The organism is Microvirga arsenatis, assembly GCF_009910705.1.
Taxonomy (GTDB): Bacteria; Pseudomonadota; Alphaproteobacteria; order Rhizobiales; family Beijerinckiaceae; genus Microvirga; species Microvirga arsenatis.
Genome location: NZ_JAAAXJ010000017.1, coordinates 1 through 57,671 on the forward strand (window position 1 = coordinate 1; position 57,671 = coordinate 57,671).

General features: G+C 61.9%; 51 protein-coding genes and 5 pseudogenes (1 of these 56 running past the window's edge). 31 read left to right on the forward strand and 25 right to left on the reverse strand.

Features of this window, described 5'->3' with window-relative positions; translation table 11 throughout:
* The first annotated feature begins 186 nt into the window (after window positions 1–186).
* The 12 genes and pseudogenes from GR303_RS20210 (at window position 187) to arsB (ending at window position 11,240) form a co-directional block, all read left to right on the forward strand.
* The gene (locus tag GR303_RS20210) at window positions 187–675 is read left to right on the forward strand and encodes a DUF4396 domain-containing protein (RefSeq protein WP_161725289.1); all 489 of its coding nucleotides are present in this window, start codon (window positions 187–189) and stop codon (window positions 673–675) included.
* 175 nt (window positions 676–850) lie between these two features.
* Window positions 851–1,315 (forward strand): hypothetical protein, encoded by a 465-nt coding sequence (locus GR303_RS20215; RefSeq protein WP_161725291.1) that lies wholly within the window; start codon window positions 851–853, stop codon window positions 1,313–1,315.
* Between the two features lie 63 nt (window positions 1,316–1,378).
* Window positions 1,379–3,007: an efflux RND transporter periplasmic adaptor subunit gene (locus GR303_RS20220; RefSeq protein WP_161725292.1), complete on the forward strand. Its 1,629-nt coding sequence runs from the start codon at window positions 1,379–1,381 to the stop codon at window positions 3,005–3,007.
* A 9-nt stretch (window positions 3,008–3,016) separates the two neighbouring features.
* Window positions 3,017–6,142 carry an efflux RND transporter permease subunit gene (locus tag GR303_RS20225; RefSeq protein WP_161725294.1) on the forward strand — a complete coding sequence of 1,042 codons (3,126 nt, stop codon included), beginning with the start codon at window positions 3,017–3,019 and terminating at the stop codon, window positions 6,140–6,142.
* Window positions 6,143–6,164: 22 nt separating this feature from the next.
* The gene (locus tag GR303_RS20230) at window positions 6,165–6,539 is read left to right on the forward strand and encodes a hypothetical protein (protein WP_161725295.1); all 375 of its coding nucleotides are present in this window, start codon (window positions 6,165–6,167) and stop codon (window positions 6,537–6,539) included.
* Complete coding sequence (gene copM / locus GR303_RS20235) at window positions 6,536–6,991, forward strand: CopM family metallochaperone (protein WP_343038484.1); 456 nt, start codon at window positions 6,536–6,538, stop codon at window positions 6,989–6,991. The genes GR303_RS20230 and copM overlap by 4 nt, the downstream gene beginning before the upstream one ends.
* 116 nt (window positions 6,992–7,107) lie before the next feature.
* Window positions 7,108–7,869, forward strand: a pseudogene (gene dmeF, locus GR303_RS20240) (CDF family Co(II)/Ni(II) efflux transporter DmeF); the annotation flags it as partial.
* A 20-nt stretch (window positions 7,870–7,889) separates the two neighbouring features.
* Window positions 7,890–8,213, forward strand: a complete 324-nt coding sequence (locus tag GR303_RS25490) for a cation diffusion facilitator family transporter (protein WP_161725299.1) — start codon at window positions 7,890–7,892, stop codon at window positions 8,211–8,213.
* A 127-nt stretch (window positions 8,214–8,340) separates the two neighbouring features.
* On the forward strand, window positions 8,341–8,718 hold the full coding sequence (locus GR303_RS20250; RefSeq protein ID WP_425487126.1) for a DUF411 domain-containing protein: 378 nt from the start codon (window positions 8,341–8,343) through the stop codon (window positions 8,716–8,718).
* 552 nt (window positions 8,719–9,270) lie between these two features.
* Window positions 9,271–9,627, forward strand: coding sequence for an ArsR/SmtB family transcription factor (locus tag GR303_RS20255; RefSeq protein WP_161725301.1), 357 nt, complete (start codon window positions 9,271–9,273; stop codon window positions 9,625–9,627).
* Complete coding sequence (locus tag GR303_RS20260) at window positions 9,620–10,162, forward strand: arsenate reductase ArsC (RefSeq protein ID WP_161725302.1); 543 nt, start codon at window positions 9,620–9,622, stop codon at window positions 10,160–10,162. The genes GR303_RS20255 and GR303_RS20260 overlap by 8 nt, the downstream gene beginning before the upstream one ends.
* A 10-nt stretch (window positions 10,163–10,172) precedes the next feature.
* Entirely contained in the window at window positions 10,173–11,240 is a 1,068-nt protein-coding gene (gene arsB, locus GR303_RS20265) for an ACR3 family arsenite efflux transporter (RefSeq protein ID WP_161725304.1), read from the forward strand.
* A 6-nt stretch (window positions 11,241–11,246) separates the two neighbouring features.
* On the opposite strand, the pseudogene GR303_RS20270 reads toward arsB, so the two are convergent.
* Window positions 11,247–12,055, reverse strand: a pseudogene (locus GR303_RS20270) (sulfite exporter TauE/SafE family protein).
* Window positions 12,056–12,148: 93 nt separating this feature from the next.
* On the opposite strand from GR303_RS20270, the gene GR303_RS20275 reads away from it, so the two are divergent.
* The 10 genes and pseudogenes from GR303_RS20275 to GR303_RS20320 all read left to right on the forward strand — a co-directional run bounded on the left by GR303_RS20275 (window position 12,149) and on the right by GR303_RS20320 (window position 20,412).
* Window positions 12,149–12,466: an ArsR/SmtB family transcription factor gene (locus GR303_RS20275; protein ID WP_161725305.1), complete on the forward strand. Its 318-nt coding sequence runs from the start codon at window positions 12,149–12,151 to the stop codon at window positions 12,464–12,466.
* Window positions 12,467–12,518: 52 nt separating this feature from the next.
* Window positions 12,519–12,773: a DUF1127 domain-containing protein gene (locus tag GR303_RS20280; RefSeq protein WP_161725307.1), complete on the forward strand. Its 255-nt coding sequence runs from the start codon at window positions 12,519–12,521 to the stop codon at window positions 12,771–12,773.
* Between the two features lie 15 nt (window positions 12,774–12,788).
* A complete protein-coding gene (locus tag GR303_RS20285; protein WP_161725308.1) occupies window positions 12,789–14,219 on the forward strand; it encodes an NAD(P)-binding domain-containing protein in 1,431 nt (476 codons plus the stop codon).
* 1,585 nt (window positions 14,220–15,804) lie between these two features.
* On the forward strand, window positions 15,805–16,452 hold the full coding sequence (gene trhA, locus GR303_RS20290; protein ID WP_161725310.1) for a PAQR family membrane homeostasis protein TrhA: 648 nt from the start codon (window positions 15,805–15,807) through the stop codon (window positions 16,450–16,452).
* A 687-nt stretch (window positions 16,453–17,139) separates the two neighbouring features.
* Window positions 17,140–17,418 carry a helix-turn-helix domain-containing protein gene (locus GR303_RS25340; protein ID WP_343038479.1) on the forward strand — a complete coding sequence of 93 codons (279 nt, stop codon included), beginning with the start codon at window positions 17,140–17,142 and terminating at the stop codon, window positions 17,416–17,418.
* Window positions 17,399–18,166: an SDR family oxidoreductase gene (locus tag GR303_RS20300; RefSeq protein ID WP_161725372.1), complete on the forward strand. Its 768-nt coding sequence runs from the start codon at window positions 17,399–17,401 to the stop codon at window positions 18,164–18,166. Before GR303_RS25340 ends, GR303_RS20300 begins: the two co-directional genes overlap by 20 nt.
* 187 nt (window positions 18,167–18,353) lie before the next feature.
* Window positions 18,354–18,683 (forward strand): annotated as a pseudogene (locus GR303_RS20305) (DDE-type integrase/transposase/recombinase); the annotation flags it as partial.
* Between the two features lie 480 nt (window positions 18,684–19,163).
* Window positions 19,164–19,373 carry a cold-shock protein gene (locus GR303_RS20310; RefSeq protein WP_161725313.1) on the forward strand — a complete coding sequence of 70 codons (210 nt, stop codon included), beginning with the start codon at window positions 19,164–19,166 and terminating at the stop codon, window positions 19,371–19,373.
* 150 nt (window positions 19,374–19,523) lie between these two features.
* Window positions 19,524–19,724 (forward strand): hypothetical protein, encoded by a 201-nt coding sequence (locus tag GR303_RS20315; protein ID WP_161725315.1) that lies wholly within the window; start codon window positions 19,524–19,526, stop codon window positions 19,722–19,724.
* Window positions 19,725–20,106: 382 nt separating this feature from the next.
* Window positions 20,107–20,412 (forward strand): hypothetical protein, encoded by a 306-nt coding sequence (locus GR303_RS20320; RefSeq protein WP_161725316.1) that lies wholly within the window; start codon window positions 20,107–20,109, stop codon window positions 20,410–20,412.
* 417 nt (window positions 20,413–20,829) lie between these two features.
* Here GR303_RS20320 and GR303_RS25495 read toward each other — a convergent pair.
* Window positions 20,830–20,937, reverse strand: a pseudogene (locus tag GR303_RS25495) (IS110 family transposase); the annotation flags it as partial.
* A gap of 420 nt (window positions 20,938–21,357) precedes the next feature.
* Here GR303_RS25495 and GR303_RS20325 point away from each other — a divergent pair.
* Window positions 21,358–21,948, forward strand: coding sequence for a TetR/AcrR family transcriptional regulator (locus tag GR303_RS20325; protein ID WP_161725318.1), 591 nt, complete (start codon window positions 21,358–21,360; stop codon window positions 21,946–21,948).
* A gap of 22 nt (window positions 21,949–21,970) precedes the next feature.
* Here GR303_RS20325 and GR303_RS20330 read toward each other — a convergent pair whose 3' ends face one another.
* The 20 genes and pseudogenes from GR303_RS20330 to GR303_RS20430 form a co-directional block, all read right to left on the reverse strand.
* Window positions 21,971–22,441 (reverse strand): hypothetical protein, encoded by a 471-nt coding sequence (locus GR303_RS20330; protein WP_161725319.1) that lies wholly within the window; start codon window positions 22,439–22,441, stop codon window positions 21,971–21,973.
* A gap of 68 nt (window positions 22,442–22,509) precedes the next feature.
* Window positions 22,510–25,716 carry an efflux RND transporter permease subunit gene (locus GR303_RS20335; protein WP_161725321.1) on the reverse strand — a complete coding sequence of 1,069 codons (3,207 nt, stop codon included), beginning with the start codon at window positions 25,714–25,716 and terminating at the stop codon, window positions 22,510–22,512.
* Between the two features lie 30 nt (window positions 25,717–25,746).
* Window positions 25,747–26,829 carry an efflux RND transporter periplasmic adaptor subunit gene (locus GR303_RS20340; protein ID WP_246205717.1) on the reverse strand — a complete coding sequence of 361 codons (1,083 nt, stop codon included), beginning with the start codon at window positions 26,827–26,829 and terminating at the stop codon, window positions 25,747–25,749.
* 878 nt (window positions 26,830–27,707) lie between these two features.
* Entirely contained in the window at window positions 27,708–29,438 is a 1,731-nt protein-coding gene (locus GR303_RS20345; RefSeq protein WP_161725324.1) for a bifunctional protein-serine/threonine kinase/phosphatase, read from the reverse strand.
* 55 nt (window positions 29,439–29,493) lie between these two features.
* Complete coding sequence (locus GR303_RS20350) at window positions 29,494–30,339, reverse strand: formate/nitrite transporter family protein (RefSeq protein ID WP_161725325.1); 846 nt, start codon at window positions 30,337–30,339, stop codon at window positions 29,494–29,496.
* Window positions 30,340–30,480: 141 nt separating this feature from the next.
* Window positions 30,481–30,813: a nitrite reductase small subunit NirD gene (gene nirD, locus GR303_RS20355; protein ID WP_161725327.1), complete on the reverse strand. Its 333-nt coding sequence runs from the start codon at window positions 30,811–30,813 to the stop codon at window positions 30,481–30,483.
* Entirely contained in the window at window positions 30,810–33,260 is a 2,451-nt protein-coding gene (nirB, locus tag GR303_RS20360; protein ID WP_161725328.1) for a nitrite reductase large subunit NirB, read from the reverse strand. The genes nirD and nirB overlap by 4 nt, the downstream gene beginning before the upstream one ends.
* A gap of 799 nt (window positions 33,261–34,059) precedes the next feature.
* Window positions 34,060–34,863 (reverse strand): uroporphyrinogen-III synthase, encoded by an 804-nt coding sequence (locus GR303_RS20365; protein WP_343038480.1) that lies wholly within the window; start codon window positions 34,861–34,863, stop codon window positions 34,060–34,062.
* Window positions 34,864–34,902: 39 nt separating this feature from the next.
* Window positions 34,903–36,381, reverse strand: coding sequence for a siroheme synthase CysG (gene cysG, locus GR303_RS20370; protein WP_161725331.1), 1,479 nt, complete (start codon window positions 36,379–36,381; stop codon window positions 34,903–34,905).
* 332 nt (window positions 36,382–36,713) lie between these two features.
* A complete protein-coding gene (locus GR303_RS20375; protein WP_343038481.1) occupies window positions 36,714–38,030 on the reverse strand; it encodes a CmpA/NrtA family ABC transporter substrate-binding protein in 1,317 nt (438 codons plus the stop codon).
* Between the two features lie 4 nt (window positions 38,031–38,034).
* Window positions 38,035–38,529 (reverse strand): ANTAR domain-containing response regulator, encoded by a 495-nt coding sequence (locus tag GR303_RS20380; protein ID WP_343038482.1) that lies wholly within the window; start codon window positions 38,527–38,529, stop codon window positions 38,035–38,037.
* A 410-nt stretch (window positions 38,530–38,939) separates the two neighbouring features.
* A pseudogene (locus GR303_RS25500) lies at window positions 38,940–39,397 on the reverse strand (DDE-type integrase/transposase/recombinase); the annotation flags it as partial.
* Window positions 39,398–40,077: 680 nt separating this feature from the next.
* Window positions 40,078–40,677 carry an NAD(P)H-dependent oxidoreductase gene (locus GR303_RS20395; protein WP_161725336.1) on the reverse strand — a complete coding sequence of 200 codons (600 nt, stop codon included), beginning with the start codon at window positions 40,675–40,677 and terminating at the stop codon, window positions 40,078–40,080.
* A gap of 13 nt (window positions 40,678–40,690) precedes the next feature.
* Entirely contained in the window at window positions 40,691–41,308 is a 618-nt protein-coding gene (locus GR303_RS20400) for an alkylhydroperoxidase domain protein (protein WP_161725337.1), read from the reverse strand.
* A 14-nt stretch (window positions 41,309–41,322) separates the two neighbouring features.
* Entirely contained in the window at window positions 41,323–41,988 is a 666-nt protein-coding gene (locus tag GR303_RS20405; protein WP_161725339.1) for a CMD domain protein, read from the reverse strand.
* 34 nt (window positions 41,989–42,022) lie between these two features.
* On the reverse strand, window positions 42,023–43,069 hold the full coding sequence (locus tag GR303_RS20410; RefSeq protein WP_161725340.1) for a putative FMN-dependent luciferase-like monooxygenase: 1,047 nt from the start codon (window positions 43,067–43,069) through the stop codon (window positions 42,023–42,025).
* Window positions 43,070–43,096: 27 nt separating this feature from the next.
* Complete coding sequence (locus GR303_RS20415; RefSeq protein WP_161725341.1) at window positions 43,097–44,761, reverse strand: dipeptide ABC transporter ATP-binding protein; 1,665 nt, start codon at window positions 44,759–44,761, stop codon at window positions 43,097–43,099.
* Window positions 44,758–45,666 carry an ABC transporter permease gene (locus GR303_RS20420; RefSeq protein ID WP_161725343.1) on the reverse strand — a complete coding sequence of 303 codons (909 nt, stop codon included), beginning with the start codon at window positions 45,664–45,666 and terminating at the stop codon, window positions 44,758–44,760. Before GR303_RS20420 ends, GR303_RS20415 begins: the two co-directional genes overlap by 4 nt.
* The gene (locus GR303_RS20425) at window positions 45,663–46,607 is read right to left on the reverse strand and encodes an ABC transporter permease (RefSeq protein ID WP_161725344.1); all 945 of its coding nucleotides are present in this window, start codon (window positions 46,605–46,607) and stop codon (window positions 45,663–45,665) included. The genes GR303_RS20420 and GR303_RS20425 overlap by 4 nt, the downstream gene beginning before the upstream one ends.
* Window positions 46,608–46,674: 67 nt before the next feature.
* Window positions 46,675–48,282: a TIGR04028 family ABC transporter substrate-binding protein gene (locus GR303_RS20430; RefSeq protein ID WP_246205720.1), complete on the reverse strand. Its 1,608-nt coding sequence runs from the start codon at window positions 48,280–48,282 to the stop codon at window positions 46,675–46,677.
* Between the two features lie 365 nt (window positions 48,283–48,647).
* On the opposite strand from GR303_RS20430, the gene GR303_RS20435 reads away from it, so the two are divergent.
* Window positions 48,648–49,112: an Lrp/AsnC family transcriptional regulator gene (locus GR303_RS20435; RefSeq protein WP_161725347.1), complete on the forward strand. Its 465-nt coding sequence runs from the start codon at window positions 48,648–48,650 to the stop codon at window positions 49,110–49,112.
* Window positions 49,113–49,119: 7 nt separating this feature from the next.
* On the opposite strand, the gene GR303_RS25240 is transcribed toward GR303_RS20435, so the two are convergent.
* The gene (locus tag GR303_RS25240) at window positions 49,120–49,320 is read right to left on the reverse strand and encodes an NADPH-dependent FMN reductase family protein (RefSeq protein WP_281408849.1); all 201 of its coding nucleotides are present in this window, start codon (window positions 49,318–49,320) and stop codon (window positions 49,120–49,122) included.
* Window positions 49,317–49,568, reverse strand: coding sequence for an NAD(P)H-dependent oxidoreductase (locus GR303_RS24910; RefSeq protein ID WP_343038483.1), 252 nt, complete (start codon window positions 49,566–49,568; stop codon window positions 49,317–49,319). Before GR303_RS24910 ends, GR303_RS25240 begins: the two co-directional genes overlap by 4 nt.
* Before the next feature lie 380 nt (window positions 49,569–49,948).
* On the opposite strand from GR303_RS24910, the gene GR303_RS20445 reads away from it, so the two are divergent.
* The 7 genes from GR303_RS20445 (at window position 49,949) to GR303_RS20475 (ending at window position 57,047) form a co-directional block, all read left to right on the forward strand.
* Window positions 49,949–51,472, forward strand: a complete 1,524-nt coding sequence (locus GR303_RS20445) for an ABC transporter substrate-binding protein (RefSeq protein ID WP_161725349.1) — start codon at window positions 49,949–49,951, stop codon at window positions 51,470–51,472.
* 67 nt (window positions 51,473–51,539) lie between these two features.
* Window positions 51,540–52,481, forward strand: coding sequence for an ABC transporter permease (locus tag GR303_RS20450; RefSeq protein ID WP_201752163.1), 942 nt, complete (start codon window positions 51,540–51,542; stop codon window positions 52,479–52,481).
* The gene (locus GR303_RS20455) at window positions 52,481–53,344 is read left to right on the forward strand and encodes an ABC transporter permease (RefSeq protein ID WP_161725350.1); all 864 of its coding nucleotides are present in this window, start codon (window positions 52,481–52,483) and stop codon (window positions 53,342–53,344) included. The genes GR303_RS20450 and GR303_RS20455 overlap by 1 nt, the downstream gene beginning before the upstream one ends.
* 4 nt (window positions 53,345–53,348) lie before the next feature.
* Window positions 53,349–54,572 carry an amidohydrolase/deacetylase family metallohydrolase gene (locus tag GR303_RS20460; protein ID WP_161725351.1) on the forward strand — a complete coding sequence of 408 codons (1,224 nt, stop codon included), beginning with the start codon at window positions 53,349–53,351 and terminating at the stop codon, window positions 54,570–54,572.
* On the forward strand, window positions 54,569–55,582 hold the full coding sequence (locus tag GR303_RS20465) for an ABC transporter ATP-binding protein (RefSeq protein WP_161725353.1): 1,014 nt from the start codon (window positions 54,569–54,571) through the stop codon (window positions 55,580–55,582). Before GR303_RS20460 ends, GR303_RS20465 begins: the two co-directional genes overlap by 4 nt.
* Window positions 55,579–56,562, forward strand: a complete 984-nt coding sequence (locus tag GR303_RS20470; protein WP_161725355.1) for an ABC transporter ATP-binding protein — start codon at window positions 55,579–55,581, stop codon at window positions 56,560–56,562. Before GR303_RS20465 ends, GR303_RS20470 begins: the two co-directional genes overlap by 4 nt.
* On the forward strand, window positions 56,559–57,047 hold the full coding sequence (locus GR303_RS20475) for an Atu1372/SO_1960 family protein (protein ID WP_161725357.1): 489 nt from the start codon (window positions 56,559–56,561) through the stop codon (window positions 57,045–57,047). The genes GR303_RS20470 and GR303_RS20475 overlap by 4 nt, the downstream gene beginning before the upstream one ends.
* 20 nt (window positions 57,048–57,067) lie before the next feature.
* Here the strand turns inward: GR303_RS20475 and GR303_RS20480 are convergent, their stop codons facing one another.
* Window positions 57,068–57,671: the 3' portion of an IclR family transcriptional regulator domain-containing protein gene (locus tag GR303_RS20480; RefSeq protein ID WP_161725359.1), read on the reverse strand. 203 nt of this gene lie beyond the right edge of the window; 604 of the gene's 807 nt are visible here — the last part of the coding sequence; its start codon lies off the right edge, out of view; it ends in the stop codon at window positions 57,068–57,070.

The following is a 57,671-nucleotide window of genomic DNA, read 5'->3' on the forward strand; positions in this document are numbered from 1 at the left end:
ATGCTGAGCGACTACCGGGAGCCGCGCACGCCCGAGCGCATGGCCGCGGCCCTGCGCAGCCTCTCCTCGCAGCCCAAGCCGTCGGAGGTGGTCATCCCAGGCCTCCTCGACGGACTTGACCGGGTGCTCCGCGCGATCCGCATTCCCGCCACATCAGTCCTAAAGCCCCTCGGATAGGAGACCGTCATGCAAGCCGACGCTCATCACCATCATGGTCATCATGGGTCCACGGCTCCGGCCCCGAGCCTCAACCGCGTGGCCTTCAGCGCCACCGTCCACTGCCTCACGGGCTGTGCCATCGGCGAGGTGCTCGGCATGGTGATCGGCACCGCCCTGGGCTGGGGCGCGGTCGCCACCATCGCGCTCGCGGTCGCCCTCGCCTTCCTGTTCGGCTACGCGCTCACCATGCTGCCCCTCCTGCGCAGCGGCATGGCACTCAGTACCGCCGTCGGCCTGGCCTTCGCCTCGGACACGGCCTCGATCACTCTCATGGAGATCGTCGACAACGCCGTCATGCTGGTGATCCCCGGCGCCATGGACGCGCCGCTGTCGAGCCCGCTCTTCTGGGGCAGCCTCGCGGTCGCCCTCGTCATCGCCGGCGCCTTCGCCTTCCCGCTCAACCGCTGGCTCATCGCCCGCGGGCGGGGGCATGCCCTCGTCCACGCTCACCATTAACGAAGATGAGCATGTCCTTCTCTTGGGGAGAACGAGGCTTGACCTTGCCACGGTTGGAAGGGGCACCTTGAAGCGGCATGGCTACTTGCCCCACATCCGCCATGTCCTGCGTCGAGGTAACCGTTCGGAAACCTAACCGCTGTCAGGTGGTTTCCCAGCCTGGAGGAACGATTCGTTGAGCGCTGCCTGGATCCACTTCCGGCTCCTTGTCACAAGCCTGATGCTCGTGGCCGTGGCGTCGTTCGTGCTCCACAGCGGCGTGCTGGCGGGCATGCACCGGCATGGGCAGGGCCCGTCCGACTGCCAGCAGACGGCCTCTGCCGGCACCGGGCATCAGCATGCTCCCAAGGCTACGATGCACGTCCACCAGGCCGCGCACGATCATGGTGATGGGGTCACCCATCACCATGCCAAGGCCGACGTTGCGGAGGAGGTCGCTCCCGACGGCCAGCAGGCCGACGCAGGGACACAGGGCTCCTGCTGCGCCAGCGCCTGCCCGATCGCGATGGCTCCCTTGGGACTGAGTGCGATCTCCGCCCCGAGGACCCTGGCGCTGTCGCTTGTCCCAGGCAGCCAGCGCGGCTCCGGCATCGACCCGGGCCAGCTCAAGCGCCCGCCACGAACCCCCAGCATCGCGTAACCGAGCGACCGGCCTGACGCCGCGTCGCTCCCGACGACGTGCTCATGATCCGGGGTTCACCCAATGCTTACCCGTTGCAACGGCGCCCCGCGCCCCGCCGCGGTCACCACCGGCAATCCGCGGGTCACGGCCCAGTCGGACGCCTACGAGTTCGTCGGGGTCCTGCGCGGCGACCGCCTCGGCATCTACCTGGACCGCTTCGCCTCGAACGAGCCCGTGACCGATGCCAGGATCGCCGTCACCGTCGGCGGCGACGAGGAGGTACAGGCCGAGGCCGCCGCCGACGGCACCTACACGGTGGCTTCGCCCAAGTTCGCCGGCGAAGGCCCGCTCGAGCTCATCTTCGCTGTCACCGCCCCGGGCGGCGACGACCTGCTGATCGGCACCCTGCAGTTGCCCGCCAAGGCAGTCGCCACGGCTCCGGCCCCGGCGCGGGGCACGCCGCTTCAAGTCCTGCAGAACACCCCGTCCGTGCGGCTCGGCAACATCGAGGTGGCCATGCCCTACGTGATCGCCGGCGTCGCGCTCGCGCTCGGCTTCCTGCTGGGCCTGGTGGCCCGGAGCCGCAGGAAGCTGGTGCCTGTCGCGGGCATGGCGCTCGTCGTGCTCGTCGTCTCGACGGCCTATGCCTTCGCCCATGAGGGGCATGACCACGGCGCCGAGACCGCGAAGGCCGCTCTCCCCGCGGGCGACACCCCGCGTCGCCTGCCGGACGGCACGGTGTTCGTGCCCAAGCCGAGCCAGCGCCTGCTCAACGTGCGCACTACCTTGACGAAGCCGGAGGAGGCGCAGAAGGCGGTGAGCCTGATCGGACGCGTCATCGCCGACCCGAACCGCTCCGGCCTGGTGCAGAGCATCAACGGCGGCCGCATCATCGCTCCCGAGACGGGGCTTCCGCGCCTCGGTCAGGCGGTCCGGAAGGGCGACGTGCTGGCCCTGGTCGAGCAGGCGCTGCCCCAGGCCGACCGCACCACGCTGTCCGAGCGTGTGGGCGAGATCGAGCAGGAGATCGCGATCGCCGAGACCAAGCTCAAGCGCGTGCGCCAACTCTCGGATCGCGGCGTCGCCCCGCCGAGCCAAGTCACCGACGTCGAGATCGAGTTGGAGGGGCTGCGCCGCCGCCGCGAGATCGTGCGCCAGACCCGCATCGAACCCGAGGTTCTGCTGGCCCCCATCGACGGCACCATCGCCGCGGCGCGGATCGTCGCCGGCCAGGTCGTCGCCTCCCAGGACGTGATCTTCCAGATCGTCGACCCGAAGGGGCTCTGGGTGGAGGCTCTCGTCTACGGCGAGATCGATCCCGCCAAGGTAACCGGCGCCAGCGCCACCGCCGTCGACGGCACGCCCCTTAAGCTCGCCTTCCAGGGCTTCAGCAAGGCGATGCAGCAGCAGGCCACCGTGGTGCAGTTCGCCATCGAGAACCCGCCGGGCAACCTGTCGGTCGGCTCGCCGGTCACGGTCTTCGCGCAGAACGGGGTTTCCATCAGGGACATCATCATGCCCCGGGACGCAGTCGTGCGGGGAGCTAACGGCGAGGCGGTGGTGTGGCGCCACACGGATCCCGAGCGCTTCGAGGCGCGGCCGGTGCGGACCGAGCCCTTCGACGCCACCCGGCTCGTGATCCGGGCCGGCGTCGCCGAGGGCGAGCGGATCGTGATCCGCGGCTCCGAACTCATCAACCAGATCCGGTGAGGCACGGCGATGTTCAACTTTCTCGTCAGCAGCAGCCTCAAGAACCGGCTCTTCGTCATCGCGGCGGCGCTGGTCCTCGTCGCCTATGGCTCGTGGATCCTGCCGCGGGTGCCGGTGGACGTATTCCCGGATCTCAACCGGCCCACCGTCACCCTGATGACCGAGGCGGAGGGCCTCGCCCCGCAGGAGGTGGAGCAGCTTGTCACCTACCCGCTGGAGACCGCTATGAACGGCATGCCGGGCGTGACCCGGGTGCGCTCGGTGTCAGGCGTCGGCCTGTCCATCGTCTACGTGGAATTCGACTGGAGCACCGACATCTACCGCTCGCGCCAGCTCGTCGCCGAGCGTCTGGCGCTCGTGGGCGAGCAGCTCCCAACCGGCGTCACCCCGCAGATGGGGCCGGTCACCTCGATCATGGGCGAGATCATGCTGGTCGCGGTGACCAGCGACACGGTCTCGCCGATGGAGGTGCGCGAGATCGCCGACTTCATCATCCGGCCGCAGCTCCTCACAATCGCGGGCGTGGCCCAGGTCATTCCCATCGGCGGCGAGGTCCGGCAGTACCGCATCGTGCCCAACATCGCGGCCCTGCAGGCGCTCGACGTCACCCACGAGCAGATCGAGGCCGCTGTCACCCGCTTCGGCACCAACACCGGCGGCGGCTTCGTCGACCAGCACGGGCGCGAGTACCTGATCCGCAACGTCGGCATGACCCGGCGCCTGGAGGACCTGCGCAATACGGTGGTGGTCCACAAGCAGGGCCAGCCGGTCTTCCTGCACCAGGTGGCCCAGGTCGACTTCGCCCCGCGGGTGAAGCGCGGCGACGCCGGCTTCCAGGGCAAGCCCGCCGTGATCGTGTCGATCCAAAAGCAGCCCGGCGCCGACACGGTCGACCTCACCGGCAAGATCGAGGCCGCGCTGGCCGAGATCCAGAAGACGCTGCCGCAGGGTGTGTCGGCCACCAACCTGCAGTTCCGGCAGGCGACCTTCATCGAGACCTCGGTCGACAACGTGAAGCGGGTGCTGCTGGAGGCGGCCGCCGTCGTTGCCGTGATCCTGATCCTGTTCCTGATGAACGTGCGGGCGACCGTGATCTCGCTGACCGCGATCCCGATCTCGATCCTGGTGACCGTGCTCGTGTTCAACGCCTTCGGGCTCACCATCAACACCATGACGCTGGGCGGCCTGGCCATCGCCATCGGCGAGCTCGTCGACGACGCCGTGGTCGACGTCGAGAACATCCTGCGCCGGCTCAAGGAGAACCGGGAGCTTCCCGATCCACGGCCCGTGCTGGAGGTGATCGCGGCGGCATCCCAGGAGGTACGGTCCGGCATTGTCTATGCGACGATGATCATCATCCTGGTGTTCATCCCGCTCTTCGCCCTCTCCGGCATCGAAGGACGCCTCTTCGCCCCGCTGGGCGTGGCGTACATCGTGTCGATCCTGGGCTCGCTCGCCACCTCGATCACCGTGACGCCGGTGCTGGCCTACTACCTGCTTTCGGGGAGGGTGAAAGGCCACGAGCACGACAGCTTCGTGGTCCGGCACCTCAAGCGCGGGAACGCAGCTCTGCTGCGCTGGGCCTTCGGGCACCGCGGGATCCTGTTCACCACCATCCTGCTGGGCGTCGGCCTGGCGGCCTACGGGGCGACGCTGCTGCCGCGGGCCTTCCTGCCGCCGTTCAACGAAGGCACGCTCACGATCAGCCTCGCCTACAATCCCGGCATCGCTCTGGCCGAGAGCCATCGGCTCGGGCTGGTCGCGGAGAACCTGATCAAGGACGTGCCGGAGGTGATCTCGGTCGGACGCCGCACGGGGCGAGCCGAGCTCGACGAGCATGCAGAGGGCGTGCACTCCTCCGAGATCGACGTCGACCTGAAGCAGTCGGAGCGCTCGAAGGAGGAGGTGATGGGCGACATCCGCGCCCGCTTGGCCGTCCTGCCCGCGACGCTCAACGTCGGCCAGCCGATCTCGCACCGCCTCGACCACATGCTCTCGGGCGTGCGCGCCGAGATCGCGCTCAAGATCTACGGCGAGGACATCGACACTCTGCGCACCCTGGCGGAGGGCCTGCGCGAGCGGCTATCGAGCGTCGAGGGCCTCGTCGATCTTCAGGTCGAGAAGCAGGTGCGCATCCCGCAACTGCGCATCGACGTGGACTATGAGAAGGCCGCCCTCTACGGCCTCACGCCGGCGACGGTGACGCAAGGTCTGGAGACGATGTCGAACGGGCGCACGGTCTCGCAGATCGTCGAGGGCAACCGCCGCTTCGACGTGGTGATGCGCCTGTCCGACCAGGACCGCTCCACCACTGGCCTCGGCGACCTGCTCATCGCCACGCCGACCGGCCACGTGCCGCTGCGCATGATCGCGGCGGTCCAGGAGACGGACGGGCCGAACCAGGTCCTGCGCGAGAACGGCCAGCGCCGGATCGCGGTGCTCGGCAACACCGACGGCCGGCGCGACATGGTGGCCATCATCGCCGACATCCGCCGCATCACCGGGGAGACGCAGTGGCCGCAGGGCTATGTCACCCGCCTGGAGGGCACCTTCCAGGCGCAGGAGGAGGCCACGCTCCGGATCGGGGCACTCTCGCTTCTGTCGCTCGCGATGGTGTTTGTCGTCCTCTACAGCCGCTACCAGTCGCCGGCGCTGGCGCTGATCATCATGGGCAACATCCCGCTGGCGCTCATCGGCAGCGTGATCGCGCTCAACATCGCCGGGCAGCCGCTCTCGGTCGCCTCAATGATCGGCTTCATCACGCTCGCCGGCATCTCGGCCCGCAACGGCATCCTGAAGGTCTCGCACTACATCAACCTCGCGCTCTACGAGGGCGAGCAGTTCGGCAAGGACCTCGTCATCCGCGGCAGCCTGGAGCGGCTGACGCCGGTGCTGATGACGGCCCTGTCCGCCGGTCTCGCGCTGATCCCACTCCTGATCGGAGCGGACGAGCCCGGGCGCGAGATCCTGCATCCCGTAGCGGTGACGATCTTCGGCGGGCTGATCTCGGCGACACTGATCGACACCTTCCTCACCCCGGTCCTGTTCCTGACCTTCGGCCGCAAGCCGCTGGAGCGCATCCAGGCCAGCCGCGAGGGCGGCGCCGGCGGCCTCACCCCGGCGGAAGCCTTCTGATCCACGACACACGGAGAAAACCATGAAGCATCTCATCCTCGCGCTTGCCATCGCAACCGCTCCCCTGGGAGCAACCGCCCACGAGATGGCTAAAGGCCCGAACGGCGGCCCAGTCGTCGACAGCGCCGGCCACCACGTCGAGTTGGTCGCCAAGGGCTCCGAGCTCGTCCTGTTCCTCACCGAGGCGGACGACAAGCCGCTCGCATCCGCGGGCACGAAGAACGCCCGCGCCATCGTGCAGGATGGCGGCAAGACGGCGACCGTCCCGCTCCAGCCGGCCGAGCCCAACAGGCTCGTCGGCACCTTGCCCCAGCCGCTCGGCTCGGGCGCCCGCGTGGTCGTCTCGGCCACCATGGCCGACGGGCACTCCGTCCAGGCCCGCTTCGTCAACAACTGACCTTTTCCGACAACAAGGAGAAAACGATGAAGACGATCACCAAGACCATCGCCGCTCTCGCGATCACCGCCGTTGCCGGCGTGGCGTACGCGCAGACCTCGCACCAGGGTCACGGCAGCATGCCGACGTCCGGCGCCGTGCCCATGGGCCACATGGACCCGGCGGCGATGCAGAAGATGATGCCGTCGCCGAACGATCCGGCCTCGACCAAGGACTTCAAGGCGGCGGACATGAAGATGATGCACAACGTGAGCGTGCCCTACACTGGCAACCCGGACGTGGACTTCCGCACGCACATGATTCCGCACCACCAGGGCGCCGTCGAGATGGCGAAGGTTGCCCTGAAGCACGCCAAGGATCCCGAGACGAGGCGGATGGCCCAGGAGATCATCGACGATCAGGAGAAGGAGATCGCCGAGATGGAGGACTGGCTGAAGAAGAACGGCAAGTAGCGTTCATGGCAGGCGGGCAGCGGCCTTTTGCCCGTCCCTGGCCTGGAGTGGCCATGTGCCGCTTCCCGGCGTCCCTTGCACCGCCCATGTACGGCACGAGCAACGAAAGCTATCCGATGCACAGTCATACCCTGAACCACTGGCAGCACGACCACGTCTTCCTCGGAGAGGACCACGACCGGCACGAGCGGCGCACCTGGCTGGTGGTCGGCCTGACGGCGGTCATGATGGTTGCGGAGATCGTCGCCGGGACGATCTTCGGGTCCATGGCGCTGGTGGCGGACGGCTGGCACATGTCAACCCATGCCGCGGCGCTCGCCATCGCGGCGCTGGCCTACCGCTTCGCCCGCAGGCACGCCCACGATCCCCGCTTCTCGTTCGGAACCGGCAAGGTCGGCGAACTCGCGGCATTCTCCAGCGCGATCATCCTGGCCCTGATCGCCCTGCTGATCGGCTACGAGAGCCTCATGCGCCTGATGAACCCGGTTTCGATCCAATTCGGCGAAGCCACGGTGGTGGCGGTGATCGGGCTTGCCGTGAACCTCGCCAGCGCCTGGCTGCTGGCCGGTGACCATCACGGGCATCATTACCATGATCACGGACATCATCATGCCCATGGGCACGAGCACAACCATGATCACGGGGGCCAGCATCATCACGGGCACGGCGACCATCACGGAGGCGACACGAACATCCGTGCCGCCTATCTGCACGTTCTCGCCGACGCCCTGACCTCCGTCCTCGCTATCGTGGCGCTGCTTGCCGGCCGCTTCTATGCCTGGAGCTGGCTCGATCCCCTGATGGGCGTGGCGGGCGCTCTCGTCATCGCGCAGTGGTCATGGGGGCTGATCCGCACGGCCGGAGCCACCCTCCTGGATGGAGCTGGCTCGATCCCCTGATGGGCGTGGCGGGCGCTCTCGTCATCGCGCAGTGGTCATGGGGGCTGATCCGCACGGCCGGAGCCACCCTCCTGGATACGGTCCCCGACCAGAGACTTGCACGGTTGGTCCGCGAGCGGATCGAGGTCGGGGAGGACCGCGTGACGGATCTCCACCTCTGGCGCCTCGGCCCTGGTCATGCCGGCCTGATCGTCTCCGTCGTGTCGGACGCCCCTCGGTCGCCGGACATCTACAAGCAGCGGCTGGCCGGCATCGAGGGCCTGTCCCACGTGACCGTCGAGGTCCATGCTTGCCCCGACCACCCGCAGCGCGAGGCGGCCTGATCGGCTGCCGGAAAGATGAACCGATGAACGCCATGCACATGACCCGGCGCAGCCTCGTCACCGGCCTTGCGGCGCTGCCCTGCTCGCGCATTCCCGCCCCTTGCAGGCCCAGGACCTTCCCAGGATCGTGGTCAGCAAGGATCCGACCTGCGGCTCCTGCACCGGCTGGGTCGACCACCTGCGCCAGGCGGGCTTCTCCGCGGACGTAGTCGAGACGTCGGAGATCAACCGCGTGAAGGTGCGCCTCGGCGTGCCCGAGGACCTCGCTTCCTGCCACACCGCCGAGATCGGTGGCTACGTCATCGAGGGGCACGTGCCAGCCGACGCCATCAAGCGCCTGCTCGCCGAGAAGCCGGCGGGCAAGGGTCTTGCCGTTGCCGGAATGCCGATGGACTCGCCAGGCATGGAGATGGAGGGCATGGCGCCGGACAGCTACGAGGTCGTGCTGTTCGGGCCGTCGGGCCGGACGACCTTCGCCCGCTACGAAGGTGCGCGCACCGTCTGACCGGTGCCTCATCACCCCGAGACGTGATCGCTCACCACATTGCGAGTTGCCGAGGCCCGCAAACGGCACGAACCTCCCCAGGTCAGTTCCAGAGGAACACGCTATGGGAAAACTCACCTTGGCCATCGCCGTTGCAGCAGGGTTCGACCGCAACGGCCAGTCCGATGATGTGCGGGGCGCAGACGGCAACCGCCCAAACCCAGCAACCAGGCCAGATGACCCAGCCTGCACAGCCGGGCCTGTCCGCAGGTGGCATGTGCCCCTGCTGCCGGAACATGGCCATGATGCAGCCTCAGCCGCAACAGCCGGGCGTTATGCAGGGCATGCCCGGGCTGCCGCAGGACGTCCCCGCAACTCCTCCGTCCCCGGCTCCGGAGATACCCAGGCCGAACTGATCGCCGTCGGTATAGGCTCGCCGAACCCGACGGCTTGCGGGGTGCCGACACCCCAAGACCTGAGTTGCGCAGCCGCCAAACATGAGTGACCTCACGACCGCGTGCCCTCCAGGCCTGCACTTGACCTGTCTCCGAATATGTCTATAAGTCTCGACATATGGAATCAAAGAGCGCTATCCTGGCCCTTGCGGCCCTCGCCCAGTCGACCCGCCTCCACGTGTTCCGCCTGCTGGTGAAGCACGAGCCGGAAGGGCTGCCGGCGGGCGACATCGCCCGTGAGCTAGGCATCCCGCACAACACAATGTCGTCGCATCTGGGGATCCTCTCGCGTGCGGGTCTGGTGCGTTCCGAGCGCCGGAGCCGCTCGATTATCTACCGCGCCGACCTCGCCCGCTTCCGGGAGGTCGCGACCTTCCTGCTCCAGGACTGCTGCGGCGGCCACCCCGACGTGTGCACACCCATTCTCGACGTCCTGACCCCGTGCTGCCCTCCCAAGGAGACCGCCGATGGCTGACCGCCCCTACAGCGTCCTGTTCCTCTGCACCGGAAACACTGCCCGCTCGGTCCTGGCCGAGGGCATCCTGCGCAAGGACGGAGCCGGCCGCTTCAACGCCTTCTCGGCCGGCAGCCAGCCCAAGGGCACGGTCAACCCGTTCGCCCTGAAGGTGCTCGACAGCTTCGGCTACCCCGCCGACGGCTTCCGCTCCAAGAGCTGGGACGAGTTCTCCGGACCCGGGGCGCCGCAGATGGACTTCATCTTCACGGTATGCGACAGCACCGCGGGCGAGGCCTGCCCGGTCTGGATCGGCCATCCGGCCACGGCCCACTGGGGCATCGAGGATCCCGCCGCCGTCGAGGGCAGCGACATCGAGAGGGAACGTGCCTTCGTCCAGGCCTTCAAATACCTGAAGAACCGGATATCCGCCTTCCTTGCCCTGCCCATGGTGAGCCTCGACCAAGCCGCCCTCGCCAATCACCTGAAGGAGATCGGACGCCTCGAGGGCGCGACCTCTGGCACCGTGGTCCCTTTCGACCGTCACCCGGCCTGAGACCTTCCCCATGTCCATCTTCGAACGCTACCTGACCCTCTGGGTCGCCCTGTGCATCGTCGCTGGCATCGTCCTCGGCCATGTCTTCCCCGGCTTCTTCCAGGCCATCGGCGCCCTTGAGGTCGCCAAGGTGAACCTGCCCGTCGCGGCCCTGATCTGGCTTATGGTCATCCCGATGCTGATCAAGATCGACTTCGCCTCGCTCGGGCGGGTGCGCGAGCACTGGCGCGGCATCGGCGTGACCCTGTTCATCAACTGGGCGGTGAAGCCGTTCTCGATGGCGGCGCTCAGCTGGCTCTTCGTCGGGTACGTGTTCAGGCCCTACCTGCCCGCGGACCAGATCAACTCCTATATCGCCGGCCTGATCATCCTAGCCGCCGCGCCCTGTACGGCGATGGTGTTTGTCTGGAGCCACCTGACCAAGGGTGAGCCGCACTTCACCCTGAGCCAGGTAGCGCTCAACGACGTCATCATGGTGGTGGCCTTCGCACCCATCGTGGCTCTGCTGCTCGGCCTATCCGCTATCGCGGTGCCGTGGGACACGCTCCTGCTCTCGGTCGTGCTCTACATCGTCATCCCCGTGATCCTCGCCCAATTCCTGCGTTCCCGCCTGATTGCGCTGGGTGGCGAGGCTGCTCTCACCGGTCTGCTGCTGGTCCTGCAACCGCTTTCTCTGGTGTCGCTGCTCGCCACACTTGTCCTGTTGTTCGGCTTCCAGGGTGAGCAGATCCTGGCCCAGCCTCTCGTCATCGCCATGTTAGCCGTGCCGATCCTGATTCAGGTCTATCTCAACTCGGGGCTGGCCTACCTGCTCAACCGGATCGCGGGCGAGCAGCACTGCGTCGCCGGTCCCTCGGCCCTGATTGGCGCCAGCAACTTCTTCGAGCTTGCCGTCGCAGCCGCCATCAGTCTGTTCGGGTTCAACTCCGGCGCGGCGCTGGCGATCGTCGTCGGCGTCCTGATTGAGGTGCCCGTGATGCTCTCGGTCGTTTGGATCGTGAACCGCAGCCAGGGCTGGTACGAGCGGGGCATCAGGCGGTCCGCTCTCTCCGGACGGAAGGTGCCGGCGGGCGAGTGAGCCCTTTCACCCGTGACGCCACACTTTGACCGCTGAAACCAGCAGGATTGCGGCCAGGGTCGGTAGCAGGACGGCATCGGGAACGATGCCGAGCAGGAGGCCTCCGATGAACGCTCCGGCAACCGAACCCGCGGCCATGAGGAGCAGGAAGGCGCGGTTACGGCCGAGAACGGAAAAGTTCCAGTCCCGACTGTAGCGGGTGAAGCCCACGAGCATGGTCGGCAGGCTGACCGCCAGGGACAGGCTTCCGGCCAGCTTGATGTCGGCCCCGAACAACGGCACCAGGATCGGAATCAGGAGTTCGCCTCCGGCCACGCCGAGCAGGGAGGCGACGATGCCGATTACGAACGCGGCGATGATGCCAACGACGAGTTGCGCCGTCCCGACCAGCAGGGGCCGGCCAGCGCTCGGGTCGTGGCCGAACACCAGCACTCCCGCGATGACGACCAGAAGGATAGCGATCACCCGGTAGAGGGTCTCCGACTTCAGGCGGATCGCTCCCCGGCTCCGACCCAGGCACCCAGAAGACTCCCGGCCAGGAGGTTGAGCCCGATAGGCCAGTGGGCTGCGATCAATCCAAAGGGCACCGTTCCGGCCCGGAACGGCAGCGCGGAGGCGACCATGACGGGACTCGTGGCCTTGTTCAGGATCACCGCGTCCAGCGCTGCGAAGCGGAACAGGCCAATCAGGAGCGGCAACCGGAACTCAGCCCTGCCGAGGCCGATGAGTCGACCGAGCGTATCGATGACGGTGCCTCCGACAAAGGCTGCGGGCATGCACCGGTGGACGATCAGCGGATCGGGATCGGATTTCATAAGGCATCATCACGAAACCCGGCCCAAGACGCAATTTCGATAATTTTAGAAATATCGCTTGACAACTGCCCCAAGCAGGTTCACGATATTTCCATGAACATCGAACAAGCAGCCAAGCAACTCGAAGCTCTTGGAAACACCACCCGGCTCCAGGTCTATCGCACCCTGGTGCGGGCTGGAGAGGCGGGCCTACCGGTTGGCCAGATCCAGGAGCGCCTCGGCATTCCGGGATCGACACTCTCGCATCACCTCCAGCGGCTTCTGTTGACCGGGCTGGTGACGCAGGAGCGGCAGGCTACCACCCTGATCTGCCGGGCCAACTACCCGGCAATGAACGGCCTCATCGGCTTCCTAGCCGACGAGTGCTGCGCCGACGCAGGGTGCGGAGTCCAGGCGGAGAACGCCGCCTGATTTATTTTTGCCCGGTATTTCTATGATACCGGAAATATGAAAGGATACGCAGATGCCTGGCTTCCTTACCTTCCTTCTCCATCTCGCCCGCGCAGCTCGGAACCGCCAGCAGGTCGTCGCCCTCGGCGAGCTCGACGATCACCTCCTGCGCGACATCGGGCTTGAGCGGTCCGACGTCCTCTCCGCCTTGGCCCAGCCCCGCCACCGCGATCCCTCGCGGATGCTCAAGCTCCTCTGCTGCCACAGCCGCGTCTTCATCGAGCGCGTGCGAGACGGCTTCGCTCCCCGACCCGCCTCCTGCTGCTGACCAAGGAGCCCTGCCATGACCTCGTCTGATGCCCTTCCCGTAGCCGTCATCGGCGCGGGCCCCGTCGGCTTGGCCGCCGCCGCCCACCTGATCCAGCGCGGCCTGCCCGTGAAGGTCTACGAAGCGGGCGCGACCGTCGCCGCCAACGTCCGCGACTGGGGTCATGTTCGTCTCTTCTCACCGTGGGAGTACAACACTGACGCGGCGGCGCGCGCCCTGCTCCAGTCCCATGGCTGGCAGCAACCGCCCGGGAAGGCCATGCCCACGGGATCGGACCTCTACGAGGCCTACCTCAAGCCGCTTGCCGCGACGCCGGAGATGGCAGCGGTGATCGAGACCAATGCCACGGTGAAGGCGATCACCCGGTGGGGCGCTGACAAGGTGCTCAGCAAGGGGCGTGAGACCAAGCCCTTCGTCCTCGCCGTATCCGACGGCAACGGTACGATCCGGCGAGACCTGGCGCGGGCAGTGATCGACGCTTCCGGCACGTGGACGGCCCCGAATCCGCTTGGCGCGGGTGGCATCCTGGCCGAGGGCGAGGCCGAGAACGCGGACCGCATCGCCTACGGCATTCCGGACGTGCTCGGACGCGACCGCGCTGCCTATGAGGGCAGGACGACCTTGGTCGTCGGCGCCGGCCACTCCGCCGCCAACGTGCTTATCGACCTGACCCGCCTGGCGGAGCAGGATCCCACGACCTCCATCGTCTGGGCGACCCGCGGCGAAAACCTGATGCGGGTGTATGGTGGCGGCCGAGCCGACCAGCTCCCGGCCCGCGGCGAGCTTGGGTCCAGCCTCAAGGCGCTTGTGGACAGCGGACGGGTCACCCTGGTCTCCGGCTTCTCCGCAACCCGGGTGAAGGCCGCCGGCGACCAGGTCATGGTCGAGGGTGAGACGGCACAGGGCATCCGCGAGCTCGGACCCGTCGATCGAATCGTCGTGTCGACCGGCCAGCGCCCCGACCTGAACCTGACCCGCGAGCTCCGGCTCGATCTCGATCCGTGGCTGGAGAGTTCGAAGGCGCTCGGGCCGCTGATCGACCCGAACCTGCACTCGTGCGGATCGGTGCCGCCGCACGGCCACCGCGAGCTCGCCCATCCGGAGCCCGGCTTCTACACGGTCGGCATCAAGAGCTACGGGCGCGCCCCGACCTTCCTGATGCTGACGGGCTACGAGCAGGTCCGGTCCGTGGTGGCGGCCATCGCAGGCGACCTCGCGGCAGCGGACGACATCCACCTCGTCCTGCCGGACACAGGAGTTTGCTCGACCAACTCCCTGCAGGACAGCGCGGCCGCCTCGTCCAGCTGCTGCGGAGGTCCCGCTCCGACGCAGGTCGGAGCCTGCTGCGTCGCGGATGCCGAGGCCAAGGCTGAAGGTAGGTCCGGCTGCGGCTGCGGCCCGACCCAGGCGCTGGATAAGGTTGCCGAGCCGGCCGGCTGCTGCTGAGATCCGCAGGTGTCAGATTCCGCAACCGAGGCCGTGGTGGACAATCCCGCCACTCCGAAACCAGGCCCGAGGGTGGTCATCTCCACCCTCGGAGTCACGCAGATCCTCGCCTGAGGATCGTCCTACTACCTGCCCGCGGCACTCGCCAAGCCGATTGCCGCCGACACGGGCTAGTCCCTGGGCTGGGTCGTCGGTGGCCTGTCTGTGACCTGCTCGCGTCGGGCCTGGTCGCGCCATGGGTTGGGCGCACCATCGATGCCAAAGGTGGCCACCCTGTCCTCATTGGCAGCTCCGTCCTTTTGGGATCGGGGCTGGCGCTGGCCCACAGCCTTCCCGTAACTTCCTGGCCTGGTTGCTGATGGGCGTCAGCATGGGCTCTAGGCTCAACGATGCGGCCTTTGCCCTTTCAAGAAACTCTGATCAAAGAGATGGAAACCAAGATCAAGAACGATCCGGGATCACGTGTCGTCCACATTACCATTACCTTCAACCCATAGGACTCACGGCAATTGAAGGGGTATGTAGGACCATCGAGAGGCACTGCAATCGACAATATGGCCTCTGATCTCTTCGACACCTTCAGAAGCTTCTACTTCTCAATCTTGAAAGATTGCATCAGCAACTACAACAGGCCGTCAAAGCTTCATCTCCAGCCCCGAATTGAGGCATTCATTGATGACACAGATGGCCTTGATCCTATCCCCCTATTCATGCTGTAGCCTTCATTCCAAGCGGGATCGCTGACGACTTCAAGTAATGGATCTTCAGAGGAAAACACAAAACCCGATGGGCAGAGCTCCAGGGCAGAGGCACAATTGAGATTGAAGCTTGTCACACAAGCCCCAAGCTCTTTCCCAATACCGTTGTGCAAGCCTCTAAATATTGAGCAAAGCGTACATACGGTAGTAGCGACGGCGAGTCTCTTGTCACTTCCTATCCTGAGCTGAAGTTCGCTCAGGACGTCCCTTTAGCGGAATGATCAGAATGCCTTGTTCTGAGCACCCTTACAGTGGTTCATGTAGAGATATTTTAGGGCGTTCTGCGCCCGTTCAAACTGCCCAGGCTTGAAGTCTGCCCATATGCTATATCCGTTTGCGAGACGATAGGAAGTCCCTCGCTCAGTTGCCCAAATCTCCCTGCCGCAAGCTTTATCTTCGTAGCTTCAAGCGGCTCGCGTCTTAGGCCTCTTCTTGGTTCCTTTTTCCGCCATGCAGAAGCCTCTAGGTTCTGATTCAGTGCAACGCCGTTTTCGCCATGATGAATTTCACGATGGCAGCTTGGGCGGACTGCTCCAATCCTCGCAACCCTGTCCCTGCTCGCCGCACAGAACGATCTCCGGAAGCACGTAGGTCTTGAGCTGTTGCGTGTTGGAGCATGCCGCTGCCACAAGTTCGGCCCTAGCGGTCACCAGTCGCTTGGCGCACATTCAAGGGCGATGCAATATAATTGTGAAATTGTCGAAGTCGTGGAGATCCCTGGTGGGCGAAAGGTCGCGGCCTGGGCAGCCTCGAGGAACCCGACGTCAGGTCGGAGGTTTCCTTTCCGGAAGCCAAGCTTAGGCCGGCGGGTGTCCAAGCGAGGAACGATGATCAAGTGGAAATATGACCGGCACGAGATCCTGGCTGATGGAGTTGTTCACGGCCTTGGCATCGTCGTCGGTGTCGTTGGCGTCCCCCTCCTACTGGTTTTGGCTGCACCGACGGTAGGTGCCTGGGAGATGATGTCGGTTGCAATCTATGCAGGCGGCCTGCTGGCTGTGCTCGTTGTCTCGGCAGCCTACAACCTCTGGCCCGTTTCTCCGGTCAAATGGGTTCTACGCCGCTTTGACCACTCCGCGATCTACCTCCTGATTGCGGGCACCTACACGCCGTTCATCAGCCAGATGAAGGCAAGCCTGGAATCTGTCGTTCTCCTGGCAGGCGTATGGTTGACATCCCTACTGGGAATCGCTCTCAAGCTGAGTTTCCCAGGACGCTTCGACAGGCTCTCGATCGTGCTCTACCTGCTTTTGGGCTGGAGCGGTATTATGGCTTACGAGTCCATGTTCGGCATGCTTCCCAATTCAACCCTCGGGCTCCTGGTTTCCGGTGGGGTGCTCTACACCACTGGGGTGGTATTTCACGTCTGGGAGAGCCTGCGCTTCCACAACGCTATCTGGCACGCCTTTGTCCTTATCGCGGCGGTCTGCCACTATGGTGCAGTCCTCGACTGCATGGTCCTGGCTAGAGAGTGAACTGGCAGAAACATCTGAGACAAAGGCGACGACACATGGAAGGACTCGAACCGCGGCTCCACTCTCCCGAGACAGAGGAAAGCACTCGCAACTCGATCAGAGGCCAAGCTGTTTGCTGTTGACGGCTCGTCAGCCAGGGGCCCACTATAAATAGTACACGTTTCACGGAGGTCATGGGCGGTTCCGTCGCGACTTTGTGTTCCAGGGTAGGAAGAACGCTATTCCACATGTAAGGCCCTACGCGGCCAGGATCTGAACTGCTCCGCCAATGAAGGCTGCGGATTGTGGGTATCGTCGCTGGGCATTTTGGTGTGAGACCCAGGCTTTTCGAGCAGCCCTGGGCATCCAACCTAAGATTCTGTGACCTTGGACTCTCACGTCAAGCGTCAATGTGAGATGAGTTTGGGACCATCCCTCCCCTTCCCATTTTGATTAGCTGAGAAGCACTTGCTTCGCCGAGCTGCGTCTGCGATCAGAGCTCACGCGTGCCCTGAAGCCAGACAGCGTCTGAGAGCCGGAGTCTTACGTTAGCTACCTAAAGCTAACGAGGGTCTCAGGCTGAGCGCCCAAACTCTTGTCGCAGCACGGAAGTAGCATCACTGGAGTGCTGAGATCGCCTTTTTCACGTCAATGTGCGTAGTGCCATCGGACTGATATTAGCAAGTTCAACTCATGGCGAATAATGGCATGATGCCGTTCATCGATGAGCAGAAGTCGTGGATGCTGAACCACCAACACCTCGCCATTCTCCGGGAAGTGAGCCGCGCCGGGAACGTGACCGCGGCCGCCGAGCAGCTGAACCTCAGTCAGCCGGCGCTGTCCCACACATTCCGCAAGGTCGACGAGCGCCATGGGGTCGAGCCGGGGCCGGAGCTGCGCTCTGCCGTTAGATGCTCCAGGGCTCGATCCACTCTAATTCCGCTAAAGAAGCTTTTGAAGGAAGGTAATCGTGACAAAACTCTTTGATCTATCAGGCAAGACGGCCCTCGTGACAGGATCCTCGCGCGGTCTTGGCCGCGCAATGGCCGAGGGATTGGCGGCTGCAGGTGCCGCGATCGTGCTGAACGGCTCCGACGAGGAAAGATTGGCGAAGGCCGTGGCTGAGATGGAATCGGCGGGGTATACTGTGCGAGCCTCGCGCTTTGACGTTACCGACGAGAAGGCGATTTTTGAAGCCTTCGATGTCCTCGACGGGCAGGGCACCGCGATTGACATCCTCGTCAACAACGCCGGCATCCAGTTCCGCAGGCCGATGCTCGAGCTCGACACCGCAGACTGGAGGCGTGTCGTCGACACGAACCTGACCAGCGCCTTTATCATCGGTCGCGAGGCAGCGCGCCGTATGGCTCAGCGCGGGTACGGCAAGATCATCAACATCGGATCGCTGACAAGCGAACTCGCGCGTGCGACCGTGGCTCCCTATACGGTGGCAAAGGGCGGCATCAAGATGCTTACCAAGGCCATGGCGGCTGAGTGGTCAGAACTCGGCATTCAAGCCAACGCCATCGGTCCGGGCTACATGCTGACTGACATGAACCAAGCCTTGATCGACAACCCGACCTTCGATGCCTGGGTGAAGGGGCGCACGCCTGCGAGGCGGTGGGGTCGCCCGGACGAGCTGGCGGGCACCTGTGTGTACCTCGCCTCGGCGGCCTCCGACTATGTCAGCGGACAGATCATCTATGTCGACGGCGGAATGATCTCCGTCCTCTGAGGCCGAAAGTAGCTGGAGCATCATCATAGCCGACTCACCAGCGCGTGGCGTCGTCATTCCCGCGCCGAAGGACCTGCGAGGCGGTCCCATCCATCGCTCTCGATCCCAGTGATCCCGGCCGCAATCGAGACCGGTGGGATCTTCGGCACCGACATGCGTTACTTCAACCATCGCGGCTTCGGAACGCAAGGCAGCTAATCGTCTGCTGCGGACGCGGCTCAAGAAGCAAGGCGTCACTCCATACGTGATGATCACCGATGAACCAGTCAGCTGCGCCATCGCGAAAAGAACAGTGGTGCCGAGCGTCGAACATCGGCAATATCGAGGCTTGAACAACCGGACGGAGAACAGTCACGAGCCGACCCGACGACGTGAGCGCATCACGGAGCGCTCCAAGTCAGCCGGGCAGGCGCAGCGCTTCCTCTTGGCTCATGATCAGGTTGCCAATCTCTTTCGCTGTCCTGCAAGCATCTCCGCTGCTCACCGCACATCCCTAGCTCAGGCTTTTCAGGTCTGAAATGAGGTGGACGAAGCTGTCGTTGGATTATGCTCTGGCCGTCCAGGAAGGGAGGACCAATCTCAAGCCGCTAAGTTGACAATGCCCGCGGCATCTACCCGGCCACTCCCTATCGTACGACGCCGTTCGCCGAGCACGCAACCTCATGCGCAAACAGGGCATCCGCCATGGGAGACTGCATGCGGTTCGGCCGTGTGCCGAGCCCTTCGCTTCGGAGGCATGCAGAGGAATGAGTTTCTGCCCTTCAGGAGCAAGCTTCGCCTAAATCAAATTAAAATATGAAAGGCGCTTGTTATTACCCGTGTCTAGACCTATATCGTTGTTATCGGATTTTGGCCGGACAATCGGGTCGCTTCGCTTTTGACACTGTCAGGCGCACGTTCGGACTTTCTTACCATTACATCGACGAATCGAGCTGAGGTCGCGCTTTTGCGCGTCTTCACTCACGTGCATCTACAGCAATTGTGAAAGGCTAACCCCATGATTATGGGCACAGTAAAATTCTACAACGATATGAAGGGCTTCGGCTTCATCCAGCCGAACGATGGCAGCAAGGACGTCTTCGTTCATGCCACTGCCCTTGAGCGCGCCGGCATGCGCAATCTGGTTGAAGGCCAAAAGGTCTCCTTCGACACGGCCGAGGACCGTCGCTCCGGCAAGATCGCTGTCAACAATATCGAAACGGCGTAATCGCTGATGACTGGCTCAGGACATAGGCCTGTGCCGCTCGGTCTTGAAGCCGCTTCCCTGTGGGGCGGCTTTTTGTTTGCGTCCGCAATCAGTCGGCAGCGGTTATCCACCCTGCCCTGCCTAACAGCAGTTGGGCTCCAGGAGAGATGAATGTCTCACAAATATAAACTTCGTCAGTTGGTCCGCATCATCCATCCGAATTTCTCGGACAAGCGCGCAACGACAAGCGGCATCTACGAGGTGACTCGCCTGATGCCGGCCGACCAGACCGGCGAGGTCTCATACCGCGTCAAGTCGTCCGGCTTCGGCGAGCGCGCCGTGCGCGAGAGCGAGATCGCGGCACAGGCGTGACTCATTTGACCAACGCAGACGCCTTCTTTCACGGATCGCCGATCTACGATCCTGTTGCCGTGCTTCGTCAGGGTGATGAGGCCCTGTACGTTGCTCGGGTCGGCCGGAAGGCGTCACGACAGTTCATGATCCTCACGCCAACAGGCGAGCATGCCTGGCCACATGAGCCGCTCGGCAGCCTCTCGGATGTGGGTTGGGCTCTTCGAGCACACGCGTGGCACCTCGTGCCCCCCGAGCCGATGGGCGGCAGTGTTCAGCAAGCCAAGACACTGGCGCGGTTGCTTGGGGAGCGAACCTGACGATTACCAATGCAGAGGTGAATGCATGGACCAGATTACATCGCTCGTAACGCTTCAGCCTCTCAACCCGCAGGCGGCTCACCATGGTTGATCAACCAACCAATCTTGATGCGCATCGTGGCATGGCAGCCCAGAAAGCCACCGACCTTCGACGCCTGCGCTCCGAGGTCGAAGACGACCAGGCAGCGCTGCACGCAAGACAAGCGGAGCTCGAAGATCTGCTTGCGACAGCACCCGCAACCGACTGGCCGGAGGCAGTCGAGAAGGCGCGCTATCTGCTGGGTCTGCTCGCAAAGAACTTGGATGCATCCGACCTGCGTCGGCGCAGGCTGATCGACCGGGTGCTGGACGACTTCGACCATCTCCTCGACACGTCACCCCACAATTGAGCCAATTATTCCCCGATCCCGACTGACAACGGAGATACCCTATGGCCAGAGGCGAAAAGCGCGGCAACCGCGAGGCAAAGAAGCCGAAGCAGGACAAGCCTAAGAACCCGATCCCCGCCTCTCCCTTCGTGAACCAAGGCAAGGGCAGCACTCCGGCGAAACCGGCCGGCGGCAGGAGGGCATCATAGCTGAGCCGCAACGGGAACGAGATCAATCGAGGCTTGATCCACCACCCGCTGACATCCCTCAGAGACGGGTTGAAGATCGCGTCGAAGCGTTTCAGCATGTTGGCGGCTCGCTCATCGCTAAGGTCGAGGCCGCCCGGGCGCCGATGGTGGCCACCGATCCCACGACCGTCTAAATTTGCCGGTGACGGCTCGCTTGCTTGAGGAGAAAGCCATCGGGTTGAGGCCGCGGCATGAGCTTCACCTCATAACCGAGGCTCTGGAGCTCCCGCGACCGGTGATGAGCCGAGGCGCAGGCCTCGATCCCGATCAGGCAAGACGGCAAGCCCGCAAAGAACTTGAGCACCTACCCTCGCCCGACCCGGCGTCGGATCAGCACCTCGCCGGTGGCGCTGATGCCGCGCGCCTGAGAGACGGACTTGGCGATGTCCAGACCAATGGTGGTGACCATTCTCATGGGCTGCTCCTGTGTCGCTGGCTGCTCGAAACAACCATGCCACCTCACCCTAGGGGGCAGCCGTCCACTGCATCAATTCCGGGCCCTTGAGGCTCTCAAGCAAACTCAATTCATTGCTAGCTTGACGGGCGGCTGTGGAAATCACAGCCGCCCAGAAAACTGCCGCTACCCTTGGAAGGACCATTGCAACTTATCCGGATAAGAACTTGAACATCCCGCGAAAATGATTATTTTACTGATTGGTATCTTATGTAGCCGCGACGTCCTGATCTATTCCCCGTCCCGGCAGCAGATGGGAGAACCATGGGCCGCCATCGTGAATTCGATCCTGACGAGGCGTTGCACATCGCGCTTCAGGTCTTTCGACGTCGAGGCTACGAGGGCACTTCCATCTCCGACCTGACGGAAGCAATGGGCATCACGCGCCCAAGCCTCTATGCCGCATTCGGCAACAAGGAGGACCTCTTCCGCCGGACGCTCGATCTCTATGAGCGCCAGCACCTGTGCTTTGCGCACGAAGCCCTTCAAGCACCGACTGCCCGGACAGCGGTCGAGCGGCTCCTGCGCGGCTATGTCGACGTCCTGACCGATCCCATGAGCCCGCCCGGCTGCCTCGGCGTCAATGGGGCCGTGGCCTGCAGCGAGGCGAGCGAGTCCATCCGCGAGGAACTCATCGCTCGGCGGATGGTCAACGAGAACAACCTGCGCGATCGTTTGGAGAAGGCACGCTCCGACGGCGACTTCCCCAGCGATGAGGATCCCGCCGACTGGGCTCGCTATGTCGTCTCGGTCGGCCTTGGGATGGCGGTCAGGGCAGCATCGGGCACTTCGCGCGAGGAACTCCAACGGGTGGTTGATGTCGCCATGCGAAGTTGGCCAACTGCGCCGCGCTGAAACCTGGACCGCTCCCCATTCCTCAGTTCGAATGTTCTTTGAACCCTTCGACCGTCAGGCTGATCGGAACGACGGCAGTTCCAAGGTTCACTGTCGCCTCGATTGTTCCATCCGATGGAAGGCCTCCGGCGAGCCCATCAACCTCGATCCAAAGCCCCTCTCCGTCCATTGAGAGGACCTCACCTGGGGCCACAGGGATTGTGTCCAAGATCGTGTTCGTCCCATTACCGAGCGATGCTACGATCCGGCAGCGCCAGGCATCAGCGACTGTTATCCCTCCGAACGAGATTCGTTCACTGCTCCGATTCTCCAGCTGGAACATGATCTGCGCCCGATTTCCCCCCTTAGCGAGCGAGACGCGCACGTCCATCAGAACCACCTCGTTCGTGATGCGGTAGTCTTCCTCCGCCCTCACATCTTCCAAGAGAACGCCTATGACGAGAGATAGTACGGAAGCGGCCACAATTCGGAGACTTTTCCAAAACCGGATCATGGAAGGCACCCTATTCGTTTGGCAAGAGTGATCGAGGGCGTTACCTGAGGCAGCGCCCTCGCACTCGTTCAGCTCACCAGTTCCTTCACCAGATGCACATTTGTGACCGTATCCGATGCCGTCGGATCAGGCTGATGTCGAAGGCGGCGATTCCCTACCAATCGCCGGACTAGGACATAGAAGACCGGTGTGAAGAACAGACCGAATGCCGTCACGCCGATCATGCCCGAGAACACAGCCACACCCATGGCAGCGCGCATTTCAGCCCCCGCCCCCGTCGATACTACCAGCGGCACGACGCCCATGATGAAGGCAAGCGAGGTCATCAGGATTGGTCGCAGACGCAGGCGACTCGCCTCGATTGCCGCTTCAGCAGGAGTGCGCCCCTCAAACTCGAGCTCACGGGCGAACTCCACGATCAGGATCGCGTTCTTAGCCGACAGGCCGACCAGTACAATGAGTCCGATCTGGGTGAACACGTTGTTGTCGCCTGCCGTCAACCACACGCCGACCAAGGCCGCAAGCAGCGCCAGCGGCACGATTAGGATGATTGCTACCGGCAGCGTCAGGCTCTCGTATTGCGCCGCAAGGACCAGGAAGACGAGCAGAATGGCAACCGGAAAGACCAGAATGCCGGAATTTCCTGCCAAAATTTCCTGATAAGTCAGCTCGGTCCACTCGGCCCTGAATCCTTTCGGTAGGGTCTCGGCCGCAATCCGCTCGACCACTGCCTGCGCCTGCCCCGACGAGTATCCCGGAGCCGCCTGTCCGTTGACGTCGGCCGAGAGGAAGCCGTTGTATCGCATCGCGCGCTCCGGCCCTATGCTCGATCGGATGCTCAACAGGGCCGTCAGCGGAATCATCTCGCCCGAGTTTGAGCGCACCTTCAAAAAGCCGACATCCTCCGCGCGGGCTCGGAACGGAGCATCCGCCTGAACGCGTACAGAGTAGGTCCGTCCAAACCTGTTGAAATCGTTCACGTAGACAGAACCAAGATAGATCTGAAGCGTGCTGAACACATCTGAGATAGCAACTCCGAGCTGGCGCGCCTTGGCTCTGTCGACATCTGCATACAGTTGAGGGACGTTGATCGAATAGCTTGAGAACAATCCCGCAAGCTCGGGCGCCGCTGCCGCCTTAGCCAGGAAGTCCTTTGCCGCCCGATCGAGTGCCTCGTAGCCGAGGCCGGCCGTATCCTCAATCTGTAGCTTGAAGCCGCCGATTGTACCCAGCCCCTGCACCGGCGGAGGAGGAAAGATGGCGGTCACAGCCTCTGTGATGGCGGCGAACTTCTGGTTCAGTTGACCTGCGATTGCTCCGGCACTCAGGCTTGGGTCTCGGCGGTCCTCGAATGGCGCAAGGGTCAGGAATACGATGCCGGCATTGGAGCTGTTGGTAAAGCCGTTGATCGACAGGCCAGGGAATGCGACGGCGTGCTCGACGCCTGGCTGCTTCAGTGCGATGTCGGTCATCTGCCGGATGACACTCTCCGTTCTGTCGAGGGTCGCGGCATCCGGCAACTGGGCGAAGCCAACCAGGTATTGCTTGTCCTGCCCCGGAACGAAGCCGCCGGGCACAGTCTTGAACAGGAAGCCTGTCGCTCCCAGTAGAGCCACATACACGAAGAGCATCAAGAACTTAGCGGCGATCACCCGCCTCACGCCAGTGCCATAGGCATCTGCCCCCCGATGGAAGACCGTATTGAAGCGGCGGAACAGCCAGCCGAACAGCGCGTCCATGATCCGGGTAATCCGGTCCTTTGGCGCATGGTGGTCGCGAAGAAGAAGTGCCGCCAGGGCCGGGGACAGAGTCAGCGAATTGATCGCAGAGATCACCGTCGAGATGGCGATGGTAACGGCGAACTGCTTGTAGAACTGTCCTGTCAGGCCGCTGATGAATGCGAGCGGGATAAAGACTGCCACCAGCACCAGTGCGATGGCAATGATCGGTCCCGAAACCTCCTGCATCGCTCGGTAAGTCGCCTGCCGAGGGCTCAGCCCCTTCTCGATGTTCCGCTCCACATTCTCGACAACCACGATCGCATCGTCGACTACGATGCCGATTGCGAGAACGAGTCCAAACAAGCTCAGAGCGTTGATGGAGAAGCCCAGAGCTTGTAGGACCGCGAACGTGCCGACGATCGAGACCGGGACGGCAGCGAGAGGAATGATGGAGGCCCGCCAGGTCTGCAGGAACAGGATCACCACCAGCACCACGAGCAGCACGGCCTCAAGCAGCGTATTGACCACCGCGTCGATCGAGGCGCGCACGAACTGGGTCGTGTCGTAGACGATTTGGAAGTCGATGCCTTCCGGCATGTTGGCCTTGATGTCCGCCATCTCGGCGCGAACCTTATCGGCGATCTCGATGGCGTTCGACCCCGGCGCCTGGAGGATCGGGATGGCGACTGCCGGCTTATTGTTCAGCAGAGACCTCAGGGCGTAGTCGGCTGCGCCCAGCTCGATGCGGGCGATGTCGCGCAGGCGGGTGATCTCCCCGTTTTCACCCGTCTTGACGATGATCTCGCCGAACTGCTCCTCATCCTGGAGGCGCCCTTGGGCATTGATCGACAATTGGTGATCGATCCCCGGCAGACCGGGCGAGGCACCGACGACGCCAGCAGCCGCCTGCACGTTCTGAGCGCGGATCTCATCGACGATGTCGCTCGCCGAGAGACCGTGCTCGGCAATCTTCTGAGGATCCAGCCAGACCCGCATGGAATAGTCGCCCGATCCGAACAACTGAACTTGACCCACGCCCTGAATCCGGGCGAGTCGGTCCTTGACGTTGAGCGCCGCGTAATTGCGCAGATACGTGACGTCGTAGCGGCTATCGGGTGACAGCAGGTGAACCACCATCATCAGGTCCGGTGAGCTTTTGACGGTGGTAACCCCCAGACGGCGCACTTCCTCAGGCAGCCGGGGCTCGGCCTGCGAGACCCGATTCTGTACGAGCTGCTGCGCCTTATCGGGATCCGTGCCAAGGGCGAAGGTCACGGTGAGCGTCAACACGCCATCGGTCGTGGCTTGGCTGCTCATGTAGAGCATGTCCTCAACGCCGTTGACGGCCTCTTCAATCGGCGCGGCCACGGTCTCGGAGATAACCTTGGGATTCGCGCCCGGATATTGTGCGCGGACGACTACCTGGGGCGGCACGACTTCAGGATATTCCGAGATTGGCAGGACCCGCAAGGCGAGCAATCCAACCACGAAGATGAGCACCGACAGAACCCCGGCAAAGACCGGGCGGTCGATGAAGAAGCGAGAGATATTCATAGTGGCGGCCCTCAAGCCTTTAGTGTGCGATCAATTCCCAGCAGAGGCGGACGAATGCTGCATTCGAAGTGCAGCGGACGTCTCGGGCCTGTCGGATTGCGGCGCGATTAGTGCGCCTGGGCGGACCTTCTGAAGGCCGTCAACTATAATCCGCTCCCCAGGATTGAGGCCGCTGGTGACGATGCGCCCCCCGTCCACGGAAGCCCCGAGCTTGATCTCGCGGTAATTCGCCTTGGACGTCTGATCGACGACGAGCACGTATTTCTTGTCCTGGTCGACCCCGATGGCGCGTTCGGGCACGACGAGCGCGGATGTTGTCTTGGCTTGGCCCAACCGGATGCGCGCGAACTGACCCGGCATCAGGCGGTCGTCGCCATTGTCGAACACCGCACGCATCCGGATCGTACCACTGGCGCTGTTGACTGTATGATCAATGAGCTGCAGCTTGCCACGCACAACCTCGGCCCCCGGTCCTGATTGCATTTCGACCGGAATACGGTCGAGATGATCGCGCCGGTTGCGCCCTGCCGGCAATGTCTCGATAGCCCGCTGTACCGCGCGCTCATCAGCGTCGAAGCTCACGTAGATCGGGTTGGTCGAGACGATAGTCGTCAGGACCGGTGCGCTGGATCCGCCATCGACGAGATTGCCCGCAGTCACCTCAATTTTTCCCACCCGTCCGGAGATCGGCGCGCGCACCTCGGTGTAGGACAGGTTGAGGCGCGCGGCCTTTGCGACAGCATTAGCGGCGCTCAGGTTGGCCTCAGCCTCACGGACATTGCTCAATCGTGTGTCGAGGTCACGCTGAGCTATGGTCTGGTTGGCGGTCATTTTCATGCCGCGCTCCAGTTCGCCGCGGGCAAAGGCGAGATTGGCCTCTGCCGCGCGGACCTGGGCCTCCGCCTTCTCAACCTCGGCGATGTAGGGTGCGGGATCGATGGTGAAGAGAAGATCTCCTTTCCTGACCAGCGATCCTTCGCGGAAATGGACCGACTCGATAGCGCCGGGAATCCGGGGACGCAGATTAACCCGCTCGATCGCCTCAAGACGGCCCGAGAACTCCTCCCATAGAGAAACGTCGCGACTGTCGATGGCGGCGACGTTGGCAGGCATGGCCGACGGCGCCGGCCCCGTGTCGCTGCCCCGGGTCGCCGTGCTGCCGAGCACGGGCCAGAGAGCGACGCCACTCAAGATCGCACTCACAGCGCCGAGAGAGGTCAGAAGTCGGGTTCTGGAAACGATTGTCATGTTGGAGCCGTTCGTTTGAAATCCGCCCGGCCTCGAGAGTGCGCCGGAATCGTACCGACTGGTATAATACCGATTGGTACATTTTCAAAGGACCGCTCAGAAATTTTTATATCAAATGGTACAAAAAGGACGTCTACAGCCTGTTGGAACGGCACCTATGTGCGCTAGCGCACCCGCCACGTTACTATCTGCACCCTACGATATTCAGTAACGAAGACAAACCGCCGAGCGGCTCCAGCCGACAAGCTGATGTAGGCGTCCAGTGCAGGCAACGAACCCTGTAAGGATAGCTTAGAGGAGTTTCGTTCAGGAATGCAAACGGATATACAAAGGACTGGCACAAAAATTCTAGATTAAGGCAGCTAAAAACCCTTGGAGAGAAAAGATCTTCCTGATACCTGCAGAGAATCCCCCTCTCCGCTAATATCTAAGTCTCCGAAAATAAATAAATCGCCCTTATAGGTCTCCATCTTTAAATGCCAGATTTCTTGTGCCAACTCGGCCGCAGCCATTCTCTGACAAGCGTTTGCCGGGCACCGAAGAGGGCTTTTATGGCTCTACCCCTGCCTCTGTTTTTGCCTAAAAGCTGGCCAGTCCGGTTATGGGCGACAAGCAGGTGCGTGAGTGGTCCATTGGTTAACGACTGCACTCAGTTCAGGAGCGGAACTCCGGGCAAAGTCTGCAATGTGCTAGGAGGAAACCTCGATCACCCTTCAAGAGCCTGCGAAGAGAGTATTCTTGCCTTAAGCAATAATAGTTAAGTGCCATAGCAAAAGAATAACAGCCAAGCTAAGAGCGCCAGAGACGCATTTCCAGAACGTAACAGGATTGCGCTGAGCTAATGGTGCCGGCTTCAGGAGAGTCGGGTTGGGATGACGCAAGTCGAAAGTGAATTCTGAAAGCGCATCATATCGCTTCATGGGATTGGGATGCAGGGCCTTGCGCAATGCATGGTCCATCCATTCCGGCACTTCCGGATTGATCTCCGAGGCAGGGACATAGCGCAGTCTTCTCTGCTGCATTGGGCTGCGTATCTTTGACACCTCGGCTCCATAGGGGAGCCGACTGGTAAGCATCTGGTAGACGATCACACCCAACGAGAAGAGATCAGAACGCCAAGTGCCTCTCTCACCGGCGAAATACTCCGGAGCCGCGTACTGCGCCGTACCGAGAACATCGTCATGGATTGCCTCTGGAGCGGCCTCGACAACGCCAGCCACACGCGCAGAGCCGAAATCGATGATCTTTACCGTCCCAGATTGGTCAATCATGACATTCTGAGGCCGCAGATCTTGATGCAACATCTCGAGACGATGGAATGCGTGCAATCCCTTGACGATCTGCTCAGCAATATCGCGAACGGTATCCAGATCCGGGTGGGGGTGGTCGATCATCCACTGGGCCAATGTTCGGCCCTCCACATACTCCGTCACGACATAAAGCCGGCTGCGCTTTCGGGATTGAGCCTGAGCCTTGAGAACATGAGGACTGTTCATACGCCGGGCGATCCACTCCTCCATTATGAAGCGCTTCAGATGATCGGCATCGTTCCGAAGCTCAGTTGACGGGAGCTTTAGGGCTACGGGTTTCTGGGTCTGCGTGTCGAAAGCAAGATAGACGTGACTGCGACTACTGGAATGCAGCTCACGCACGATCCTGTAGCCGTCCAGCAGATTGCCTGGCTCCGGCGGGGCCGACGGCCCCAGCTCCGCGACGCCAGTTATGAACTCGCCTGCATTCCCATCAGGCACCGCCTCGATCCGCACGATCTGAACCGTCAAATTGTCACGGCTACCTGCCCGCAGCGCCTCGTCAACGATCGTGCAGGCCGCTCGGTCAAGATCGTCCGCATGAGCCTTGATGGCAGCCACAACTGCTGCACCACTGACATGCTCGTGCACACCATCGCTCGAAAGAATGAAGGTATCGCCTACTTGCAACGGCACAGTGGTGTAGTCGATTTCCACACTCGGCTTTGCGCCAAGTGCACGAGAAAGATAGCTCTGCTGAGATGATACGATGACGCGGTGATCGTTGGTCAGAGGCTCCAGAACACAGCCAGCCAGCCGGCTTACACGACAGTCCCCAATATGGAAGACATGCGCGAGGCACGATTTCAGGATCATCGCCGTGAAGGTGCAGACATAGCCCCTGTCCATATCAACGGAGCATTGGCTGCGCCGGGTCTCGGCATGAAGCCATGAATTGGTCGCGCTGATCACTCGTCGTGCCGCAGTTTTGACGGACCAGGCATCGGATGTGCAGTAGTAGTCAGTGAGGAAGCTCTTGACAGCTGATTCAGCGGCGATGTGACTCACTGAACTTGTGCTGATGCCGTCAGCGATCGCAACGGCAATGCCCTTGAGGGCGAGAGCGGATCCGGTCGGGATCAAGGCGCCGTGGAAGTCATGATTGGCTTCCTTATGCCCCTTCTCGGAATGTTGTCCGATCGATACCGTCAGCGGCTGCGTCATGAAAATACCGGCAATGGAAACCCCGCCTCAGAACGGGGTTCCCATCTCCATTTGGTTACTCGGCAGGGAAAGCAGCCACGCCGACCCCGAGATCGCGACTACGCTTCGCGCCGGTGCGCATATGGGTTGAGTAGAGCGTAAGCCCAACGAACGCCAAGCCGCCCACAAGATTGCCGATGACGGTTGGGATCTCGTTCCAGATCAGATAATCCATTACCGAGAAATTGCCGCCGAGCAGCAGTCCTGATGGGAAAAGAAACATGTTCACGATGGAATGCTCGAAGCCCATGAAGAAGAACAGCATGATCGGCATCCACATGGCGATCACCTTGCCCGACACTGAGGTCGAGATCATGGCGCCGACGACGCCGGTCGCTACCATCCAATTGCACAGTACGCCGCGGATGAAGAGCGTGAGCATGCCTGCCGCCCCATGAGATGCATATCCTACGGTCCTTCCCTCACCGATGACACCGATCTTCTGACCGACCGCATCAGGTGCCTGGGTGAAGCCGAACGTGAAGATGATCGCCATCATGACCGCGACCGTAAAGGCGCCCGCGAAGTTCCCGACAAAGACGAGGCTCCAGTTGCGCAGAATACCGCCTATGGTCACACCCGGCCGCCTGTCGATCAGAGCAAGAGGGGTGAGCATGAAAACACCCGTGAGCAGGTCGAAGCCCATGAGGTAGAGCATGCAGAAGCCCACAGGGAACAGAATTGCGCCGACGAGCGGCTGACCGGTCTGGACAGTGATTGTGACCGCAAAAGCGGCTGCAAGCGCCAGAATGGCACCTGCCATATAGGCGCGGATCACTGTATCTCGGGCCGACATGAAGATCTTGGATTCGCCGGCATCGACCATTTTGGTGACGAATTCGGCAGGTGCGAGGTAAGCCATCGAAAATCCTTTCTCACGTGTGGGGCAGCCGATGCGCTAGGAAGGGCTGCATTGGTAACTGATCCGAATGAGCCGGCATTTGGTCCGGCTCGCTTTCCACGAGAGGCATTCCTCTCCACATACTCGCCGCCCTGTTGCTCTTCAGGCTACGTGTGCCAAGAGAGCGGAGATCGCGAGGAGGATCCGCTCTCCCTCCACGCGCAGCGGAATCCTGTGGGCACAACCTCGATCTGCACCTTGTGCCTCACCGGTCGCCAGACTGATCACCCAGTTATGCAGCGGGCAGGTCACGGAATGATCGTGCACGATGCCTTGTGATAGAGGACCTCCCTTGTGAGGACAGCGATCTCGAAGGGCAAAGAGGGTGCCATCCGTGGCTTTAAAGACCGCGATGTTTCCGCCGGGTGCCTGTACGACCCGCGACCCCAAAGCCGGTACATCGTCAACCGCGCCCACATCGATCCACTCACTCATTCCGCCGCCTCCGCCAGGGTGAAGTTCGCCATGGGATTGAACTCATGTGCATCACGTCCAGAGACTCGCTCGGCCCATGGATCGATCTGCGCAATGCGCTGCGAGATCACGAAACGCTTATAGAGAGCGCGGCGCTTCTCCAGATCCTCGACCACGCCCGCGCGGATGGCATCCACACCAACCCGGTCGGCCCATTTGTACATGCGCTCGAGATAGTGCCCCTGCTCCCGGTACAGCTGAGTCAGGGCCGCGATGACCTCAATGCATTCGTCCTCCTCCGGCACCTTGCACAGCACCTGCGTGCCCTTGATGTGCAGGCCAGCTGCTCCCGCGAAATGGATCTCGAACCCTGAGTCCACGCAGATCACGCCCACGTCCTTGCACGTCGCCTCAGCGCAGTTGCGGGGGCAGCCCGACACGCCCATCTTGACCTTGGCAGGCGTCCAGGAGCCCCACATGAACTTCTCGATCTTGACACCGAGACCGGTGGAATCCTGCGTGCCGAAGCGGCACCACTCCGTACCAACGCAGGTCTTCACCGTGCGTAGACCTTTGGCGTAGGCGTGGCCCGATACCATTCCCGCATCGTTGAGATCGGCCCAAACCGCCGGCAGGTCCTCCTTGCGCACGCCGAGCAGGTCAATCCGCTGACCGCCCGTGATCTTCACGGTTGGAATGTTGTACCGCTCTGCCACATCGGCGATGGCGCGCAATTCCCGCGGACTGGTCAGTCCGCCCCACATGCGCGGGACGACTGAATAGGTCCCGTCCTTCTGAATGTTGGCGTGAACGCGCTCGTTGATGTAGCGGGAGCGGCCATCGTCTTCGTACTCCTCAGGCCAGTCGCACAGGAGATAGTAATTCAGGGCCGGCCGGCACTTGGCACAGCCGCAGGAGGTCTTCCAGCCGAGCTCCTGCATGACAGCCGGGATCGACTTCAGTTCTGCCGCGCGAATAAGACGGCGCACCTCGTCGTGGCCAAGGTCAGTGCAGCCGCACATGGGCTCAACAGTCGACTTCTCGATTCTGTCGCCGAGCGTCAGGGCCATCACCTGCTCAACCAACCCTGTGCAGGTGCCGCATGACGCCGACGCTTTCGTATGCGCCCTCACCTCCGCCAGGGAGCTCAGACCCTTGTCGGCGATGGTCTGAACGATCCTGCCCTTGCACACGCCGTTGCACCCGCAGATCTCTGCATCGTCCGGCAAGGCAGCAACGGCCGCTGTAGGATCCAAGGGAGAGCCTCCGGGATAGGATTGCCCGAAAATCAGCGTATCACGAAATTCGGAGACGTCCGTCTCCTTGCGCAGAAGGTCGAAGAACCAGGAGCCATCCGCCGTCTCGCCGTAGAGAACCGCGCCGACAATGCGGTTGTTCTCGAGTACGATGCGCTTGTAGATCCCACGGGCCGCATCGCGCAGAACGATGTCCTGTCGATCATTGGCCTCGCTGAAATCGCCTGCCGAGAACAGGTCGATACCGGTTACCTTTAGCTTGGTAGCGGTGACGGAGCCGGCATAAGATGCCGTTCCGTCGCCCGCGAGCTGCGCGGCGACTACCTTGGCCATCTCGTAGAGCGGCGCCACGAGGCCGTAGCAGTGACCACGGTGCTCGACGCACTCGCCGACCGAAAATACGTCCGGATCGCTGGTGCGCATGTCGTCGCCAACGAGCACACCGCGGTTGGTCTTAAGCCCCGCCTCCTTGGCCAGCGTCACATTGGGGCGGATGCCAACCGCCATGACAACGATGTCGGCCTGCATCTCCGTGCCATCCTCGAGGCGGACACCTGTCACCTGCGTATCACCGAGGATTGCATGAGTATTGGCCTTGCAGCGAACCGTGATGCCGCGATCCTCGAAGGCCTTCTGCAGAAGATAGCCGGCAGATGGATCAAGCTGACGCTCCATCAGGGTCGGCATCAGGTGAAGGACCGTGACGTCCATACCTTGGGCCTTCAACCCTGCCGCGGCCTCAAGCCCAAGCAATCCGCCGCCGATGACAACAGCGTGTCCGCCCTTACCTGCCGCCTCGAGCATCTTGTTGACGTCATCGAGATCGCGATAAGTGACAACTCCTGGAAGGGTCGCACCCGGAATCGGCACCATGAAAGGGATAGACCCAGTGGCGACGAGGAGCTGGTCGTACTCTGCCGTCGTCCCGTCTGCTGCCATCACGCGCTTGGCAGCACGGTCAATCTCGACGACCTGTTTGCCGCGATGGAGGGTGATGCCATTCGTCTTGTACCAAGCATCGTCGTGAATCAAGATGTCTTCGTAAGCCTTCTCGCCGGAAAGAACGGGCGATAGCATGATGCGGTTGTAGTTCACGCGCGGCTCGGCGCCGAAGATGGTGACCTCGTAGGCTCCAGGAGCTCGCTCGAACAGCTCTTCCAGAGCACGGCCGGCGGCCATACCATTGCCGATAACGACGAGCTTCTTGGGCATCCCAGTCTCCCTGAGAAAGTAAAAGGGCCTAGGCGTTCATTTCCTCACGCCGCAACCAAGCACAATGTCGCCGCGCGAAGTGTCCACATGCCGCTCGCGCAGCATCCAAACCATTCATGCGACGTCGTTGTCGAAGCGGTGCCAGATGAGAGGCAAAGCTGTCTGATCTTCTCTGATCAGACGATCAAGCGGAGCATGTCGACTTCATTGTCGGAACCCGCGCTGTATTTGGGAAAAATACGAAATGCCTGATTTCTGCTCAAGGAGATAATTTAAGCATCGTGACCAACATATCATCAGCGGCTTGCTCCTACAGTCATCATCTTCACATAGACCCACTTGGTGGATAGGGCCTTCGCGAGCAAATCTTCCGCCTTGCCAGCACCTACTGGCTGAGACGCAACGCTCTCTTGGATGTCGCAGGTGGAACGACGCGACGTCTCAGCAAGTCTGGACGGGCGTTCACCTGTGTCCATGCCGCCGATATCGAACAGGCGCCGATGGATCGATCGATCAGCTAAACCGCAGCAGCGGTCTACAATGTCATCGATGACGAGCCAAGCCCGCCCTAAGACGTGATCACGTATTTGGCTCGCCTCCCGGATCCGAGTCTCTTAGGGAAGCGACATTCGAAGAAGCAGGTCTCGGGCCTGTGGTCCGCTCTTTCCATTAAAATAGCAAGTTGACCGGAAACTTGCAGAAGACGAACCGAGTGTGACGCTTCGCTCCCCCACACATCACGAAGGTGTTGGGATATCCCACGCCTTTGATGAGGATGCCCAGTCCTTGGCAGGGGTCGTCAGACAGACGGAATAGAGCTGACGTCACTGGCTAGCCTCTTGCCCAGTGCAGCGATCATGGGCTTGAGGTGAAAGCTGTCCCGAGGCATCGCCGCAACGGGCCAGCCTGCCTCCTCGACGGCCCGCGAGGTGACCGGGCCAACGGCAGCAATCAGGGTTCTCTGCATCGCCGATTGGAGCTTCGATGTTCTATCGAACTGCCGTGCGACCTCCTGCAATCGGTGCACCTGCGCCGTGCTGGTGAACGCGATCATATCGATGTCCTGCGCGACAATTGCATCGATCAGATGAGCGACACGCTCGCCCTCCTCGTCCGAGGCATAGCGATAGCACAGGATAGGATCAGGCTTGGCGCCCGCATCCTCCAGGAAACCCGTCAGCAGGGTCTCGCCTCCGGGATAGAGCTGCACACCGACGCAGCTGCCTTTCAGATCAAGTCCGCACAGGGTCGCGACCAAACCGGCCGTGGTTGGCTCCCCCGCCAGCACGTCCGGGCTGAGGCCGATGCCGCGCAGAACTTTCGCAGGCTTTGGCCCGCGAGCGATCTTGCGCGTTCGGCGAAGGCCAGAGATCACCTCCGCCTCCATGCGACCTCGCCGGGCAAATGCGAGAAGGCGAGCCAGCCCCTCCCCCGTATAGAGAATGAGGCTGTCTTGCTGCCCCTCGGCGAGCCGCTTGAGCCACGCATAAACCGGTACGGCATCGTCCACATCGTGGATCGAAACCAGGGGGCAACGGACAGGGACTGCACCATATCGTTCGAGCATGCGTACGAACAGATCAAGCTCGCGGCTCTCAGGCACGGCGATCTTTCGGCCTTGCAGCATGCCTCGTCCTCCTGCCTATGCTTCCGCCTGCAGCCGCTGTACAGGCTCAAGACTGTGCCGAGCGCTCACGTGTACAGCCTTGCCGAAGACGCGCCCGATACCGATGATGACAGGCTTCGCGGAATCGCGCCGGTCGCTCGCTTCGCCGAGTTCAGAGAGAGGCCCTGCCCATCGATCGTTGCTCCGTGACACGTTCGATACCATCACCGACGGAGTGCTTGGAGAGACACCCTGTTCCATCAGCCGCGTGGCAATCGCCCCCGCCGTTCCTCCGGCCATGTAGAAGATCGCTGTTGTATGGATATCAGCCAATCCGGGCCAGTCCAGGTCATCCGGGAGACGTCCTGTTCTCGCGCATCCAGTCACGAAACGCACGGACTGCGCCATATCGCGATGGGTGAGGGATACGCCCAATGCCGACGCCAGGGCAATCCCGGCCGTAATGCCGGGCACGACATCCACGGGGACGCCAGCCCGTTCAAGGTGCTCAATCTCCTCCCCGGCCCGGCCGAAGATCATGGGATCGCCGGACTTCAGGCGAACCACATGCTTCCCCTGCAAGGCCAAACCAGCCATGAGGTCGTTGATGTCCTCCTGCGCACAGGATGCACGTCCTCCCCGCTTGCCCACGATGAGGCGCTTTGCTTCACGGCGGGCGAGTTCGAGAACGTCTTCTGAAACCAAGTCGTCGAAGAGAATGACATCGGCGGCCTGGAGAGCCCGCACGGCTCTGAGAGTCAGCAATTCCGCATCGCCAGGCCCCGCTCCTACCAAAGTGACGCGACCCTTTGAGTCGACAGGCCGCAACGCGATATACCTGAGAACCTGCTCAACACTTGAACCCAGGGTTTCAGGCGGACGTCCCTGAAACGCCAGATCGGCGAAGCGCTCCCAGAATGCGCGGCGCGACAACCCGGGAGGAAGTTGCTCCATAATGCGCTCACGCATCGCCTTGGCCAGCGAAGCCCAGGCGGCCAGGGAAGGGTGCAGCAATGTTTCAATGCGACGTCGAATGGCCTGACCCAGGATCGGCGCAGCACCGTCGGTCGAGATGCCGATCACGACCGGCGAGCGATTAACCACTGAGCCAAACTGGAAATCGCAGTAGTCAGGCTTGTCGACCACGTTCACGGGAACGCCAGCTTCATGCGCTGCCGCAGCGAAGTCCTCCGCCTCGCCTTCACCTTCGAGATCGGCGACAGCAAGAGCGGCGCGATCCAGGATCCCTGATGTCCACGCTCTTCGGTGGAGGGCGAGGTGACCGCCCGCCGCTCCGCGGGCTAGCAGGGTCTCCATCTCCGCACAGACCTCGAGCGCATAGACATCGACATGCGCCCCCGCAGCCGCGAGAAGCTCCGCCTTCCAGGCCGCGCCAGGCGACCCGCCCACGATCACGGCGCGTCTGCCGCGCAGGTCGAAGAACACCGGCAGCTTGGAAAGGCGTCCCATGCGTCCGGGCTCAGCTTCGGACGGCTTTCTGAACGGCTGCTGCATCACTGACCTCCGGACGTCGATACCGAAACAGGTCGTCCACACCGGTCACAAGGACCTTGCCTGAACGCGAAGAACGCCGCGTGATGAACCGCATACCGCCGTTACGGTACTGCAGTCTATCATACGACGTCGTTGTCGAAAAAATGCCTTCTGAAAGGCACGCGCCGTCGATCATCGTTGATCGACGCTGTTGATCAAGGCGGGCTAAGACTTCATTGTCTGACCAAGCCTCGGGAGAAGGTTAGCATTGCGCAGAGATCGCTCAAGTAGATTGTTTGTGCACGCTGCGCCTAATGTCTGTGCTCGACTGCATATTTCGCCACCAGCGCAGCCTAAGTCCTGCGGATCCCGAATCCGCTCACGTAGTCTGGAATATTGCCCGGGTCGAAAGCACGCCTATCAATGAACGCATCCGCGGCTATGTTCTCGCCTGCAGCTGAAACGACAGTCGAACTTGAAGCAACACCTTCGATTTTGCTGTCCATGGCGGGAACAGCCGTTGTCGAGCCTGCGAGCACGCGACGATAGATATCCGGGCGATAGGCACCTTCAACCTCGGACAAGCTGACATCGTCGTAGGCGACCTGCCCCCAGCGGACCATTTGACTGTAGATCCACCGAGCCTGACTGATCCAGGGAAAGTTCGCGGCCTGCCCGTGGAATATCAAGTATTTCTCGATTGATCGGATCCTGCCGCAAGGATCGACGGTGAGATCTCCCTTGAGAAGCCGCAAGATCATATCAGTTGAAACGCCGACATAAGCCGGACTGCCCAGCATCTCGGCCAAATGACCATGATTGTCAGGATCGTCGCACCAGCGGGCTGCGGCATCCAGTGCCACGATCAGCCGCGACAGGGTCTCCGGATTCTTCTCTGCCCAGTCTGGACTGATACCCAATACCTTCTCCGGAGCGGATGGCCATATGTCGGCCTTCGTGGCAACAATTCGGCCCACACCCTTCTCCACGGCGATGATGTTCCAAGGAGCATTGACGCAGAATCCGTCGATGGTTTGGGCCGCCATCGCATCCGCCGTGAGCGGCGGAGGGACCACGGTCATCATAACGTCGTTGTCCGGGTCGATGCCGCCCGCCGCAAGCCAGAAGCGGAACTCGTAATTGTGCGACGAGAAGGGGTAGGTCACGGCGAATACGAGGGGCTTACGCCCCTGGTTCTTCCTCAGCTTGATGACGGACTTCAGTGCGAGGGCGTTTGCCAGTGCATGCTCCGACCCATCGAGGCCAACAACGGCCTGCATCTCACGATACAGCTCAAGCGAGAGCGTTATGCTGTTGCCTCCTCGTCCAAGGGCAAAGGGGGTAAAGCAACGGTACGGATGCGAGCCGAGACCCAGCTGGGAAGCAACTGGCATCGGGCTCAGCATGTGAGCGACATCGAACTGTCGGAAGGCCAGCCGGTCGCGGATATTCGACCATGACACCTCCTTCACGAGTTGCAGACGAATGCCCTCGCGTCGGGCAAAACCCTGTTCCTCCGCCGCAACAAGCACCGCCATGTCGAGGAGCGGGATGAATCCGGCGCGTACCAGCCGCTCCGGCGATCGCCGGGCTGTCTTTCCGGTGGGCGTTACGTCCGTTGGCTCAGTCTGGGTTACCGGATGGTCTCCGGATGAATGCGATTCCCACACGCGTTTACTTCTCCAGAAGAGAAGCTGTCGTGACAACGCTCTGCGCAATATCGACAAGCTTCTTTTTTTCGTTCATGGCCGTTTGCCTAAGAAGGGCATAGGCCTCCTCCTCCGAAAGTTGCCGAGTTCTCATGAGAATTCCCTTGGCGCGCTCAATCATCTTGCGGGATGCCAGCTCGTTGCGCGCAGCCGTCAGCTCGCGCTGCAGACGGTCGAATGCATTGAACCGGCTGATCGCTATATCTACGATGGCCTTCACCCGCTCCTTGCGTAATCCGTCAACGACATAGGCGGATACACCCGCTTCGACCGCAGCCTGGATCATGCCGTCGTCGGAACGGTCGACGAACATTGCCACCGGACGGGAAACGAGTTTGGAAACCTGAAACATTTGCTCGAGCACATCACGACTAGGATTTTCGATCCCGATGATGATCACATCCGGGTCGACGATGCTCAGCCGGCGAAGCATGTGAGTCATCGTATCGATGACTTCCACGTCTGCCACTCCGGCATCACGTAGTCCGTCAAGGAGAATAGCGGCCCTGATGCAATCTTCTTCGATGATTGCTACGCGAAGTGGCCGCTGACCTGTTTGTGCATCTCTGATCAACTTGTTGGCAGCCCTCAGAACCGGTCCTCACATGAGACACGAAGCAAGTTTTAGGCCAAACGCATCCGCTGGAGCTTACTGTACTCCGAGGGCGCCCTGCCCAAATTTTAGGCATCTTCAGACAATAAGTAGACTGGCTGCATGAGAGATGCGGCACCGGCATATATGGTAAGCGCTGTTGCTGATGTCATATGGCGCCCACCGGTTGGCATTGCGCGGATAAGGATCTCCTAGCACCGGCGTGGTCACAGTACTAACAGCGGACGCACTGGGGCAAACTCGGTCACCCGACGGGCTCACGCGGCAACGGCGGCTGCAGACTTCCACAACGCCATGGTATTGAGGCGGTGAAGACGAGTAGCACGAGCAAAGCAGCGAAAACGGGGCGGAACGAAAATATCGCGGGCGGAAAAGAACACGCTGGCAAATTTCTGCAGGACTCCGGTGTTCGGTACCCCTGCATTGCCCGCCCTGGTCAGAGCAGTGGCAGATGGGAATTCTCCGCGCGATTGTTGAGCCCTTTGTATACGCGATCCTCAACCGCAGGTCTGATCTGGCGCCAGGCAGCAGCATAGGATCTCAACTTGTCGGTGATCAATAACTCAGGCGGGCAGCTCTGCTTCTTTAACAGCCGCTTGAGCAAACGCTTGGCCGTCTTGGCATCACGTCGCACTTAGACGATTTCGTCGATGACATATCCGTTGTGATCCACAGCCCGCCACAACCAGTGCTTCTGGCCAGTAATTGTAACTACCGTCGTCAACGACTGAGTCCGAACCTGTCGATCTTCTTATTCGCGTTCCTACCGCTGTTCGTGGAGGCGCCCGATATCAACCATATAGGGTGGATGCTGGAACCTAGCCTGGCTCGCCGGCATGTGACGTCCGCCCTCAGGTGCTGGCCCTGGGTGCGCCGTGTCATTGAGGCTGCCGGTGGGGCGCTTGGCGCAAGGCTCGTTCGGACGAGCGCTAGGGGGCGCTGCCCCTTTATGAGGATTGACCCTCAGCCAATACGTGACGTCCCTTGCACTTGTGGCGAGCCACTCAACCGTGGCCGCTGTGAGCACACTTGCAACTGCTGTTCTGAACTCGCTGACCGTGAAGGGTTTGCGCAGAACGGAGCCTGATCCGCCTGGCATGCTCTCGGCATACCCATTGATCAACCTATGCCAATTGAAGTCCGGCCCCTTGCCTCGAACTTCAGGTGGTGAAAAGGACTCGGTGGGAGCCGCGCATAAAAGATACCGATACTTGAAATGCCAGCTCTGCCCATCAAAGCTTCATCCTGATCAGAAGAAGGTATTGGCAACCTGCGACCAACCTCAGCCGCCATGGCCCCGCCTCCTCGGGGTAACGGAACTTGGCAAGCAGAAGGGGCGACTTGTTATCGTGCAAGTCTCACAAACTTGGGTGACGATCCCCTCGGGAAAATCCGTCATCGTACGGCTTGAGCAGGTCGAGCGACGGCTTCCGTAACCCCCATACGCTTTGGAATAAGACGGGAGAGTTCGTCCGCCGCACCTGCAAGCCGGGCGAGAATGCAGGCATCGGTTAGAATTTGCCTGACCCCGTCACCACTTGCGGTGAAATCGGCCTCCGATGCATAAACTGCTGTAGGTACGGTCAGGGCAGCAAAGAAACCGAACAATGGTCGAAGCGCGTGCTCAACCATGAGCGCATGGCGCAGTCCTCCTCCCGTGGCGGTGAGGGCCACCGGCTTGCCCGCCAGTCGCCCTGGATCGACGAAGTCGATCAGGTGCTTGAACAGGCCGGTATAGGCCCCCTTGTAGACGGGCGTGCCCACAATCAGCGCATCTGCACTCTCGATCCCGTCGATGATGCGCGCAGCCGGCAGCGGCAGATCGCTTCGCGTCAGTGCTGAGCCGAAGCCCGGACCAGCATCAAGGACATCGTAGACCTTCAGGTCGACGGGCACCCGGCGTCCGACTTCAGCACCGAGTGCCTCCGCGAGGACGCGACTGCGTGAGGGCCGGCGAAGGTTGCCGCAAAAAATGACGACGCTCGGTCGGCTCATCATTGTCTCCCTGTCAGGCCGGCTGGGCTTTAGTGGAAGGCGTCGACTCGCCCAGAGAGAGCATCAACCTGTTTGCCCAGTTGAAGAACGCTGCGCCATTGATCACGTCCACGATCTCCAAATCATCGAGCCCGGCCACCCGCAATGCCTCGATCTGCTCGTCACCGAACGTGATCGGCGTGTCGGCAAGCGCGACCGATGCGTTGATGATCGCGTTCCAGCGGGGGTCGATATACGCCTCCGCACCCTCATCCAGAAGCCGCTGAATGTCGACGCCCCGCTTTGAGTACTGCGTCGCGAACCGGGAATGGACAGAGGCGCAGAAGATGCAGCCGTTGTGGCGCGAGGTCGCCGTCGCAGCGAGTTCCCGCTCGGCTCGGGGAAGGCCGTTGCTCGTGTTGTAGAAGATATCCTTGTCGGTTTTCGTCCTGGCCTGCAGGATATCCGGATCGCGAACGAGCAGAAGGAAGTACGGGGACTTGGCGCGGGACGCGTCGACGAGACCGGCCCAGTGCCTGTCGGTAAGCTGGTCGGCCGGGAACGGCTCAAGCCAAGGCACCCAGCCCAACTCGTCCTGCGTGAACGCGGCGGGCTCCCGATTTTTGGGGTACGACAGCGTTGTCTCGCTCATGGAATGATCCCCTCTCAAACAGTGCCGGACGCCAGAACGCCAGTGAAGATCTGCACGAATTCCGCATCGTTGGTCTCGACTGCGGACGCGCCCGCAAGGGCCCGCAGTCCCACGACGACGCGGATCTGGAAGGACAGGAAGGCGACGAGTTGCGACAGAGTCACAATATCCGTGGTCGACCAGCCGGCGTCGAGGAGCTTCTGCAGGGCGGCTGGACTCGCGTCGCGCGGATGGAAAACGAGCAGATGCGCGTGCTCTAGCGCCGCGACAAGCCGGAATCCCAGGTTCTCTCTGTTGCTTGCAGAGACCTGGTAGACGGGCCCCTCCTTGTCCTCGACGGTGAGCGGGCCCTGCGGATACCGCCCATAGGGCCCCTCGGCCGAGCCTCGGACGATCTCCGCCTCGATCATGCCTGTCAGTCTGGGATGTCCAAGCTTCTGCAGGGAAGCTGCATAGAACCCAACCACATGCGGCTGGCGGTGGAGCCCTGCCACGAAGGTGGCGATGGCGAAACGCTCGAGCGTCGTGACGTTGCCGGGGACCTCCGGCTCGAACAGCGCGAGATAGCTCTTCTGCGCGTTCTCACGCGCCTGCGGCCGCTGATCGCGTAAGCGGTCGAGGCTGGATCCCGGCCGGATGCCCGCCAGATGATCGATCACGTCCGATATGATGGTGCTCATGGGCTTCTCACATTTCGTTGGTAGCGTGGCGGGTTCAGCGCACGAGGGCGACGCGCTTTTCGGGTTTCGCCACTGGGTTCTGCCAGCCGAGGGCTGGGGCAACCGCGCTGGCGATCAGCTCGATCGAACGCAGGATGTAGTCGTGCGGCGGGTCGACCGAGTGGACCTGGAACACGAGGTCCGTCACCCGCGGCAGAGTGGTGTCACGGCTTAGGCTTTCGAGCACGTCCTCGGGCGTGCCGACATGCGTGTCGAGCGCAGCTATGATGTCCGTCAGGCTGCCGCCTGGAATCACGTGCCCCTTGGCGGCGAAATCGGCCACGGCGCGACGCAGCCCTTTCTCCGCGAGGCGCAGCGCCTCCTCCCGGCTGTCGGCGACGAACAGCGAGCGCGAGGCGACGATGCGCGGCTCCCGGCCGGCTGGCAGTGCTTCAAGGTAGGCATCGATGATGGGATGCTGAATGTCGGCCAGAGAGGCGCGCGGCACGTTCTTGGGCCGGGGCTGCGTGCGCGAGAGCATGAGGCCGTCGCCGGCCTTGCCGGCCCGAATGCCGCCGCCGACCGAGAAAGTCGCCTGCCAGACGCGGTTGTTGAGATCGGGAAGGGCCGGATAGAGGGAGTCGCCACCCTCGAAGCATCCGCCGCTCCAGGCATTGCGCACGATAGCGAGATTGCGGTCGTAGATCTCCGAACGATTGGCGCTGTCCAGGCCGAAAGCCGTAAAAGACGAAGGCGTGCCACCGGTCCCGACACCCACCTCAAGACGGCCGCCCGACAAAAGGTCCAGCACGACCGTGTCTTCCGCTACACGGACGGGGTTCTCGAGCGGCAAGGTGATGATTCCCGTACCGAGCCGAATGGTCGAGGTTCGCGCCGCCACATGCGACAGGAACACGAGCGGCGACGGGAGCCCGCCTTCCGCCTCGTGGAAGTGGTGCTGAGCCACCCAGGCGGAGTCGAATCCGTTTCGCTCCGCATGAATGATCTGCTCGGCCGCGAGGCGATAGCGCTCGCCGGCACTGGCCTCGTCCAAGAGGCGGGTGAAGAACCCAAGCCTTTTGCCATGTGAGGAAAGTATCATCGCTCTGCTCCAATTGTTCTTTCGAAATCAGTGGCTGTCAGTGTTGCGCTGTCCGGGGATCGCGTCGATGAGCTCGCGCGTGTATGCGCTGCCCGGACGCAGGAACACGTCCTCAACAGGGCCGCCGTCGACCTGGCGGCCGTTGTGAAGAACCGAGACCGTATCCGAGACCTGGCGGACCACGGCGAGATCATGAGAGATGAAGAGGTAGGTCAGCCCAAGGCCTTGCTGGAGTTCGTCGAGCAGGGCCAGGATTTGCGCCTGCACGGTGACGTCGAGGGCCGAAACAGCCTCGTCCAGTACCAGCACCTGCGGATCGAGCACGAGCGCGCGGGCGATGGCGACGCGCTGCCGCTGCCCTCCGGAGAGAGCGTGCGGCAGACGAGCGAGAACCGATGGCGGAAGACCGACCCGATCAAGAATGGCCCGAACCTTCCTCGCCCGGTCCTCCCTTGGCAAGGGATCGAAGTTCAGGAGCGGTTCCTCGACGATCTGGAAGATCGTCTGCCGCGGATCAAGTGAGGCGAAGGGGTTCTGGTAGACGAGCTGGATCGTCTTGCGAAAGCGGCGCAGGTTCTCGCCGCGCAGTGACGTCACATCGATGCCGTCGACGAGGATGCGCCCCGCCGTAGGCTTCTGGAATCCCACGATGCTGCGCGCAGTCGTCGTCTTGCCGGAACCGGATTCGCCTACGATGGCGTGGGTGGTCCCCCTCTGCACGGTAAAGGACACGCCATCCACCGCGCGGAGAACACTCCGTCGGCCGCCGACAGTGAAATCCTGCACCAGATTCTCCACGACAATGGCATCGTCGCCCCCCCTGACGCGCTGGGATCTGACCCGGGAAGCGGTGCGGACATGGCTCAGCGAGGGCGCATCGGCCAGAAGCTGTCGCGTGTACTCGCTGCGTGGCGATGCGAGCACTTCCGCAGTCGGACCCTGCTCCTGAATACGCCCGCCTTTGAGCACGACAATGTGGTTCGCCCGGTCGGCCGCAACGCCCAGGTCGTGCGTCACCAGGAGCACGGCCGTGCCGTATTCGCTGCGCAACTCATCGATCAGATCGAGAATTCGCTTCTGCACCGTCACGTCGAGGGCGCTGGTAGGCTCGTCGGCAATGATGAGCGCCGGACGCAGCGCGATCGCAATGGCGATCAGGACGCGCTGGCGCATGCCGCCCGACAGCTCGTGCGGATATTGCCTCGCGCGCAGCTCCGGTTCGGAGAGGCCGACGCGCGACAGAAGCTGGATCACGCGTGCGTCAATCTCCCTCCGGCTGCCGTGCCGGTGGATCTGAAGCACCTCGGCGACCTGGGCGCCTATGGTCTTGATCGGGTTGAGCGAACTCGTAGGATCCTGCGGGATCAGGCTGATCTTGCTGCCCCGGATAGTATCGAGCTGCTTCTGCGACCAACCCGCGATGTCGGCGCCGTTAAGCCGAACCACACCGGATTCCAGTTTTCCGTTCTCGGCCAGGAGGCCAATCACGGCCTGTGCTGTGGTGGTCTTTCCGGAACCCGATTCGCCCACGAGCGCTACGACTTCGCCCGGACGCACCTGGAGCGAAACGTCGTGGACGACCCGCTGGAACCCGTCGCTGCCACGATAGCTAACCGCAAGGTTGCTGATCTCGAGAACCGGCGGCTTCGAGACATCCGCCGGTTCAGACCTGATGTTGACGGCAATCGTCATCCCCTGCCCTTTCCAAAGGACTGGCTGATACGGTTCGCTGACAAGACGACGAGAATCACCACGATGCCAGGCACGGTCGTCAGCCACCAAGCCCGAGCGAGATAGTTGCGCCCCTCGGCGATCAGCAGGCCCCATTCCGGCGTGGGCGGAGGTGCGCCATAGCCGAGGAAGCCCAAGGTGGAGATGGTCAGGATGGCCCAGCCGAGCTGCAGGGCTGCGAAGGCGATCACAGAGGTCAGGGAGTTCGGCAGGATATGGCGCAACAGAACACGGCTGAACGTCCCTCCACTGCCGAAAGCCGCCTCGACGTAATCGCTGGCTCGGACTCGAACCACCTCGGAGCGAGAAAGTCGTGCAAAACTGGCAATCGACGTGATGCCAACCGCGATTGCGGCATTCACGATGCCAAAACCCAGCAAGATGACGATGCTAAGCGACAGGAGGAGCTGCGGAATTGACAGAAGCACGTCGACAGCACGCATGATGGCTCCGTCGATCCTGCCACGGGCCGATCCCGCGACGATTCCCAGCGTCGTTCCTACCACGAGGCCGACACCGACGGCTACGAGGGCTCCCGAGAGCGAATTGCCCGCGCCGTAGATGATTCGGGCGAGGAGATCGCGCCCCAGCGCATCGGTGCCGAGCCAATGTTCGGCACTCGGTGCGCGAAGCTGCTGGCGAGCGACCCCAACCGTGGGGCTGTAGCTGGTGAACCATTGTGGAAAGAGCGCCCAGAGCACGACGACAGCCATGACGAACCAAGCCAGCACCAGGCCAGGCTTTGCGCTTTTGATTCTCTTCAGCCACCGTGTCGCCGATACGGCGCGTCTCTCTCTCGGAAAGGAGTTTTCAATGATATCTGCGTCACGCAGCAGGCTGCGTCCGATCATGTTCAAGCCGGTCATGCGACAGCTCCTTGTCTCACCCTGAGCCGGGGATCGAAGACGGGGTAGAGCAGATCTACCGTGAGGTTGATGAGCACGAAGGCGGCTGCCGAAAACACCACAATCGCTTGCAGCACCGCGATGTCCTGATCGTTGACGGAGCGCTGCGTCAGCCCGCCAAGGCCATTGAGACCGAACACCGCTTCCGTGACGACCGCGCCGGCGAGAAGCTCGCCGAACAGGATACCCCCGATGGTGAGCGTCGGCAGAAAGGCGTTCTTCGCCACATGCTTCCACAGGACCCAGCGATGGGACGCACCCTTGGCGCGGGCGACCGCGACGAAGGGCTCCGTCAGCACGTGGTCGATGTTGCGCATCAGGATCTGCGCAAGCGGCGCCGAGATCGGAACCGCGAGTGTCAGAACGGGAAGGATCAGGGCCTCCCAGGGACCCGGGTTGATCACAGGAATGAGCTTGAGCTGAAACGAGAAGACCTGGATCAGCAGAATCCCCAGCCAGAACACGGGCGTAGAAATAAAGAACGACGGAATAGACTGAATGAAGTAACGCAGCCACCCAAGCGGAGACAATGCCGAGAGGGCTGCGAGCGTGACCGCAAGGACGACCGACAGCAGAAGGCCCAGCGTGGCGAGCCACAGGGTTGGCGGCAGGTTGGCGAGAATCAGCTCGCCGACGGGAACGCCCGCATGAATGGAATAACCGAAATGGCCCGTGAGGAAGTTCGCCACGGTATGGAAGTACTGCACCGGCAACGGGCTGTCCGCCGCATAGGATGCGCGGATTTCCGCGATCTGCTCTGGGCCCAAGCCGAGCTCAGGGTTGAGGAACTTGATGAGAATGGCGTCGCCCGGCAAGGCCTGCAGCAGGACGAATGAGATCGTGAACGCAGCCCAAAGCACGAGAGCCGCCTGCCCGATCCTTCCAATCACGTATCGCGACATGAGAGATCCTGTCCAAAATCGAGACGATGCACGAGGGCCGGGTGTAGTGCGTCGGCTTGAGACTTCCTCAGCGGCGCGGGGCCAGCCAAGTGCTGTAGAAGCTCGGTCGGCCGACCGCTTCGAACGACACATCCTTTACGTAAGGAGCGGCGGCAAAGGCCTGCGGCTCCTCGAAGACCGGAATGGCATAGGCCTGATCGATCACGTAGTTCTGGACCTCGCCCGCGATTGCCAGGCGCTTGACACGATCCGGCTCGGAGGCGAGCTGATCCAGGAGTGTGTTCAGCCGCTCGTCGGCAAAAGCCTGCACCTTGTCGCTGTTGCCGCCCTTCTGCAGCAGAACGTTGCGATTGGTCGGATAGTACTGGCTCTTGATCACGTCGGGATCCGCGCGGCCGACCATAGCAGGTGAGACGGGCGCCTTGGCAGGATCGAGATTGTTCACCGCTGCGCTGCCCGAGTCCGCCGTCAGCACGTTCAGCTTTACCCCAATCTTCTCCCATTGCTGGGCGATCAGCTGCAGCGTCTCCTTGTTCTGGGGCTGCGGCAGGGACTCGTAGGCTGACAGTTCAAGCATCCGGCCATCCTTCTGGCGCCAGCCGTTCATGCCGGGCTTCCAGCCTGCCTCGTCGAGCAACCGCTTGGCCTTCTCGATATCGTAGGCAAGCTTCGAGGAGAGATCGACATATCCGAGTGCTGTCTTGGCGATGATCGAGGTCGCCTTCGGGTAATTGGTCGAGAATAGGGTCGAGACGATCTCGTCCGTGTTCGTGGCGTGGAGCAGCGCGCGACGAACCCGAACATCGGCAACGAGCGGATTGTCTGGGCGGAAAACAACGCTGTTGTTTACGCCACGGGTCGAAGGCGCATAGATCAGGTATCCCTCGTCCTCGACCTGCTTCTCATCATAGGCCTGAATCTGGCGGATGATATCGGCCTGCCCGGCCAACAGAGCGCCGATGCGCACGCTGTCTTCCGGCGTGACGATATACCTGATCTCGTCGAGATACGCGCGGCCCTGATGCTTGAGTTTGGCTGGTCCCCAGTTATAGTCGGGACGCGCTTTGAGCGTGAGCTCGCGCCCGAGGGTCTCCCGAGCAACTACGAAGGGACCCGAGCCGATGATCTTCGTGGCATCGCCCAAGGCCTCGTAGGGCAGTGCAAGAGTCTTCAGGGACACGAGGCCGGATCCAATCACGGACGTGCCTTGCAGGAAGCCAGGCGACGGCTTCTTGAAGTAGAACTTTACCGTGTGCGGATCGATGACCTCGCTGCGGTCGTAGTTGTTGATGACCTCCGAGATCGGCAGCTTCAACTCTCTATTGCCGCGTCCGAACGTGTCGTAGTTCTTGGCCACAGCAGCCGCATCGAGCGGTGTGCCGTCGGAGAACGTCACGCCTTTTCGGATTTTGAAGGTGTATTCCGTCGCGTCTGCATTCACCGTCCAGGACTCGGCGATCCAGGGCTCGATCTCGAGCGTCTTGGGATTCTGATAGGTCAGCTTGTCGGTGATCTGGTTGAGGATTCCGCCATTCGGGTAGAAACCTCCCGCAGGAGGATAAAGGTTCGTGTGAGCCTGCTGCTCAAGATAAATCAGCGTGCCCCCCTGTACAGGCTTGCTCCTGTCGTCCGCACCTGCGGCTTGTGCCGCTCCCCATCCACTTGTCCCGGCCAGGAGCGTGGCTCCGAGCAAGAAGGCAAGACCGGCTCTCTTCCTGAAGCGTCGAATGATGAACACGTTTTTCCCCTGCACGATTGTCGAATGACCTACGAATTATCGTGGCGAGAAGGCACACAATGCAACGGGAATGTTCTTTTTTTAGAACGAAAGAGAGAAGTAAAAGATTCTCTCAACCTGACCCACCAGAGAAAAATTTATCCTAACGTCGCGATGTCCGATCTAGCGGCTCAGGAATATCGGTCGAAAAAGGGGCTTGAACACCGAAGAATGTTCTTTATAAAGAACAATAGAAACCAAGCATGAGACTTCCTCGAACAAGTCTCCCGGAGATGATTGTTCTATGCTCACTGGGGTCTAATATGGACGCGACGGATACCAAGATCCTGATGCTACTGCAGGAAAATGCCGCTATCTCGATCGCCGAGCTCGCCCAGAGGGTAAATCTTTCCCAGACCCCATGCTGGAAACGGGTTCAGCGCCTGGAGGCAACCGGTGTCATTCAAAAGCGCGTTGCTCTTGTTGACCCCGACAAGATTGGCTTAGGGCTAACGGTTTTTACCTCCATCGAAATCTCCGATCACTCAGGGCAGGGTTTGCAGCATTTTGCCAACATAGTTTTGGCCATGCCAGAGGTGATGGAGTTCTACCGAATGGCAGGAGATGTAGACTATATGCTGCGCGTTGTCGTGCCTGACATGCCTGCCTATGACGCCTTCTACAAGCGCCTCATCGATGCAATCCCGCTCAAGAACGTGACTTCACGCTTCGCCATGCAACGGGTCAAATTCACAACAGCTTATTCTCTAACCGCTTCTGGACGGTAACTGAGGATCAAGCCGCCTGCAGACCACGGATTGTCGCCTGTATTCTCACGGCATCGACACTCTCGCGCACGAATACCGAAATCCGGTCTTGAAGCACAGGATTATTGATGCATCCGCCTGCATAGGAGCGTTCGGACACGAACACACCGGTCGGCAATGTTTGTGCATTGAAGAACCCGAAGAGGGGGCGAAGCTGGTGATCAATCACGAGTGCGCGCCGGTCGGACCACCCATTGCGAGGAGCGCCACAGACACACCTGCAAGCGATTTGCAATCGATGAGATCGACGAAATGCTTAAAGAGGCCTGTGTAGGAACCTTTATGGACGGGCGTTCCGATGAGGAGGAGGTCTGCCTGCTCCACGGCCCGCAGTGCTTCCTCAAGCACGACGACGCTTACTCGCGGTTTCTCACCATCAAATTCGGCTGCCTCGGCCTTCTTCGGCGACGTCTCCACACCGCACCTCAATACCTTCCAAGCTGCGGCCCATATCCACCTTTGCCCGGGCACGAGCTTGACGATGCGCCACCAAACAGCTCGAACTCGGCTCCAGAGCCGGAGCAATCAGGCAACCACACCGATCCCCCAACTCTGAAAAGCTCGGAGCAGACCACCAACGCTCTATCTGGCTGACGAAATTTAATACCAGCTACCAGAGCGGTCGTTTAGCCTGTGGATCTGAGCGTAGGTCATTATACTACCATTTGGGAACACTGCGGCGAAAGCAAATCCAAATTCAAAGCGCTTCCTCAATACCTATTGACCTGAAACCTATAAACCCTCACTATGACATAACTAATAATACTAATACATAATTATAGAGCAAGAGGGTGACCATGAGGATCAGAGAAGCGCTACTGTCGGGCTTGGCGATACTCGCATCAGGCCCAGTTCTGGCTCAATCAGGTGGAGGGGTCGTCAATGTAGCGACGATCGGCGAGCCACCGACTCTCGACCCTATGGTATCCACGGCCGATTTGGTTGGTATTGTAACCCAGCACTTCTTCGAGACGCTGTTCACCTTCGACAAGGATTGGAAGGTCACGCCACTTCTGGCAGCGTCGCTTCCCGAGGTCACCGAGAGCGGTAAGGTCTATACAATCAAGCTGCGGAACGGCATCAAGTTTCACGATGGTTCCGATATGACGTCCGAAGACGTGGTCGCCTCGCTCAAGCGCTGGATGGAACAGGGCTCGCGCGGCAAGCAGGTCGCCGGCAATGTCGACAAGCTCGAGGCCGTCGATCCGTCGACTGTACGCATCACTCTCAAGGCGCCCTACGCTCCTCTCCTGGCGCTCCTGGCCTTTAACAATTCCGCGGCGGTAATCATGCCGTCGGAGAAGATGGACGTGCCGATGAAGGATCCGGTCGGCACGGGTCCCTACAAGCTAAAAGAGCGCAAGCCAGACCAGTACATCCAGCTCGTCCGTAACGATGCCTACAAACCGCTCGACGGTGCCGCGAACGGCTATGGCGGCGCGCGTAAGCCGGTCCTCGACGAGATCCGGTTCGTGCCAGTGCCCGATCCGAACACCCGCGTCGAGGGCGCGATCTCCGGACAGTTTGATTACGTAGATTCCATTCCGGTCGAATCCTATGACCGGATCAAGAATCTCCAGACCTCGAAGCCTGTTATCCTCAAGCCGTTCGGCTGGCCCGTCTTCGTGATGAACACGAAGCAGGGCGTGATGGCCAACACCGACGCCCGCATGGCCGTGCGCCTGTCTCTCAGCATGGAGGACATGCTGGCCGCTGCCTTCGGCAACCCCGAGTTCTACTCCCTCGACGGAGCCATGTATCCCAAGGGCTATGTGTGGAACACGGATGCTGGTGTCGAAGGTCGGTACAACGTCGCCGATCCGGACAAGGCAAAGGCGCTCCTCAAGAAGGCCAATTACAACGGCGCACCGCTGCGCATACTCACCAGCCGCCAATACGAGTTCCACTACAAGATGGCCCAGGTGGCAGCCGAGTACCTGAAGCAGGCCGGCTTTGCGGTTGATCTGCAGGTGGTCGATTGGGCAACCCTGACCCAGCGGCGCGGCGATCCGGCCCTGTGGGACATCTACATCACGCACAGCCCGTTCCTGCCGGAGCCGGCCCTCATCGGCCAGCTCTCCGAGAGCTCGCCCGGCTGGTGGTCGACGCCCGCACGCAAGAAGGTGGTCGATGCCTTCAACATGGAGAGCGATCCGGCGAAGCGCCCTGCCCTCTGGGCCGAAGTTCAGAAGGTCATCTACGACGAAACGCCCAGCATCAAGATCGGCAACTTCAATGCTCTGTCGGCCCAGTCTCCGAAGCTGGAAGGCGTCGTGCCAGCGCCCTGGCCTTACTTCTGGAACGTGTCTTTGAAGAAGTAGATGCACGGTAAGCTGGGGAGCGCTTCTCTCCGCGCTCCCCAAACATTCATTTGATGCAGATCGATCCATGAGCCGCTACATCCTCCAACGCTTGCTCGGCATGCTGGCCGTGATGTTCGTGGTCGTCACGATCGTATTCATCATTGTGCGTATTGCCCCCGGCGACCCGGCCGCCGTCATGCTCGGCCCCGACGCAACGGCCCAGGACGTGGCGGCCCTGCGCGCCCGGCTCGGTCTCGACCAGCCGCTCATCGTCCAATACGGCATCTTCTTCGGGCAGCTGCTGCAGGGCGATCTCGGTGAGTCGATCTTTCTCAATCGTCCCGTCCTCTCGGCCCTGGCAGATCGCGCCGAGCCGACTTTCTTCCTCACGCTGTTCTCCATCATTATCGCTGGGCTGATCGCCATTCCTGTCGGCATCCTGTCGGCCTACTGGCGCGGCTCGCTGTTCGATCAGGCTTCCACGACGCTGGCCATGCTCGCGGCCTCCATTCCGAGCTTCTGGCTCGGGCTGCTGCTGATCCAGTTCTTCGCCGTGCGCCTAGGCCTGTTCCCGGTCTCCGGTTATGGCGGCCCCGGCGCCGGGCTCGGCACGCGCCTGTCTCATCTCGTGCTTCCCGCCCTGTCGCTGGGCATCGTGTCATCGGCCCTGATCCTGCGCTTCACGCGCGCCAGCATGCTCGACGTCCTGAACGACGATTACGTGCGCACCGCCCGCTCCAAGGGCATGGGCGAGTTCCAGGTCGTCATGAAGCACGCCTTCAAGAATGCACTCATTCCGGTTCTAACGGTGATCGGCCTCACGGCGGCGCTTCTCGTATCGGGAGCCGTCGTGACCGAAACCGTGTTCGGCCTTCCCGGCGTTGGAAATCTCGTCGTTTCGGCTGTGCTGCGGCGCGATTACCCGGTCATTCAGGGGGCCCTGCTGATCGTCGCTGCGCTCTACGTTCTCATCAATTTCCTGATCGACATGCTCTACCTGCTCGTCGACCCGCGGGTGCGCTACTGATGGCCGCCGTCAGCGCCCCCACCGTCTCGGAAGCGAGCTTCGTCTCGCGGCTTGTCACCCGCAAGACCGTCATGGTCGGGCTTCTCATCCTCGTGGTCGTCGCGGCATTGGCGATCCTGGCGCCGTTGATCGCGCCGTACTCGCCGAGCCGCCTCTCCGTGGTCAACCGGCTCAAGCCGCCCAGCGGCAGCTACTGGTTCGGCACGGACGAGTTCGGCCGCGACGTGTTCAGTCGGACGATCTATGCCGGCCGGCTGTCGCTCCTCGTCGGCGCATCGGTCGTGGCATTCGCAGCTATTTTCGGTGTCACGCTCGGCCTTGTGGCCGGCTTCTTCCGCCGCCTCGACACGCCGATCGCCCGCATCATCGACGCCATGATGGCGTTTCCGGACATCCTGCTGGCGATCGCACTCGTCGCCGCCCTCGGCCCGTCCCTCGTCACCGTCATCGTGGCGCTCGGGATCATCTACACGCCGCGCTTGGCTCGAATCGTGCGGGCCTCCACGCTGGTCATCCGCGAGCTGCCCTATGTCGAGGCGGCACGGGCGCTGGGGGTGCCGACCTGGCGCATCATGTCCCGGCATGTGCTGCGCAACCTTGTGTCGCCCATTCTCGTGCAAGGCACCTTCATCTTCGCCTATGCCATGCTGGCCGAGGCCGGCCTGTCCTTCCTGGGCCTCGGCGTGAGTCCAGAGGTGCCGACTTGGGGCACCATGATCGCGGCCGGACGGCAATATATCGGTCAGGCAGACTGGATGACGCTGTTTCCCGGGATCGCGATCATCCTTTCCGTTCTTTCACTCCAGATGGTCGGCGACGGATTCCGCGATCTTCTCGATCCGCGTTTGAGAAAGGATCTTTGATCTCATGACGTTCCAAGAGGACTCCTCGCCCCTTCTGATTTCGGGCGTGAAGCCGGTTGGCTTCGGCAGAGGCGTGCCGCAGGAGGCGACCGACATCCTGATCGGCGGCGGCGGAAAGATCGTTGGGGTAGGCAATTCCCTGCAGATGCCAGAAGGCGCCCGCCGCATCGATGCCAAAGGCGCCTACATGTCGCCCGGCTGGGTCGATCTGCATGCCCATGTCTGGCATGGTGGCACCGACATTTCCATCAAGCCGCAGGTCTGCGGGATCGAGCGCGGCGTAACGACCATCGTAGATGCGGGCTCTGCGGGCGAAGCCAATTTCCACGGCTTTCGCGAATACATCATCGAGCCGGCCAAAGAGCGCATCAAGGCCTTCCTCAATATCGGATCCATCGGTCTCGTCGCCTGCAACCGCGTGAGTGAACTGATCGACATGCGATCCATCGATATCGACCGCACTATCGCGTGCGTCGAGGCCAACCGCGACATCATCATCGGCATCAAGGTGCGCGCGAGCGGCGTCATCGTCGGCGCCTGGGGCATCACGCCCGTGAAGATCGCCAAGAAAGTCGCCAAGATTCTCAAGCTGCCGCTGATGGTACATGTGGGCGAGCCGCCGCCGGTGTTCGACGAGGTTCTCGAAGTGCTGGGGCCCGGCGACGTGGTGACCCATTGCTTCAACGGCAAGGCCGCGGCGAACATCATGGAGGACGAGGACCTGTTCCAGCTGGCGCAGCGCTGCGCCAACGACGGCATCCGTCTCGATGTCGGCCATGGGGGCGCATCGTTCTCGTTCAAGGTGGCGGAACTCGCGGTTCAGCGCGGCCTCCTGCCCTTCTCAATCTCGACAGACCTGCACGCGCGCTCCCTCGATAATCCCGTCTGGGACATGGGCACGACCATGTCGAAGCTTCTGTCGGTCGGCATGCCGTTCGAGGCCGTCATCGACGCCTCGACTCGCGCCCCGATGGAGGTGATCGGCCTTCCGACAGAGAACCTTCTCTCCCCCGGCACACGGGCCGAGTTCACATTGTTCGAGGTCAACGACAGCAATCTGCATATCGTCGATTCCATGGGCTACAACGCGCATCTGCCGCGGCTGATCGAACCCGTCTGGACGATCCTCGGACAGGAAGCCGTCAAGGCGAGCCGCTACGTCCCGCCGCGGAAATCCGCTCTGGAAAGCTCGGCCTGTCCGCATTGCGGGTGGATCAACGCCCGATGACGGAGCTTCCTGACCATATCGTGCTCAAGGTCTCGGACCTGCGCACTCACTTCGAACTCGGCAGCCGGGTCGCCAAATCGGTCGATGGCGTGAGCTTCGACGTGAGGCGCGGCGAGACGGTTGCGGTCGTCGGCGAATCCGGTTCGGGGAAATCCGTCGCGAGCCTGTCGATCATGCGCCTCCTGTCTTCTCCGGGCCGCATCGTGGGAGGAAGCATCCTCTACCGCACGAGCCAGGGTCAGGTGATCGACATCGCGACCCTGCCGGAGCGGAAGATGCGGGCGATCCGCGGCCGGGAAATCGCTATGATCTTCCAGGAGCCGATGACGAGCCTCAACCCCCTCTACACGGTCGGCGACCAGATCGTGGAGATGATCCGACTGCACGAACCGCTCTCGATGGCCGAGGCCCGCCAGCGCGCCATGAAGATGCTGGAACTCGTTGAGATTCCGGCCGCAGACCGCAGGCTCGACGAGTATCCGCATCAGATGTCGGGCGGCATGCGCCAGCGCGTGATGATTGCATTGGCCTTGTCCTGCAATCCCAACCTCCTGATCGCCGACGAGCCGACGACCGCTCTCGACGTGACGATCCAGGCGCAGATCCTCGACCTGCTCCGCAGGCTGCAGCGTGAGATCGGCATGAGCATCCTGTTCATCACGCATAATCTCGGCGTGGTGGCGGAGATCGCCCATGACGTCGTGGTCATGTATACGGGCCGTGTGGTCGAGAAGAGCCCCGTCGCGAGCCTCTTCGAGCATCAGAAACATCCTTATACGCGCGGCCTGCTGGCCTGCATCCCGAATGCATTGCGCGACCGCGATGAAACCGGCGGGAGGCTGCGCCTCAATCCTATTCCGGGTAATGTGCCTCCTGTGACGGCGCTCCCGCCGGGATGCAGCTTCGCCCCGCGCTGCTCCTACCGCATCCCGCTCTGCGACGAGGCTCCGCCGCTCATGACGGCAGGTCCCTCGCATCTCAGCCGATGCTGGAGGCATGAAGCCCTATGAGCAGTGAAACCCTCCTGAGCGTCCAGGGCCTAACCAAGCAGTTCCAGACCCGTAGCGGCACGGTAAAAGCGGTCGATGGCGTCAGCTTCGACGTGAAACGCGGCACGATCGTCGGCCTCGTCGGCGAGTCCGGATCGGGCAAGACGACGGCCGGCCGGTGCACGCTCCGTCTCGTCGAACCCAACGACGGGAAGATCGTCTTTGACGGTGTCGATCTGCGCATGCTGTCCGAACGGGAAATGCGAACCTACCGCAGCAGGCTCCAGATCATCTTCCAGGACCCGTATTCAAGTCTCAATCCCCGCCTCCGGATCGACCAGATCATCGGCGAAGCGATCGATATTCACCGGCCTGTCAGGGGCAGCGCCCGGCAGGACCGGATCGCCGAACTCCTCCAGCGCGTGGGTCTCAGCCCCGATGCAGCGCGCCGCTACCCGCACGAGTTCTCCGGCGGACAGCGTCAGCGCATCGGGATTGCGCGTGCTTTGGCCGTCGAGCCCGACTTCATCGTGGCCGACGAGCCTGTCTCGGCGCTCGATGTCTCGGTGCAGGCACAGGTTCTCAACCTGATCCAGGATCTGCAGCAGGATTTCGGCTTGACGATGCTCTTCATCGCGCACGACCTGTCGGTAGTGGAGTATATCTGCGACGAAGTCGTCGTGATGTATCTCGGACGCGTCATGGAGCGCGGCCCTAGCCGCGAGATCTACGCAATGCCGCGCCATCCCTACACGCAGGCACTCCTCTCCGCGGCGCCGCTGCCGGACCCGAAGGCGAGCCGTCAGCGCATCGTCCTGAAGGGCGATATTCCGAGCCCCCTCAATCCACCGTCCGGTTGCGTGTTCCGGACACGCTGCCGATTTGCCGTTGGGGCCTGTACCGAGATCGTCCCGCCCCTGAAGGACGTCGGCAAGAACCACTCCGTCGCCTGCATCCGTCACGGCGATTCTGAAGTGATTTCTCAAGGACTGACATTGTGAATGAAGTTCAATATCTGACTGCGTCAAACCCTTACGAGCGCCTGAAGGAGCTGGGCATTGCGCTGCCCAGGCCTCCGAACCCGATTGCCAATTTCGTCACACATGTTCAGGAAGGCAGCCTTCTGTTCCTGTCCGGTCAAGGACCGCAGGAAGCCAGCGGCTATCTCCATACCGGCAAGGTCGGCCTCGACGTCGATGCGGATGAGGCTTACGAGCATGCCAAGTTGACCGGCATCAACCTTCTCGCTGTCATGCAGGATGCGCTCGGTGACCTGTCGCGCGTCAAACGGGTCGTGAAGATCCTCGGCATGGTGAATGCGGCGCCCGATTTCGGCGAGCACCCCCGGGTGATCAACGGCTGCTCCGATCTCATGATGGCCGTCTTCGGAGAGGCTGGCCGTCACGCCCGCTCGGCCGTGGGCTTCGGGTCCCTGCCCAACAACATCACGGTCGAGGTCGAAGCCATTATTGCCATTGAGGAATGAGGCGTTCCTGCATGCCTGGATTAACGCCAGCCCAACGTCACCTCGATCCGCTCGGCCGCCTTCCGGACCGCAGTGGTATAGCGGTCGCGGTCCTGCACGACCCGATGCTCCGGCAGCACGATGGAAATTGTCGCGATGCATTCGCCCGAAGGCTGGCAGATCGGCGAGGCGATGCAGGCCACAGAAAAGTCCGACTCGTTGATCTGGATCGACAGGCGATCCCTGAGCGCAGCCGCGGAGGCCTCGGACAGCGCCTCCGGGTTCGTGTTGGCACGCCCCGTCGGCGACACCTTCGAGGCATGGCGGAAGATTTCCAGTCGCTCCTTGTCGGGAAGATGACCGAGAAGAAGGCGTCCGGACGCCGTCCAGTTCAGCGGCACGCGCGAGCCGACCTTGGACGTAACACGGAAATGCCCGGGTCCGTCGGCCATAGCCATCACCACCATGTGGTCCCCGTCCCGACCGCAGATCTGGACGGTTTCCTCCACCTCTCGGCACAGGTCTTGCATCTCGTGCGTGGCGACGTTCAGGAAATCGAGGGATTCGGCATAAGCCAATCCGTAGTGGTACAGGCGTGGCCCGAGCCAGACCGTGCCGTCGCTGCGCCGCTGCAAAAGCCGCTTC

What these genes read in the sequence shown, in the direction of transcription:
- GR303_RS20210 (WP_161725289.1), top strand. Translation starts at nt 187, where the DNA reads ATGCAAGCCGACGCTCATCACCATCATGGTCATCATGGGTCCACGGCT.
- GR303_RS20220 (WP_161725292.1), top strand. Translation starts at nt 1,379, where the DNA reads ATGCTTACCCGTTGCAACGGCGCCCCGCGCCCCGCCGCGGTCACCACC.
- GR303_RS20225 (WP_161725294.1), top strand. Translation starts at nt 3,017, where the DNA reads ATGTTCAACTTTCTCGTCAGCAGCAGCCTCAAGAACCGGCTCTTCGTC.
- GR303_RS20230 (WP_161725295.1), top strand. Translation starts at nt 6,165, where the DNA reads ATGAAGCATCTCATCCTCGCGCTTGCCATCGCAACCGCTCCCCTGGGA.
- GR303_RS25490 (WP_161725299.1), top strand. Translation starts at nt 7,890, where the DNA reads ATGGGCGTGGCGGGCGCTCTCGTCATCGCGCAGTGGTCATGGGGGCTG.
- GR303_RS20255 (WP_161725301.1), top strand. Translation starts at nt 9,271, where the DNA reads ATGGAATCAAAGAGCGCTATCCTGGCCCTTGCGGCCCTCGCCCAGTCG.
- GR303_RS20260 (WP_161725302.1), top strand. Translation starts at nt 9,620, where the DNA reads ATGGCTGACCGCCCCTACAGCGTCCTGTTCCTCTGCACCGGAAACACT.
- arsB (WP_161725304.1), top strand. Translation starts at nt 10,173, where the DNA reads ATGTCCATCTTCGAACGCTACCTGACCCTCTGGGTCGCCCTGTGCATC.
- GR303_RS20275 (WP_161725305.1), top strand. Translation starts at nt 12,149, where the DNA reads ATGAACATCGAACAAGCAGCCAAGCAACTCGAAGCTCTTGGAAACACC.
- GR303_RS20280 (WP_161725307.1), top strand. Translation starts at nt 12,519, where the DNA reads ATGCCTGGCTTCCTTACCTTCCTTCTCCATCTCGCCCGCGCAGCTCGG.
- GR303_RS20285 (WP_161725308.1), top strand. Translation starts at nt 12,789, where the DNA reads ATGACCTCGTCTGATGCCCTTCCCGTAGCCGTCATCGGCGCGGGCCCC.
- trhA (WP_161725310.1), top strand. Translation starts at nt 15,805, where the DNA reads ATGATCAAGTGGAAATATGACCGGCACGAGATCCTGGCTGATGGAGTT.
- GR303_RS25340 (WP_343038479.1), top strand. Translation starts at nt 17,140, where the DNA reads ATGATGCCGTTCATCGATGAGCAGAAGTCGTGGATGCTGAACCACCAA.
- GR303_RS20310 (WP_161725313.1), top strand. Translation starts at nt 19,164, where the DNA reads ATGATTATGGGCACAGTAAAATTCTACAACGATATGAAGGGCTTCGGC.
- GR303_RS20315 (WP_161725315.1), top strand. Translation starts at nt 19,524, where the DNA reads ATGTCTCACAAATATAAACTTCGTCAGTTGGTCCGCATCATCCATCCG.
- GR303_RS20320 (WP_161725316.1), top strand. Translation starts at nt 20,107, where the DNA reads ATGGTTGATCAACCAACCAATCTTGATGCGCATCGTGGCATGGCAGCC.
- GR303_RS20325 (WP_161725318.1), top strand. Translation starts at nt 21,358, where the DNA reads ATGGGCCGCCATCGTGAATTCGATCCTGACGAGGCGTTGCACATCGCG.
- GR303_RS20330 (WP_161725319.1), bottom strand. Translation starts at nt 22,441, where the DNA reads ATGATCCGGTTTTGGAAAAGTCTCCGAATTGTGGCCGCTTCCGTACTA.
- GR303_RS20335 (WP_161725321.1), bottom strand. Translation starts at nt 25,716, where the DNA reads ATGAATATCTCTCGCTTCTTCATCGACCGCCCGGTCTTTGCCGGGGTT.
- GR303_RS20340 (WP_246205717.1), bottom strand. Translation starts at nt 26,829, where the DNA reads ATGCCTGCCAACGTCGCCGCCATCGACAGTCGCGACGTTTCTCTATGG.
- GR303_RS20345 (WP_161725324.1), bottom strand. Translation starts at nt 29,438, where the DNA reads ATGACGCAGCCGCTGACGGTATCGATCGGACAACATTCCGAGAAGGGG.
- GR303_RS20350 (WP_161725325.1), bottom strand. Translation starts at nt 30,339, where the DNA reads ATGGCTTACCTCGCACCTGCCGAATTCGTCACCAAAATGGTCGATGCC.
- nirD (WP_161725327.1), bottom strand. Translation starts at nt 30,813, where the DNA reads ATGAGTGAGTGGATCGATGTGGGCGCGGTTGACGATGTACCGGCTTTG.
- nirB (WP_161725328.1), bottom strand. Translation starts at nt 33,260, where the DNA reads ATGCCCAAGAAGCTCGTCGTTATCGGCAATGGTATGGCCGCCGGCCGT.
- cysG (WP_161725331.1), bottom strand. Translation starts at nt 36,381, where the DNA reads ATGCAGCAGCCGTTCAGAAAGCCGTCCGAAGCTGAGCCCGGACGCATG.
- GR303_RS20395 (WP_161725336.1), bottom strand. Translation starts at nt 40,677, where the DNA reads ATGAGCCGACCGAGCGTCGTCATTTTTTGCGGCAACCTTCGCCGGCCC.
- GR303_RS20400 (WP_161725337.1), bottom strand. Translation starts at nt 41,308, where the DNA reads ATGAGCGAGACAACGCTGTCGTACCCCAAAAATCGGGAGCCCGCCGCG.
- GR303_RS20405 (WP_161725339.1), bottom strand. Translation starts at nt 41,988, where the DNA reads ATGAGCACCATCATATCGGACGTGATCGATCATCTGGCGGGCATCCGG.
- GR303_RS20410 (WP_161725340.1), bottom strand. Translation starts at nt 43,069, where the DNA reads ATGATACTTTCCTCACATGGCAAAAGGCTTGGGTTCTTCACCCGCCTC.
- GR303_RS20415 (WP_161725341.1), bottom strand. Translation starts at nt 44,761, where the DNA reads ATGACGATTGCCGTCAACATCAGGTCTGAACCGGCGGATGTCTCGAAG.
- GR303_RS20420 (WP_161725343.1), bottom strand. Translation starts at nt 45,666, where the DNA reads ATGACCGGCTTGAACATGATCGGACGCAGCCTGCTGCGTGACGCAGAT.
- GR303_RS20425 (WP_161725344.1), bottom strand. Translation starts at nt 46,607, where the DNA reads ATGTCGCGATACGTGATTGGAAGGATCGGGCAGGCGGCTCTCGTGCTT.
- GR303_RS20435 (WP_161725347.1), top strand. Translation starts at nt 48,648, where the DNA reads ATGGACGCGACGGATACCAAGATCCTGATGCTACTGCAGGAAAATGCC.
- GR303_RS20445 (WP_161725349.1), top strand. Translation starts at nt 49,949, where the DNA reads ATGAGGATCAGAGAAGCGCTACTGTCGGGCTTGGCGATACTCGCATCA.
- GR303_RS20450 (WP_201752163.1), top strand. Translation starts at nt 51,540, where the DNA reads ATGAGCCGCTACATCCTCCAACGCTTGCTCGGCATGCTGGCCGTGATG.
- GR303_RS20455 (WP_161725350.1), top strand. Translation starts at nt 52,481, where the DNA reads ATGGCCGCCGTCAGCGCCCCCACCGTCTCGGAAGCGAGCTTCGTCTCG.
- GR303_RS20460 (WP_161725351.1), top strand. Translation starts at nt 53,349, where the DNA reads ATGACGTTCCAAGAGGACTCCTCGCCCCTTCTGATTTCGGGCGTGAAG.
- GR303_RS20465 (WP_161725353.1), top strand. Translation starts at nt 54,569, where the DNA reads ATGACGGAGCTTCCTGACCATATCGTGCTCAAGGTCTCGGACCTGCGC.
- GR303_RS20470 (WP_161725355.1), top strand. Translation starts at nt 55,579, where the DNA reads ATGAGCAGTGAAACCCTCCTGAGCGTCCAGGGCCTAACCAAGCAGTTC.